50 protein-coding genes and 1 tRNA gene (2 of these 51 cut by a window edge) are annotated in these 57,671 nt (G+C 60.8%); 20 read left to right on the forward strand and 31 right to left on the reverse strand.

The genetic code is table 11. From position 1 onward, the window contains the following. On the forward strand, positions 1-162 hold the 3' portion of the coding sequence (gene purU, locus HU742_RS01610) for a formyltetrahydrofolate deformylase (protein WP_134926133.1). The gene continues 696 nt to the left of window position 1, outside the view; the window shows 162 of its 858 coding nt (coding positions 697-858); its start codon lies off the left edge, out of view; its stop codon occupies positions 160-162. A 149-nt stretch (positions 163-311) separates the two neighbouring features. Further along, the gene (gene fdhA / locus HU742_RS01615) at positions 312-1,511 is read left to right on the forward strand and encodes a formaldehyde dehydrogenase, glutathione-independent (protein WP_123343755.1); all 1,200 of its coding nucleotides are present in this window, start codon (positions 312-314) and stop codon (positions 1,509-1,511) included. A 576-nt stretch (positions 1,512-2,087) separates the two neighbouring features. Here fdhA and HU742_RS01620 read toward each other — a convergent pair. The 3 genes from HU742_RS01620 to HU742_RS01630 all read right to left on the reverse strand — a co-directional run bounded on the left by HU742_RS01620 (position 2,088) and on the right by HU742_RS01630 (position 3,585). Next, positions 2,088-2,300 (reverse strand): cold-shock protein, encoded by a 213-nt coding sequence (locus tag HU742_RS01620; RefSeq protein ID WP_186643497.1) that lies wholly within the window; start codon positions 2,298-2,300, stop codon positions 2,088-2,090. Between the two features lie 199 nt (positions 2,301-2,499). Continuing rightward, on the reverse strand, positions 2,500-3,075 hold the full coding sequence (locus tag HU742_RS01625; RefSeq protein WP_186643498.1) for a hypothetical protein: 576 nt from the start codon (positions 3,073-3,075) through the stop codon (positions 2,500-2,502). 87 nt (positions 3,076-3,162) lie between these two features. After that, positions 3,163-3,585, reverse strand: a complete 423-nt coding sequence (locus HU742_RS01630) for a DUF3757 domain-containing protein (protein WP_186634371.1) — start codon at positions 3,583-3,585, stop codon at positions 3,163-3,165. A gap of 306 nt (positions 3,586-3,891) precedes the next feature. Here HU742_RS01630 and HU742_RS01635 point away from each other — a divergent pair, with 306 nt between their 5' ends. Next, a complete protein-coding gene (locus HU742_RS01635; RefSeq protein WP_186643499.1) occupies positions 3,892-4,461 on the forward strand; it encodes a DUF2780 domain-containing protein in 570 nt (189 codons plus the stop codon). On the opposite strand, the gene yihG is transcribed toward HU742_RS01635, so the two are convergent. Beyond that, the gene (gene yihG, locus HU742_RS01640; RefSeq protein ID WP_186643500.1) at positions 4,462-5,349 is read right to left on the reverse strand and encodes a 1-acylglycerol-3-phosphate O-acyltransferase, YihG family; all 888 of its coding nucleotides are present in this window, start codon (positions 5,347-5,349) and stop codon (positions 4,462-4,464) included. 205 nt (positions 5,350-5,554) lie between these two features. Here yihG and rloA2 point away from each other — a divergent pair, with 205 nt between their 5' ends. The 4 genes from rloA2 (at position 5,555) to creD (ending at position 9,721) form a co-directional block, all read left to right on the forward strand. Further along, positions 5,555-6,061, forward strand: a complete 507-nt coding sequence (gene rloA2 / locus HU742_RS01645; RefSeq protein WP_186634377.1) for a retropepsin-like aspartic peptidase RloA2 — start codon at positions 5,555-5,557, stop codon at positions 6,059-6,061. 69 nt (positions 6,062-6,130) lie between these two features. Beyond that, the gene (creB, locus tag HU742_RS01650; protein WP_186634379.1) at positions 6,131-6,811 is read left to right on the forward strand and encodes a two-component system response regulator CreB; all 681 of its coding nucleotides are present in this window, start codon (positions 6,131-6,133) and stop codon (positions 6,809-6,811) included. Beyond that, entirely contained in the window at positions 6,811-8,229 is a 1,419-nt protein-coding gene (gene creC, locus HU742_RS01655) for a two-component system sensor histidine kinase CreC (protein ID WP_186643501.1), read from the forward strand. The genes creB and creC overlap by 1 nt, the downstream gene beginning before the upstream one ends. A gap of 118 nt (positions 8,230-8,347) precedes the next feature. Next, complete coding sequence (gene creD, locus HU742_RS01660) at positions 8,348-9,721, forward strand: cell envelope integrity protein CreD (protein ID WP_186643502.1); 1,374 nt, start codon at positions 8,348-8,350, stop codon at positions 9,719-9,721. A gap of 181 nt (positions 9,722-9,902) precedes the next feature. Here creD and HU742_RS01665 read toward each other — a convergent pair whose 3' ends face one another. The 8 genes from HU742_RS01665 to HU742_RS01695 form a co-directional block, all read right to left on the reverse strand. Then, a complete protein-coding gene (locus HU742_RS01665; RefSeq protein WP_186634383.1) occupies positions 9,903-10,532 on the reverse strand; it encodes a glutathione S-transferase in 630 nt (209 codons plus the stop codon). A gap of 91 nt (positions 10,533-10,623) precedes the next feature. Next, complete coding sequence (locus HU742_RS26750) at positions 10,624-10,803, reverse strand: hypothetical protein (RefSeq protein WP_346656834.1); 180 nt, start codon at positions 10,801-10,803, stop codon at positions 10,624-10,626. Next, the gene (locus tag HU742_RS01670) at positions 10,800-11,930 is read right to left on the reverse strand and encodes a PepSY-associated TM helix domain-containing protein (protein WP_186634385.1); all 1,131 of its coding nucleotides are present in this window, start codon (positions 11,928-11,930) and stop codon (positions 10,800-10,802) included. The genes HU742_RS26750 and HU742_RS01670 overlap by 4 nt, the downstream gene beginning before the upstream one ends. A 69-nt stretch (positions 11,931-11,999) precedes the next feature. Continuing rightward, complete coding sequence (locus HU742_RS01675) at positions 12,000-14,438, reverse strand: TonB-dependent siderophore receptor (RefSeq protein WP_186643503.1); 2,439 nt, start codon at positions 14,436-14,438, stop codon at positions 12,000-12,002. Between the two features lie 154 nt (positions 14,439-14,592). Beyond that, positions 14,593-15,573 carry a FecR domain-containing protein gene (locus HU742_RS01680; RefSeq protein WP_186643504.1) on the reverse strand — a complete coding sequence of 327 codons (981 nt, stop codon included), beginning with the start codon at positions 15,571-15,573 and terminating at the stop codon, positions 14,593-14,595. Next, complete coding sequence (locus tag HU742_RS01685; protein WP_186643505.1) at positions 15,570-16,088, reverse strand: RNA polymerase sigma factor; 519 nt, start codon at positions 16,086-16,088, stop codon at positions 15,570-15,572. Before HU742_RS01685 ends, HU742_RS01680 begins: the two co-directional genes overlap by 4 nt. Before the next feature lie 138 nt (positions 16,089-16,226). Then, positions 16,227-16,934 (reverse strand): 3'-5' exonuclease, encoded by a 708-nt coding sequence (locus HU742_RS01690; protein WP_186643506.1) that lies wholly within the window; start codon positions 16,932-16,934, stop codon positions 16,227-16,229. Further along, the gene (locus HU742_RS01695; RefSeq protein ID WP_189664341.1) at positions 16,931-18,865 is read right to left on the reverse strand and encodes a putative nucleotidyltransferase substrate binding domain-containing protein; all 1,935 of its coding nucleotides are present in this window, start codon (positions 18,863-18,865) and stop codon (positions 16,931-16,933) included. The genes HU742_RS01690 and HU742_RS01695 overlap by 4 nt, the downstream gene beginning before the upstream one ends. Positions 18,866-19,123: 258 nt before the next feature. On the opposite strand from HU742_RS01695, the gene HU742_RS01700 reads away from it, so the two are divergent. After that, positions 19,124-19,570, forward strand: coding sequence for a response regulator (locus tag HU742_RS01700; protein WP_060740319.1), 447 nt, complete (start codon positions 19,124-19,126; stop codon positions 19,568-19,570). A gap of 81 nt (positions 19,571-19,651) precedes the next feature. On the opposite strand, the gene HU742_RS01705 is transcribed toward HU742_RS01700, so the two are convergent. Further along, positions 19,652-21,829: a malate synthase G gene (locus HU742_RS01705; protein WP_186643507.1), complete on the reverse strand. Its 2,178-nt coding sequence runs from the start codon at positions 21,827-21,829 to the stop codon at positions 19,652-19,654. A 437-nt stretch (positions 21,830-22,266) separates the two neighbouring features. On the opposite strand from HU742_RS01705, the gene HU742_RS01710 reads away from it, so the two are divergent. Further along, positions 22,267-22,785 carry a glycine cleavage system transcriptional repressor gene (locus tag HU742_RS01710; RefSeq protein ID WP_186641117.1) on the forward strand — a complete coding sequence of 173 codons (519 nt, stop codon included), beginning with the start codon at positions 22,267-22,269 and terminating at the stop codon, positions 22,783-22,785. Positions 22,786-23,002: 217 nt separating this feature from the next. Here the strand turns inward: HU742_RS01710 and rarD are convergent, their stop codons facing one another. The 5 genes from rarD to HU742_RS01735 form a co-directional block, all read right to left on the reverse strand. Further along, a complete protein-coding gene (gene rarD / locus HU742_RS01715; RefSeq protein WP_186641118.1) occupies positions 23,003-23,890 on the reverse strand; it encodes an EamA family transporter RarD in 888 nt (295 codons plus the stop codon). Between the two features lie 87 nt (positions 23,891-23,977). Further along, on the reverse strand, positions 23,978-24,952 hold the full coding sequence (locus HU742_RS01720) for a serine/threonine protein kinase (protein ID WP_186612855.1): 975 nt from the start codon (positions 24,950-24,952) through the stop codon (positions 23,978-23,980). 128 nt (positions 24,953-25,080) lie between these two features. Next, complete coding sequence (locus HU742_RS01725; protein WP_186643508.1) at positions 25,081-26,982, reverse strand: PhoX family protein; 1,902 nt, start codon at positions 26,980-26,982, stop codon at positions 25,081-25,083. Between the two features lie 67 nt (positions 26,983-27,049). Beyond that, complete coding sequence (locus HU742_RS01730; RefSeq protein WP_186641121.1) at positions 27,050-27,814, reverse strand: TOBE domain-containing protein; 765 nt, start codon at positions 27,812-27,814, stop codon at positions 27,050-27,052. 57 nt (positions 27,815-27,871) lie between these two features. Further along, positions 27,872-28,612, reverse strand: a complete 741-nt coding sequence (locus tag HU742_RS01735) for a ComF family protein (protein ID WP_186643509.1) — start codon at positions 28,610-28,612, stop codon at positions 27,872-27,874. A gap of 90 nt (positions 28,613-28,702) precedes the next feature. On the opposite strand from HU742_RS01735, the gene bioB reads away from it, so the two are divergent. The 11 genes from bioB (at position 28,703) to HU742_RS01790 (ending at position 41,617) form a co-directional block, all read left to right on the forward strand. Next, positions 28,703-29,758, forward strand: coding sequence for a biotin synthase BioB (gene bioB, locus HU742_RS01740; RefSeq protein ID WP_186612847.1), 1,056 nt, complete (start codon positions 28,703-28,705; stop codon positions 29,756-29,758). An 81-nt stretch (positions 29,759-29,839) separates the two neighbouring features. Next, positions 29,840-31,018, forward strand: a complete 1,179-nt coding sequence (bioF, locus tag HU742_RS01745) for an 8-amino-7-oxononanoate synthase (RefSeq protein WP_186641124.1) — start codon at positions 29,840-29,842, stop codon at positions 31,016-31,018. Then, positions 31,011-31,742, forward strand: coding sequence for an alpha/beta fold hydrolase (locus HU742_RS01750; protein WP_186641126.1), 732 nt, complete (start codon positions 31,011-31,013; stop codon positions 31,740-31,742). Before bioF ends, HU742_RS01750 begins: the two co-directional genes overlap by 8 nt. Next, the gene (gene bioC / locus HU742_RS01755) at positions 31,735-32,547 is read left to right on the forward strand and encodes a malonyl-ACP O-methyltransferase BioC (protein WP_186643510.1); all 813 of its coding nucleotides are present in this window, start codon (positions 31,735-31,737) and stop codon (positions 32,545-32,547) included. Before HU742_RS01750 ends, bioC begins: the two co-directional genes overlap by 8 nt. Continuing rightward, entirely contained in the window at positions 32,544-33,224 is a 681-nt protein-coding gene (gene bioD / locus HU742_RS01760; protein ID WP_186643511.1) for a dethiobiotin synthase, read from the forward strand. The genes bioC and bioD overlap by 4 nt, the downstream gene beginning before the upstream one ends. 118 nt (positions 33,225-33,342) lie before the next feature. Then, entirely contained in the window at positions 33,343-33,639 is a 297-nt protein-coding gene (locus HU742_RS01765; RefSeq protein WP_186641130.1) for a pyrroloquinoline quinone biosynthesis protein PqqE, read from the forward strand. 274 nt (positions 33,640-33,913) lie between these two features. Next, on the forward strand, positions 33,914-35,719 hold the full coding sequence (locus HU742_RS01770; RefSeq protein ID WP_186612834.1) for a phenylacyl-CoA dehydrogenase: 1,806 nt from the start codon (positions 33,914-33,916) through the stop codon (positions 35,717-35,719). A 255-nt stretch (positions 35,720-35,974) separates the two neighbouring features. Next, positions 35,975-37,264, forward strand: a complete 1,290-nt coding sequence (locus HU742_RS01775) for a GGDEF domain-containing protein (RefSeq protein WP_186643512.1) — start codon at positions 35,975-35,977, stop codon at positions 37,262-37,264. A 91-nt stretch (positions 37,265-37,355) separates the two neighbouring features. After that, positions 37,356-39,152: an acyl-CoA dehydrogenase C-terminal domain-containing protein gene (locus HU742_RS01780; RefSeq protein WP_186643513.1), complete on the forward strand. Its 1,797-nt coding sequence runs from the start codon at positions 37,356-37,358 to the stop codon at positions 39,150-39,152. 189 nt (positions 39,153-39,341) lie between these two features. After that, positions 39,342-41,120: an acyl-CoA dehydrogenase C-terminal domain-containing protein gene (locus HU742_RS01785; RefSeq protein WP_186643514.1), complete on the forward strand. Its 1,779-nt coding sequence runs from the start codon at positions 39,342-39,344 to the stop codon at positions 41,118-41,120. 338 nt (positions 41,121-41,458) lie between these two features. Beyond that, positions 41,459-41,617, forward strand: a complete 159-nt coding sequence (locus tag HU742_RS01790; protein ID WP_186614268.1) for a YqaE/Pmp3 family membrane protein — start codon at positions 41,459-41,461, stop codon at positions 41,615-41,617. A gap of 112 nt (positions 41,618-41,729) precedes the next feature. On the opposite strand, the gene HU742_RS01795 is transcribed toward HU742_RS01790, so the two are convergent. The 13 genes from HU742_RS01795 to HU742_RS01855 form a co-directional block, all read right to left on the reverse strand. Beyond that, positions 41,730-43,556: a S9 family peptidase gene (locus HU742_RS01795; protein ID WP_186643515.1), complete on the reverse strand. Its 1,827-nt coding sequence runs from the start codon at positions 43,554-43,556 to the stop codon at positions 41,730-41,732. Further along, complete coding sequence (pqqE, locus tag HU742_RS01800; protein ID WP_186641215.1) at positions 43,522-44,661, reverse strand: pyrroloquinoline quinone biosynthesis protein PqqE; 1,140 nt, start codon at positions 44,659-44,661, stop codon at positions 43,522-43,524. Before pqqE ends, HU742_RS01795 begins: the two co-directional genes overlap by 35 nt. Position 44,662: 1 nt before the next feature. After that, complete coding sequence (gene pqqD, locus HU742_RS01805) at positions 44,663-44,938, reverse strand: pyrroloquinoline quinone biosynthesis peptide chaperone PqqD (RefSeq protein ID WP_186641140.1); 276 nt, start codon at positions 44,936-44,938, stop codon at positions 44,663-44,665. Beyond that, on the reverse strand, positions 44,935-45,687 hold the full coding sequence (gene pqqC / locus HU742_RS01810) for a pyrroloquinoline-quinone synthase PqqC (protein WP_186643516.1): 753 nt from the start codon (positions 45,685-45,687) through the stop codon (positions 44,935-44,937). Before pqqC ends, pqqD begins: the two co-directional genes overlap by 4 nt. An 11-nt stretch (positions 45,688-45,698) precedes the next feature. Then, on the reverse strand, positions 45,699-46,610 hold the full coding sequence (gene pqqB, locus HU742_RS01815) for a pyrroloquinoline quinone biosynthesis protein PqqB (RefSeq protein ID WP_186641144.1): 912 nt from the start codon (positions 46,608-46,610) through the stop codon (positions 45,699-45,701). A gap of 79 nt (positions 46,611-46,689) precedes the next feature. Continuing rightward, a complete protein-coding gene (gene pqqA, locus HU742_RS01820) occupies positions 46,690-46,764 on the reverse strand; it encodes a pyrroloquinoline quinone precursor peptide PqqA (RefSeq protein ID WP_003177660.1) in 75 nt (24 codons plus the stop codon). A gap of 170 nt (positions 46,765-46,934) precedes the next feature. Next, a complete protein-coding gene (pqqF, locus tag HU742_RS01825) occupies positions 46,935-49,376 on the reverse strand; it encodes a pyrroloquinoline quinone biosynthesis protein PqqF (protein WP_186643517.1) in 2,442 nt (813 codons plus the stop codon). Positions 49,377-49,424: 48 nt separating this feature from the next. Continuing rightward, positions 49,425-50,219, reverse strand: a complete 795-nt coding sequence (locus tag HU742_RS01830; RefSeq protein WP_186614280.1) for a carbon-nitrogen hydrolase family protein — start codon at positions 50,217-50,219, stop codon at positions 49,425-49,427. 12 nt (positions 50,220-50,231) lie between these two features. Next, positions 50,232-51,914: a flavin monoamine oxidase family protein gene (locus HU742_RS01835; RefSeq protein WP_186643518.1), complete on the reverse strand. Its 1,683-nt coding sequence runs from the start codon at positions 51,912-51,914 to the stop codon at positions 50,232-50,234. A gap of 176 nt (positions 51,915-52,090) precedes the next feature. Continuing rightward, complete coding sequence (locus HU742_RS01840) at positions 52,091-52,552, reverse strand: Lrp/AsnC ligand binding domain-containing protein (RefSeq protein ID WP_186614284.1); 462 nt, start codon at positions 52,550-52,552, stop codon at positions 52,091-52,093. A 35-nt stretch (positions 52,553-52,587) separates the two neighbouring features. After that, positions 52,588-55,053 carry a hypothetical protein gene (locus tag HU742_RS01845; protein WP_437179887.1) on the reverse strand — a complete coding sequence of 822 codons (2,466 nt, stop codon included), beginning with the start codon at positions 55,051-55,053 and terminating at the stop codon, positions 52,588-52,590. Positions 55,054-55,145: 92 nt separating this feature from the next. After that, a tRNA-Ile gene (locus HU742_RS01850) sits at positions 55,146-55,222 on the reverse strand. Positions 55,223-55,237: 15 nt separating this feature from the next. After that, on the reverse strand, positions 55,238-57,671 hold the 3' portion of the coding sequence (locus HU742_RS01855; protein WP_186643519.1) for an EAL domain-containing protein. The gene runs 1,310 nt beyond the window's last position; the window shows 2,434 of its 3,744 coding nt (coding positions 1,311-3,744); the start codon falls outside the window, past its right edge; the stop codon is at positions 55,238-55,240.

Consider the following 57,671-nt stretch of genomic DNA (forward strand, 5'->3'; position numbering starts at 1 on the left):
CCGATCATCGCCCAGGGCGTGGAGGTGGTGGACCACAGCCACTATCCCGAGGACCTGATCGCCAAGGGCCGGGACATCGAAGGGCTGACCTTGGCCCGGGCGGTGGGGTATCACATTGAGCGACGAGTGTTCTTGAACGCCAATCGTACCGTGGTGCTTTAGCCACAAGCTTCAAGCCGCAAGAAAAGGCGGTATGCGTGCTTCTTGCGGCTTGTAGCTTTCCGCTTGAAGCTCAGGCATCAAACCCGAGCAATCAACGCGCTGCCTGCCTGGGCAACGCAGTTCCACAAAAACAACAGCGAGGTGAAAGCATGTCTGGTAATCGTGGTGTCGTGTATCTCGGCAACGGCAAGGTCGAAGTACAGAAAATCGACTATCCAAAAATGCAGGACCCGCGCGGCAGGAAGATTGAGCACGGTGTCATCCTGCGCGTGGTCTCCACCAACATCTGCGGCTCCGACCAACACATGGTGCGCGGCCGTACCACTGCCCAGACTGGCCTGGTCCTGGGGCACGAGATCACCGGTGAAGTGATTGAAAAGGGCAGCGACGTCGAGAACCTGAAAATCGGTGACCTGGTGTCGGTGCCATTCAACGTGGCTTGCGGGCGCTGCCGTTCCTGCAAAGAGCAACACACCGGTGTCTGCCTGACCGTCAACCCGGCCCGTGCCGGCGGTGCCTACGGTTACGTGGACATGGGCGACTGGACCGGCGGCCAGGCCGAATACGTGCTGGTGCCGTACGCCGACTTCAACCTGCTGAAACTGCCGGACCGCGACAAGGCCATGGAGAAAATCCGTGACCTGACCTGCCTGTCCGACATCCTGCCCACCGGCTACCACGGCGCCGTCACCGCCGGTGTTGGTCCTGGCAGCACCGTCTACATCGCCGGTGCCGGCCCGGTTGGCCTGGCGGCCGCCGCTTCCGCTCGCCTGCTGGGCGCAGCGGTGGTGATCATCGGCGACGTCAACTCCGTCCGCCTGGCCCACGCCAAGGCCCAGGGTTTTGAAATCGTCGACCTGTCCACCGACACGCCGTTGCACGAACAAATCGCCGCGCTGCTGGGTGAGCCGGAAGTGGACTGCGCTGTCGATTGCGTGGGCTTCGAAGCCCGCGGCCACGGCCATGACGGCGTCAAGCACGAAGCCCCGGCCACCGTGCTCAACTCGTTGATGGGCGTGGTCCGCGTCGCCGGCAAGATCGGCATCCCCGGTCTTTACGTCACCGAAGACCCTGGCGCCGTCGATGCGGCGGCGAAAATGGGCAGCCTGAGCATCCGCTTCGGCCTGGGTTGGGCCAAATCCCACAGCTTCCACACCGGCCAGACGCCAGTGATGAAGTACAACCGCCAGCTGATGCAGGCGATCATGTGGGACCGTATCAACATTGCTGAAATCGTGGGTGTGCAGGTGATCAGCCTGGATGACGCGCCAAAGGGCTATGGCGAGTTCGATGCGGGCGTGCCGAAGAAGTTTGTGATTGACCCGCACAAGTTGTTCAGTGCGGCGTAAGGCTGTAGGCAAGACGGAAAAAGGGCGACAGTGATGTCGTCCTTTTTATTTGACAGGAATTGTCCTCAAGGCTGTTTATTGAGTGTCAGCTGTTTGTTCCTCCAAGCCTGCTGAGGAGGGGGCCCTCATCCACATATTCCTCCCGATAATTATATAAACAGGTGTTCGCTATAGGGTTGGGCGTTGTTAACGTCATTTGGTACTGCGGTTGTAAAAAGTTAGGGCCCACGGCCTCGCCCCGCCAGATAACTTTTCCAGAGGGATCCTTCACAGTGTATTCCTCGGCGACCGGTTGGCCAGGATTGGGCTCTGGCATTAAACGAAACTCTATTTCCCCTACCGCGGGACAGCTTGCTGCGTTCGCAGCATGAGTAACGCCCAGGAGTCCAGCGACGGAAAGTAAACCAGCTATTAAACCGCGCATGTCACGTACTCGCTTGTTGAACGGAGCAATGATGATCGCTGAGCGTCATGCTTGCGCCTACTGTCAGAAATGACAGTAGGTCAGAACAAAAGGAAATAGCCCTGCGGGTTTTCATGCGACGCTTCAGGGGAAGGATCTGTGCGAACCGACGGTTATTCCGGCGTCACTCTCATGGCCTGCATGCCTTTGCTGCCCTTTTCGATTTCAAAAAAGACCGTTTGCTTCTGTTTCAATGTTTTATAACCCTCGCCGGCGATGGCCGAGTAATGAACGAACAATTCCTTGCCTCCTTTGTCGCAAGTGATGAAGCCATAGCCCTTTGCATCGTTAAACCACGTCACGGTTCCTTTGCTTCGGTCGTTCATTTTTATTATTCCTGCTTGCCCGAATGAAGAAAGGCACAGGGACTGTGGCTTGCCCAGGGCCTTGTTTTCCTTGTCAAGGCTGAGCTTAGAGACCGTATGAACAGCTGCCTACTGTCAACGTTGACAGTAGGCAATACCGAGAGGAAATAACGGGTTGCGCGTTGATAGTCGGATGACTCGCGCCGCGGTCATGCCATGGCTACTGCTGGGCAGTCGCAGTCCCGACCCGTTCGCAGAATTCAGGGTAGAAACCTTTGGCGCTGGGGCCTTGGCAATAGTCCTGCGCTTGGGCCAGGGCGTCGCGACTGAAATTCAGGCTGCGCGGCATGCCGGCAAAGGTTTCGTAGCCGCCTTGTTGGGTCTTGATGGCGTCGAAACCCGACATGTCGTAGACCAGCTCCACGTCGTCATCAACGAGCAGTCTCGCCTTGATCGTGACGTGCGTGTATTGCTTGCCCCCAGGTGCGCCATTGAGCGCCGCCAGGCCATGGCCGACTACGCGCAGCATGTGCGCAACCCATGGGTCGGAATTCTCTGTGGACGCTTCGGGACGGTAAAACAGCGTCAGCGCTTGCTGGTCGCGGGTCACTTCGGTCAGGGCCGGGTCTGAGCGCTTGATGCGGTGTTCAATGGTCAGCCAGACTTTGTGTTCTTCGCTGAGGTTGTCCGCTAGTTCGGGGTTCAAGGGCCCACGCTGGCATTCGTTGACGCCCAGGACGATGAGCATGCCTGTCAGGATGACGGCAAGGGTGGCTCCGCCGATTTTTACGTTCATGGACGAACTCTGTTGGGAGACACGGCACTGTACGGTAAAGGAGCCTTGAAGTGCAGGGGCGAAAGGTTGGGCGCTCGATGAGTTACGCTACTCAAAGTTGACTTGGAAATAATCAGCATTAATTAACTCGCAGTTATGAACGTCCGGGCTTTCACAGCGGTTGTTTTCCCAAGGCGAGAATGACGGAACCTGCATCTGGATATCCTTCAGGATTAAATTTATCTCGCCGTATTTGCAGGTAAAGGTAGTCGGGGTGGTGAGTTGTTGATCGTCATCTTCATGGATGACGTATTCGGCTCCGTTGAATACCAATAAAGCAGGGTTGACTGCGTTCACCAGGCTTTGGCTTTGCCAGTCGAGGTCACTCGGTTCATCGACAAAAAAGACATCTTCTAATGCCTCAATATTGCGTTGTATATCGGCGACGGCAGGACACGTTATTTGACCAGCGTAGACTTGGCCGATCATCGCAACTGACAATCCTGCGCTCAGCGCCCATTTATTTAACATCTACGCGCCTCCTGGCTCGGTCATGCTCGATATTTACAGGTCTGTCCGGGCCGCACCACTGTCAGAGTTGACAGTCCTTTATGTCAATTCTGAATTATGTGGGGATATTTATGGGTGCGCTGTTATGGGGCCGAAGATTAAATGGGAAGGCTGAAGTTTCAGATATAGCTGTAGGGCGATTCTGAACTTGATGTGGGAATAGATATAAGCGCCACGACGGAACAATCGCTATTTGCCTCAGTCCAACGCCGTGCTTTTGCGCCGCTTCTTGTGAAGCGGCTTTTTCGCGGTGATCGAGGATGTCGGATGAAAGTTTCGAGCGGTTTTGTACTGTCCTGCCTGCTGTCATTGGCAGCCAGCCCGGCGTTTGCGCAGTTCAACCTGGGTGACGCGGCCAACGTCTTGTCCGCGATGCAAGGCGACGAGCAGGAGGGTGCCGTGGCCGCTGCGCCGAAAGCCGCCGGCTTGCTTAATACCTTGGGCTCGGAGCTGAAGATCACACCGGAACAGGCCGTGGGCGGCGCCGGGGCGATGTTGGGGCTGGCAAAGAATCGGCTCAGCGAGCCGCAGTTTTCCGAACTGAGCAAAAGCGTGCCGGGACTGGATCAGATCGCCGGCAACAGCGCCATCGGCGGGCTCAACGGCCTGGGCGGGTTGCTCGGCGGCGGATCGGACAAGAGCGCCTTGCTCGACGGCCTGCTGGGTAACGTCAAGGACACCGGCGACCTGAACGATGCCTTCAGCGCGCTGGGCATGGACAGCGGCATGATTGGCCAATTTGCCCCGATCATCCTGCAATACCTCGGCCAACAGGGCGTGGCCAGTTCGCTGCTGCAAAACCTCGGCGGTATCTGGGGCACTGGCGCCGGTATCTGATCAGTTGTGCGCGTTGCGCAACGCGGCGATGCGCCGGTCCTTTTCGGCCCAGAGTTGGTTGACCCATTGCTGGACGAATTGGCGAAACACCGGGTCGTTTTCGTAGTCGCCCCGCCACAGCGCAGGATCCAGCTCGCGGGTCTGGATGTCGATGATGACCTTTGGCACGGCGCCGCTGATCAAATCCCAAAACCCAGGTATCCGCTGTTGCGGATACACCACCGTCACGTCCAGCACCGCGTCCAGTTGTTCGCCCATTGCCGCCAGCACGAACGCCACACCGCCGGCCTTGGGCTTGAGCAGGTGGGCGAAGGGCGACTGTTGCTGTTGGCTTTTGGCGGCCGTGAAGCGGGTGCCTTCGAGGTAGTTGACCACGGTGACCGGTTGGCGCTTGAACAGCTCACAGGCTTGCCGGGTGATTTCCAGGTCCTTGCCGGCCATCTCCGGGTTCTTTGCCAGGAACGCCTTGGTGTAGCGCTTCATGAACGGGTAATCCAACGCCCACCAGGCCAGTCCCAGGAACGGCACCCAGATCAGTTCCTTTTTCAGGAAGAACTTGAAGAACGGCGTGCGTCGGTTGAGGGCCTGGACCAGGGCAGGAATGTCCACCCACGACTGGTGATTGCTGATCACCAGGTAAGAAGTGTCGCCGCGCAAGCCTCCACCGCCGCGGATGTCCCATTGAGTGGGAATGCACAGGGCAAAGATCAGCTTGTCGATTTCGGCCCAGGTCTCGGCGATCCACATCACCGCCCACGACGCATAGTCGCGAAAGCGTCCGGGCAGGATCAGCTTGAGCAATGCAAACACCATGAGCGGCCCAAATAGCACCAGGGTGTTGAGCAATAACAACAGGGTGACGAAACAGCCGGTGAGCAGGCGGCGCATACATGACTCTTGCAAACGGGTGGGCGGGCCATGATAAGCAGCTTCGCGTGGCAGGCCAATTCAGTTATTGACGAATGTTTCACTTCGGCCTGGCTAGACTGGGCCAGTCTTTATGGCGAGGAAGCGAGCCCCCTCGCCACAGCTTTAACCGAACGAATTCGTCGGCCACGGTCTAAAATCCCACTCCCACAACGGAAGCTCTTACATGAAATCCATGCTAGCCCTGCTTTCCCTGGTGGCCCTTCCCGTGCTCGCCGCCGAGCCCACCCTGTACGGGCGCTACGAATACATCGCGCTACCGGAAATCGGCGGCGAAGTGCTCAAGGCCAAGATGGACACCGGTGCGTTGACCGCCTCGCTGTCGGCCAAGGACATCGAGACGTTTACCCGTGACGGCGATGACTGGGTGCGGTTTCGCCTGGCGACTAAGGACGCGAGCAACAAAATCTACGAGCACAAGGTCGCGCGCATCAGCAAGATCAAGACCCGTTCCGAAGAGGACGAGGACGACGATGAAAAAATCGCACCCAGCAAACGTCCGGTAGTGGAACTGGAAATGTGCCTGGGTAACGTCAAGCGCACCGTCGAGGTCAATTTGACCGACCGCAGCAGCTTCAACTACCCGTTATTGATCGGTGCCAAGGCCTTGCGCGAGTTTGACGCTGCGATTAACCCGGCGCGGCGGTTTACCGCGGATAAACCGGACTGTTGATTTCCCCGATTGACGTGCTTCGAGGCTTGGGGCACCGTTCCGGCAACTTTACTGTCGGGCTCGGACGCCATGCCTCATATTCTGATTGTCGAAGACGAAGCTGCTATTGCCGATACGCTGGTGTTTGCCCTGCAGGGCGAGGGCTTCGACACCACTTGGTTGAGCCTTGGCGCAGCGGCCCTGGAGCACCAGAAAAATACCCCGGCGGACCTGATTATTCTCGACGTGGGCCTGCCGGATATCAGCGGTTTCGAGACGTGTAAGAATCTCAGACGTTTCAGCGACGTTCCGGTAATTTTTCTTACGGCTCGGGATGGGGAGATCGACCGGGTGGTGGGCCTGGAGATCGGTGCCGATGATTATGTGGTCAAGCCCTTCAGCCCTCGGGAAGTGGCCGCCAGGGTCCGCGCCATTCTCAAGCGAGTGGCGCCAAGGCCCGTCGTGGAAACGGGTTCGGCATTGTTCCAGGTGGACAACGATCGCGTGCAAATCAGCTATCGCGGCAAACCGTTGAACCTCACCCGCCATGAGTTTCGCCTGTTGCACTGCCTGTTGGAGCAACCCGAACGGGTCTTCAGTCGTGAACAGTTGCTTGATGCCCTGGGCGTGCCCAGCGATGCCGGGTATGAACGCAGTATCGACAGCCACATCAAGAGTCTGCGCGCCAAGTTGCGGCTGGTCAGGACCGAGGCCGAACCGATCCAGACCCATCGAGGCCTGGGTTACAGCTACAGCCCGGGGCACAGCTGATGCCGCTGGGCATTCGGATCTTCCTCGCCTACGTGCTGTTTATCGGCTTGGCCGGTTATTTCGTGCTCAACACGGTGATGGAGGAAATCCGCCCCGGCGTGCGCCAGTCCACCGAAGAGACGCTGGTGGACACGGCCAACCTGATGGCCGAGATCCTGCGGGACGACTTCAAGGCCGGGACGCTCAGCCAGAATCGCTGGCCGCAATTGCTCAGATCCTACGGTGAGCGCCAGCCGGCGGCGACGATCTGGGGGCTGCCAAAAAACCAGGTCAGCCATCGGATCTACGTCACCGATGCCAACGGTATTGTGGTGCTCGACTCAAGCGGCGTGGCGGTGGGCCAGGATTATTCACGCTGGAATGACGTCTACCTGACCCTTCGCGGCCACTACGGCGCCCGTTCGACGCGCAGTGATCCGGATGATCCAGCGTCCTCGGTGATGCACGTCGGGGCACCGATCCGTGACAACGGCCGGATCATCGGCGTGGTCACCGTCGCCAAGCCTAACAGTTCGCTGCAACCTTATATCGATCGCACGGAGCGGCGTCTGCTGCTCTATGGCGCCGGGCTGATCGGCCTGGGCTTGTTGCTGGGCGCGGCGTTGTCATGGTGGCTTAGCGCGGCACTGCGGCGTTTGACGAGCTACGCCCAGGCGGTCAGCCAAGGACGTCGGGTGGAGGTGCCGCATTATCGCGGCGGTGAGTTCGAGCAACTGGCGGGCGCCGTTGAGCACATGCGCACCCAACTCGAAGGCAAGGCCTACGTCGAGCGTTATGTGCACACCCTGACCCACGAACTCAAGAGCCCGCTGGCCGCGATTCGCGGTGCCGCCGAGCTGCTCCAGAGCGACATGCCCGCTGCCCAGCGCCAACGTTTTGTCAGCAATATCGACAGCGAAAGCGTGCGCATGCAGCAATTGATCGAACGCCTGCTGAACTTGGCCCAGGTCGAACAGCGCCAAGGGCTTGAAGACATCGTCGAAGTGCCGTTGGCGGCGCTGGTGGATGAGCTGCTCGAAGCCCGTGGCGGCTGGATCGAAAACCGTCAGTTGCGCATAGAACGGCACATAGCCGCCGACCTGGCGCTGACTGGAGAAGCGTTCTTGTTGCGTCAGGCCTTGGGCAACCTGCTGGAAAATGCCTTGGACTTCACGCCGGTCGAAGGGCTGTTGCGCATCAGCGCCGAGCGCCTCGGCAAGCGCGTCGAGCTCCGGTTATTCAATCAGGCCGAGCCGATTCCCGACTACGCGCTGCCGCGCCTGAGCGAGCGGTTCTATTCCCTGCCGCGCCCCGGCACCGGTCGCAAGAGCACAGGGCTGGGTTTGAACTTCGTCGAGGAAGTGGTGCAGTTGCACGGTGGCGAATTCACCATTGGCAATGTCGAGGGCGGAGTCGAGGTGGTGCTCCGTTTGCCCTGAACCCACAGGTTTCACGTTGATCAGGTGAATGCAGTCTCCACACAATCTCCACATTCCACTCATAAAGCACTCACACGGCCTCGCCAGACTCTCTCCATTCGAACAGGGAGAGCCCCACATGAACCGCAGTCTCGCCATAAAACTGGGCATGATCGCCCTATTGATTCTTTTGCTGATGATCCCGCTGTTGATGATCAACGGCCTGATTGACGAGCGCCAAGAGTTGCGTGATGGGGTGTTGCAGGATATTGCCCGCAGCTCCAGTCATAGCCAGCAGTTGATCGGGCCGATGATCGTGGTGCCGTTTCGCAAGGACGTGAAAGTCTGGAACACCAATGAGAAGACCGGCGTGCGGTTCCTGGAAACCGTCGAGCAAACCGGTGAGATGTATTTTCTGCCGGAGCAATTCGAGCTCGACGGGCAGATCCGTACTGAAACCCGGGCCCGGGGGATCTACGAAGCGCGATTGTTCCACGCCGACAATCGGATCGATGGGCGCTTCAAAGTGCCGGAACGCTATGGCATCGCCCCGAAGGATTTTGCCGATTACCGTTTTGACGAGCCGTACCTCAGTGTCGGTATCAGCGACATCCGCGGCATCGAGAATGCCCTGACCCTGACGCTGAACCAGCAGACGGTCGACTTCCTGCCCGGCTCGCGACTCGGCTGGCTGGGGCAGGGCGTCCACGTGCCGCTGCCGATGATCACCGCCCAGGGCAGTCCTGAGTTGACGTTCGGTTTCGACCTGCGGCTGCAAGGCACCGGCGAGCTGCAGATCCTGCCGGTGGGCAAGTCTACCAAAGTGCACCTGGCCGCCGATTGGCCGCACCCCAGCTTCATCGGCAACTATTTGCCGGTCAAACGCGAAATCAATGAGCAGGGTTTCAGCGCTGACTGGCAGACTTCGTTTTTTTCCACCAACCTCCTGGAAACCCTGCAAGCCTGTGAGCCAAGCGATGGTTGCGAGGCATTCCGCAGCCGGGCCTTCGGCGTGAGTTTCGTCGACCCGGTGGATCAGTATCTGAAAAGCGATCGGGCGATCAAATATGCGCTGCTGTTTATCGCGCTGACCTTCGCCGGGTTCTTCCTCTTCGAAGTGCTCAAGAGCCTGGCGGTGCATCCGGTTCAGTACGCGTTGGTCGGTGTGGCGCTGGCATTCTTCTATCTACTGCTGTTATCGCTGTCGGAACACATCGGCTTCACCTTGGCGTATCTGGTATCGGCCAGTGCTTGCGTGTTGCTGATCGGGTTCTATGTCTGCCATGTGTTGCGCAGCGTGAGTCACGGCCTGGGTTTTTCGGCGGGCCTGGCGGGGTTGTACGGTTTGCTCTACGGGCTGTTGAGCGCTGAGGACTATGCGCTGTTGATGGGCTCGCTGCTGCTGTTCAGCCTGCTCGGGGTGTTCATGGTGCTGACGCGCAAGCTGGACTGGTACGGGGTCGGGGCGAAGCCAGCAGCTGCGATGAGCTTCGATCTGGGGGAGGTGAAATGAGCCGGTCGCTGGGGTTGCGGGACGATCAGCGGGTGCGGGAAGCGTTGGTGATGCAGATTGCCGGGTTGTTTGCGGCTCAACCGTGTTGGCCGGTTCACGAGCAATCCCGCTCCCACAACGAACACGCAAGACATGTGGGAAGGGGCTTGTTCGCGAGGAGGCCTATACAGCCAAGGCAGATTTAAACCTTGGGCACCGTTTCGATCATCGACGGCCGCAAACTGACTTCGGCAAACCACTGCGCTAGCTGAGGATTGGCCTTGCGCCACTCCAGGTCCTGGTGGCGCAGGTCCAGGTAACCCAAGGCGCACGCCACGCTGATGGAAGCAACGTCGAAATGGCTGGCCAGCTCGGCAATCGCCTCGGCTTCAAGCGTGGCCAAGGCGCGGCGAATCTTGTCGCGTTGCGCGTCGAGCCATTCGTCCCAGTGTTTTTCCGCCGGGCGTAGCGCGGTTTCGTAACGGATCATCACGGCCGCATCCATGATCCCGTCGGCCAGCGATGCCAGGGTCAGGCGCCGCCAGCGGGCCGCGCCATCCCGGGGAATCAAAGGGTTGCCGACGTGCTGGTGGTCGAGGTAGTCGAGGATGACGCGGCTGTCGTGGATCACGCTGCCATTGGCCAAGCGCAGGGCAGGGATCTTGCTCAGCGGATTGTCGCCGATCAGCGCTCGGTCTGGCTTGACCGGCGAGAGTTGGCTGAGCTGCAAGGCCACGCGGTCCTGCTGGCCGGTTTCATGCAGCAATACCTGGACCTTGCGGACGAAGGGCGAAGCAGGGTTGTGGAACAGGGTCATGCTGGGGGTGGACATGCAAACATCCTCGGTTGACGGGCTAGGCGTAGCCTAGACAGTTACGCAGCGGCTGGCGAGCGGCCAGTTGAGTCCCGCTGTGCTCGGCGAGTCATCCTCGTTTAATTAACCCCCAAGTCCCTAGAACGGTTGGGATTCCCAATCCAACCCAGCTCATCGCATCCCACGCCCCATCGCCCAGCAGCGCTGAAAACAGTCCCGCCGCGCTAAGCGCGCCGATCACCACCGGGATACCAAACACCTTCCAGAAACTCGACTGCCGAGGCTTCACGGGGCAACCTCCGCACCGACGGTTGCGCGCTTGGCGGCTTTACGCCGTACCAGCCACAGATAAACGCCACTGCCCAGGACGATAATCGTCAGCACATCCAGGGTTGCCCAGAAAATCTGCATCGGCCGGCCGCCGTAGTCGCCGAAATGCAATGGCAGGGACAGGCTCATCACGTCCATGTACCACGGCCGCTCGGCCACGGCGGTGACGTCCAGGGTGGTCGCATCGATCAACACGGGCGTCAGCAGATGCGAGGTCAGGTGGGTGTCGCCTTTCATGAAGACGCTGTAATGGTGCTCGCTGGAAAACAGCGTGCCGGGGAAGGCGATGAAACTCGGCTCCATGCCCGGCGCGACGCCCTTGGCGATGTCCAGCAATCGGGTGGCTGGGGCCAATTGTGTCAGCGGTGGGGCGTTGCGATAGGGTTCGACCATGGCGCTGAGGCTGTCGTTGCGCCACGCGGCGATGATCAAATCGGCGCAGGCGGCGATCACGCCGGTCACGCCGACGGTCAGTGCCCAGACCAGCGTGACCACGCCGATCAGGTTGTGCAGGTCCAGCCAGCGCAGGCGCGTGGATTTGTCCTGGCGCACCGTGGCGAACTTCAACCGCCGCATGAACGGCAGGTACAACACCACCCCGGAGATGATGGCGATCACGAACAGAAAACCCATGAATGCCAGCAACAACTTGCCCGGCAGCCCGGCGAACATGTCTACGTGCAGGCGCAGCATGACCATCATGAAACCGCCGTTCGCCGAGGGCATTTCCAGGGCTTCGCCGGTACGCGCGTCGAGCATGAACGTGTGGGAGGAGTTGGGTTCGGTGCCCGGCGTCGGCGCCATGATGGTGATGACGCCATTGGGCTCGTCTTCGTCCCAGCCAAAATACTGGACCACTTCACCCGGGCGATGAGCCTTGGCTTTTTCCACCAGTTGCGCAAGATCCAATGGCGGCGTGCCCGCTGGCATTTCCCGCAGCTCTGGCGCGTCACCCAGCAGGTGCTCGATTTCATGATGGAAAATCAGCGGCAGCCCGGTGATCGCCAGCATCAGCAGGAACACCGTGCAAATCAGGCTGCTCCAGGTGTGGACAAAGGACCAGCGGCGTATGGTTTTGCTTTTCATGATCGATCCGAATGCAAAAGGGTCATGCTGGTGCATGACCCTCTGAAGGTTTGCGCAAATGCTAACCGTTTACCATTTGTAATTCACGCTCGCGACGACGTTGCGTTGGTCGCCGTAGTAGCAGTAGAAGCCATCACAGGTGGACAAATATTCCTTGTTGAAAATGTTCTTGGCATCCACCGCCACGGTGACGCCCTTGAGGGTGTTGTTCAAACGACCCAGGTCGTAGTGGGCCGAGGCGTCATAGACGGTGTAGGAACCGACATGGCCCCAGTCAGTGTTGGTGGTGTTGCCATAGGTGTCGCCGACATAACGTACGCCAGCACCGACACCGAAACCGTCCAGCGGGCCGTTGTGCCAGGTGTAGTCGGCCCACGCGGTGGCCTGGTTGCGCGGCACCTGGGCCATGCGCTTGCCTTCTTCAGCCGCAGTGCCTTTGGTGATCTCGCTGTCGTTGTAGGTATAGGAGCCGATCAGCTTCAGGTTGTCGGTGACGTCGCCGGAGGCTTCCAGTTCGAGGCCGCGTACGCGGACCTCGCCCACTTGGCGAGTGATGTTGTTTTCGGTGACGGAGTTGTTCTGCTGGGTCAGGTCAAACACTGCGGCGGTCAACAGGGTCTTGGTGCCCGGTGGCTGGTATTTGATACCGACTTCGTACTGTTCGCCTTCGGTTGGTTTGAACGAGTCAGTGCTGTTGACGGCTGAACCCGCCACAGCCTGGAACGACTGTGCGAAGGAAATGTACGGCGTCACCCCGTTATCGAAGACGTAGCTCAGCGCCGCGTTGCCGCTGAATTTCTTGTCGCGCTGGGTGTTGGTCGCGTCGTTCTGGTTGTGGAATACAGTGCTGGTGTGAATCCAGTCTTCACGACCACCGAGGGTCAGGCGCCAGTTGTCCAGAGCGATCTGGTCCTGGAGGTACAGGCCAGTCTGGTGAGTTTTTTGGTTGTAGTGGTACATGTCGAAATACTGGACGTTGGAGAAATCCTGTCCGTAAGTCGGGTTGTTGACGTTGCTGGTAGGGACACCACCAGACCCCCATCGCCAGCGAGCGTTGCTATTGGAGCGCTGGTGGTCCAGGCCCAGCAGCAGCGTATGGCTCAAGGCTGCGGTCTGGAAATCGGCCTGGAAGTTGTTATCCACGGCGTATTGGCTGATGTCTTCATCAACAATACTGGCGCTGCGTTTGACGGTGCCATCGGCGCTCACCGATTCGTCCGGGCCATCTGGGGAGAAAGCTCCACCGGCGGAGATACCCTGAAACTCCAGATCGCTCTTGGTATAGCGCAGGTTCTGACGGAACTGCCAAGTGTCGTTCAAGCGATGCTCAAAGTTGTAGCCCAGCGCGTAGTAGGTGCGGTCGTAGAATTCCCAATCCGGATCGCCCAAGTTCTTGTGATGGGAAATCTTGCCCGCCGGTGAAGCCAGTTTGGTGCCTTGCAGTGGCAGGAATTGACCGGTGATGCCGGTGTCGTCGCGGGTGTATTGCGACAAGAACGTCAGACGTGTGTCGTCGTTGATATTCCAGGTCAGGCTCGGGGCGATGTTGTAGCGCTTGTCCGGGATGTGGTCGACCTGGGAATTGCTGTCGCGCACTGTGCCGCTGAGTCGATACAGGAACTGGCCTTCGTCATCGACTTTGCCGGTGCTGTCGAAGTTGATCTGCTTGTGTTCGTAGCTTCCAGCCTGCAATTGGACTTCGTTGCTGCTCTCGGCTTGTGGGCGACGGCTGACCATATCGAGCATGCCGCCAGGTGGCGTCTGGCCGTAGACCGAAGAGGCCGGCCCGCGCAACACAGCGATGCGCTCAAGGTTCCAGGGCTCGATTTTCGTCGTGATGTAGTTGCCCTTGGGCAGCGGTAGGCCATCGAGGAACTGGGTTGGCACGAAGCCGCGCACCAGCAGCCAGTCGTTGCGCGAATCCGAACCGTAGCCGCTGCTTTGCACGCCGGCGGTATAGCGCAGGGCGTCGTTGAGGTTGAGCACGGAGCGCTCGTCCATTTGCTGGCGCGTGATCACCGAAACCGAGCGCGGCAGCTCGACAATCGGCGTATCAGTCTTCGTGCCCGCCGCCGTTCGGGTGGCGACGTAACCTTCGGTCGGTCCCCACGCGGTTTCGCTGACGCCGGCGCCGATCACGCTGGTTTCCGGCAGCACCATCACGCCTTCGGGCACGGCCACCAGGCTGTAGGTGCCGGCGCTGCTTTGCTCCAATTGCAGACCGGTGCCACGCAAGGCCTGACGCAGCGCGCCGGTGGCGTCGAACTGGCCTTGGACCGGTGCCGAAGTTTTGCCCGACGCCAGGGACGGGTTCAGGCTCAGGGCGAGACCGGCCTGGCTGGCGATCTGGTTCAGGGTGCTGGCCAGCGGCGCGGCGGGCAGGTTGTAGGCGCGAACGCCGGAGGCCTGTTCGGCGGCCAGCAACGGGCCGCTGGCCAACGGGCTGGCCAGGGCGATGGCAATAGCCAATAGGCTGGGGCGCAACAGGGTCTCAAACGGGCGGGACATACGGCGGCTCCTGAATGGAAATATTTCTCAATTGCCTGTGTGCCGGATGAAAATCGAAAAGTGATAGGGCTGGATGAAAATTATTTAGATTAAGATTGCACGGGTCGGCGTGGCCGTCGCGAAGACAGGCCCTGAGGGGGATCAACCTCTCACTTCAAGGCTTGGCTTCGGCTCGCGGCCCCACCACGACCCACCAGCGGGTGTGATGCTCGACCTGCACCGGCAATGTCGGTAGCAAAGCGGTCAGCGCCAGATCGGTGTCATGCAGCGGGAAGCTGCCGGTGATGCGCAGGTCCGCCACTTGCGGTTCAACGCCCAGATAGCCGCGTCGATAACGACCCAGCTCATGGACCAGGTCTTCGAGGCGGGCGTTGTCCACCACCAGCATGCCGCGTGTCCAGGCGTCGGCGCCGGGGTTCAGGGCCACTGTTGGCTCCAGGCCGTCCTTGAGCATCAGCACCTGTTGGCCTTCGTACAGGATCTGTTCTTGCTGGGCGCTCTGCGGATGCGCCGCCACGGCGGACTTCAATACGCTCAGGCGGGTGCCCTGGTCTTCGAGCTTGACCAAAAAACGCGTGCCCAACGCGCGCATGCTGCCCTCGCGAGTCTCGACGATGAACGGACGCGGATCGTTGTGACCGGTTTCCACGAGGATTTCGCCTTCCTGCAGGACGATGCGCCGCTGCTTGTCGTCGAAACGCACATCCAATGCACTGTGGGTGTTGAGGTTGATCAGCGTGCCGTCCACCAGGCGCAACGTACGTTGCTCACCGGTGGCGGTGCGCTGGTCGGCCAGCCAATAATCCAGCGGCAAATAACGATCGCCGGCGAACAGCGCCAGCCCGATGACCGCGACGATGCTGGCCAGGCCGCTGCCAACCTTGCGCACCCGGCGCCGGATGCTCGCCTTCGATTGCAGCAGCGCGGCCCGCGCTGGACCACTGGCGATGTTGAAACGCTGGTCGAGCATGCCCAGCTGTTGCCAGGCGCGGGCATGTTCCTCATCGGCCGCGTGCCATTGGGCGAACGCCTCCCGCTCCTGAGGACTGCCGCCGCCTGAATCCAGGGACAACTGCCAGGCGATGGCTGCGTCCAGCACCCGCGCGGAGACCGGTTTGCCATGGGCCGTGTTCATGTCGGCTCACCATAAAGGGCGATGTAGCACTGCTTCAGGCCTTGGGCCAGGTATTGGCGTACCCGTGGCACCGAAACCCCCAGGCGCTCGGCGATTTCGGCGTGGCTGAGGCCGTCGATGCGGTTATAGAGGAAGGCTGTGCGGGCTTTGCTGGACAGTTTGCCGAGCAGGCGATCGATCTGCTTGAGGTCTTCGAGGATCAGTTGCTGTTCTTCCACCGACGGGTGCTCGGCCTCGGGAATCAGCATCAGTTCGGTCAGGTACGCCTGCTCCAGCGCCGCCCGACGGAAGTAATCAAACAGCAGGCCCTTGGCGATCGCGACCAGAAAAGCCCGGGGCTCGCGCGGTGCCGTCAGCTCGCCACGGCCCAGCAGGCGCACGAAGGTGTCCTGGCTCAAGTCCTCGGCGCGCTGCGGGCAGGCCACGTTGCGTCGAAGCCATGCCAGTAACCAGCCGCGATGGTCACGGTACAACGCACCAACCAAATCACTGTGGGAACTGGGGACTGACGACACGGAACATTCACCGACGTATTAAGTAACGAGAATTGTTCGCGATTGTGGCAGAGGCGGGGGAAGGAAAGCAATTGGCGTTGGTCGGGAGTTGTAGCGATATGCCACTCCCGAGAGAAACCTATTATTCAGGGCGGCGGATTAAAGCGAGGGCGCCTGCTGCCGCCGTTTCCATTGTCCGAGGCGTTGTTGCAGCTCGAGTGGGCTGTGGATCGCTTGCTGGCGGGCGCGACTGAACAGGATCAGGGCCAGCTCCGCAGTGGCCAAGGCGTCGGCGCTGGCGTTGTGACGGTCAAAAATTTGCAGTTTGAACCAGTCGATCCACTCATCCAGTCCCCCTTGGCGTATGTGCGCCTGAGGGCAAAGCATCGGGGCCATGTCTGCTACGTCGAGAAAGGGCTGCTGCAAGCGATAGCCCAGGTAGTCTTTCAGCGCGCGCCCGAGCATGTGGCAATCAAAAGGCGCGTGGAACGCCAGCAGCGGACTGTCGCCAACGAATTCCATGAAAGCCAGCAGGGCTTCGGCCGGGTCGCTGCCAGCGGCGATGGCACTCGGCGCCAGGCCATGAATCAGCACGCTCGGCCCGAGCTTCTGCTTGTCGCATTGCAAGGTCCGCTCGAATTGCTGGCTGAAATCGATGGCGCCGTCTTCTATGACCACGGCGCCGATGGACAGTACCTGATCCTTGCTCAGGTTAAGGCCGGTGGTTTCCAGATCGACCACCACCCACCGCTGTTCCCGCAGGCTGCGTTCAGTCAGTTGAGTGGGCGTGGGTAGGTCCCTGAGGCGCTGTTGCAAGGTCTCCGACAACGTCGGTTGGACCGGGCGCAACCAGGAAAACAGGTTCACAGCTGATACCTCAGCGTCAGGCTGCTTTGCAGGCGTTGAGCCTGGCGCAGGGATTCGCGCAGGATGCGCCGGTCCAGATGATTGAGGCTGTCAGGATCGACCCGGTTGGAATAGGGCTGGTTTTCCCGGGTTTGCAACTGGTGCTGTTGCATGCGCGTCTGTTGGATGAAGTGATAAGCCTCTTCATAGGCAGCGCCGTCGAGCGGCTCGATCACTTCCTTGACGACCAGTTGCCGCAAGCGCTCCAGGGTGTTGTTGGCCTCGATACCGTTGGCCAGTGCCAGCAACCTTGCGCCGTCGACAAAAGGGGTCAGGCCTTGCACTTTCAAGTCGAGGGTGGCTTTTTCGCCGTTCTTGCGGCTGAGCACAAAATCCCTGAAGCGTCCGACGGGGGGACGATGGCGCAGAGCGTTTTCGGCCATCATGCGCTGGAACAAGCGGTTGTCGGCCACCTGATCGAGGATCTGCTGGCGCAACTGCTCGCAGCCTTGTTCGTCGCCCCAGACCACGCGCAAATCGAAATAGATGCTTGAGCCCAGCAGATTCTCAGGCGTTGCTTCGCGGATAAAGGCAGCAAAGCGTCGCGCCCATTCGGCGCGGGACAGGCACAGCTCAGGATTGCCGGCCATGATGTTGCCTTTGCACAAGGTGAAGCCGCACAAGGCCAGGCTCTGGTTGATCTGTTGAGCGATGGGCAGCAGCAGTCCGCGGATCTGCGCCGCATGGGCCGCGTCCTGGGCTTCAAAGAGGATGCCGTTGTCCTGGTCGGTGTGCAGCGTTTGTTCGCGCCGGCCTTCGCTGCCGAAACACAGCCAACTGAACGGCACGCCCGGGTCGCCCTTTTCGGCCAGGGTCAGTTCGATGACCCGGCAGACGGTGTGGTCGTTGAGCAAGGTGATGATGTGGGTGATCTGGGTCGACGACGCGCCATGAGCCAACATGCGCTCCACCAGTTGACCGATCTCGCCGCGCAGGGTCACCAGGTTTTCCACCCTCGGGGCGTTGCGAATCGTCCGGGCCAGATGCACCAGGTCGACCCGCTGCAGGGAAAAGAGGTCGCGTTCCGACACCACGCCGCATAAGCGCTGGTCCTTGACCAGGCAGACGTGCGCAATATGGCGCTCGGTCATGGCGATGGCCGCGTCGAAGGCACTGTGGTCCGGTGACAGGAAGAACGGTGCCTGGGTCATGTGCATTCCAATCGACTCGGAAAAGTCCCCGGTACCGTCGGCCACGACCTGCCGCAAGTCGCGCAAGGTAAAAATCCCCACAGGCGCTTTCTGCTCGTCCACCACCACGATGCTGCCGACCTGCTGATCGTGCATCAGCTTGACGGCTTCGCGCAGCGGCATTTCGGGACTGCAACTGACTGGATGACGCATCGCCAGCTCGCCCAGGCGGGTATTGAGCGAATATTGCGTGCCCAGGGTCTGCGCGGATTTTTGCTGTACTTGCTGGTTGACCAGGTCGAGCAAGCTGCTGACGCCGCGCAGGGCAAAGTCGCGAAACGGGCCGGACAAGGCGAATAGCTTGATGAAGGCCAATTTGTTCAGTTGCAGGCAGAAGGTGTCCTCGCCTGCCCGGTGCTCGGTGCGGGTGGCTCGCTCACCCAGCAGCGCGGCGAGGGGGAAGCATTCGCCGGTGGTGATTTCAAAGGTCGTCTCGGTGCCGCCCTTGGCCGTGTGCGGGCGCTCGCCCACTACCCGACCTTGCTTGACGATATAGAAGTGTTCCACCGGACCGTCGGCCGGCTTGATGATGGTTTCGCCCGGCGCATAGAAACGCAACAGGCATTGCTCCACCAGATAGGCCAGATGGGCGTTTTCCATTTGGTTGAACGGTGGGAAGCGCTGAAGAAACTGCAGCGTCCCCTGGATGTTTTGCAACACCGCGGTTTTCCCTGCCTGGATGAAGGCGTCCGCTTTTTTCATAACGATTACGCAGCTTTTTCGAATTATTGTGGTCGGATCTGTGCCCCATGGTCGGCCCCTGAGCGTGCGGTTGCCCATTGGACGTAAGTCTAGGTCGCCGCAACGGGGCCGAAACTACGGAAAAAACCTACGCCCGGCCTCGGAAAATTCTTCTTGGAATGCTCTTGGAAAAAAATCCGACGAAGTGCACATTGAAGCGCCGCAGAACGATGTCTGACCACTGTGCCAGGGGATCGATTCAAGAACGTAGAGAGCACCATGTCCGACCACGATATTTTGAGTGACGCCGAGCGCGAGGCGCTGAGTGCCGTCATGCTGGAACCCGACCTGCCGCCGCAGCGAGTCTTGATTGTCGACGATGACAAGGACGCCCGCGAGTTGCTGTCGGAGATCCTGGCATTGGACGGGATTCACTGCATGACCGCCGCCAGCGGCGAAACGGCGCTCAAGATGCTGGAAACCAAGCCGTCGATCGGCCTGCTGATCACCGATCTGCGCATGGGCAATGTCGATGGCCTGGAACTGGTGCGCCTGGTGCGCGAGTCCGAACGGGCAGCGCTGCCGATCATCATCGTGTCGGGAGACGCCGACGTGAAGGATGCCATCGAGGCCATGCACTTGAGCGTGGTGGACTTTCTGCTCAAGCCGATCGATACCGACAAACTGCTGGGGCTGGTCAAGCATGAGTTGGGGATGGATCTCTAGCCACGGCGGTCCAGTATTTACAAACTAAAAAGCCCTGATCGCAAGATCAGGGCTTTTTTTTGTGCCGCGTTTACCGCTCAATCACAGCCCATTGGCTGCCTTGAACTCACGACGCCGACGGTGAAGCACTGGCTCGGTGTAGCCGTTTGGCTGCCGGGTGCCTTCGACCACCAGTTCGACCGCCGCCTGGAAGGCGATGTTGCTGTCGAAGTCTGGCGCCAGCGGGCGGTACAGCGGGTCGTTGGCGTTCTGGCGGTCCACGACGGTCGCCATGCGCTTGAGGCTTTCCATCACCTGGTCCTGGGTGACAATGCCGTGGCGCAGCCAGTTGGCAATGTGCTGGCTGGAAATACGCAACGTCGCGCGGTCCTCCATCAGGCCGATGTCGTTGATGTCCGGCACTTTCGAGCAGCCGACGCCTTGGTCGATCCAGCGCACCACGTAGCCAAGGATGCCCTGGGCATTATTGTCCAGTTCGTGCTTGATCTGCTCGGGCGTCCAGTTCGGGCTGACTGCCAGGGGAATGGTCAGGATGTCATCCACCGACGCGCGGGCGCGTTTGGCCAGTTCGGCCTGGCGGGCGAACACGTCGACCTTGTGGTAATGCAGCGCGTGCAATGCGGCGGCGGTGGGTGACGGAACCCACGCGGTGTTGGCGCCAGCCATAGGATGAGCAATTTTCTGTTCAAGCATGGCTGCCATCAGGTCGGGCATGGCCCACATGCCCTTGCCGATTTGCGCGCGACCTTGCAGGCCGGTGCTCAAGCCGATATCGACGTTCCAGTTTTCATAGGCGCCGATCCACTTCTCGGCTTTCATGTCGGCTTTGCGCACCATCGGGCCGGCTTCCATGGAGGTGTGGATTTCGTCGCCGGTGCGGTCCAGGAAGCCGGTGTTGATGAAGACTACGCGCTCACTCGCCGCCTTGATGCAGGCCTTGAGATTGATCGTGGTCCGGCGCTCTTCGTCCATGATCCCGACTTTCAGGGTATTGCGGGGCAGGTTCAGCACGTCTTCGACGCGACCGAACAGCTCGTTGGTGAACGCCGCTTCTTCCGGCCCGTGCATCTTCGGCTTGACGATGTACACCGAACCGGTGCGGCTGTTGCGGCGCGAGGTGTTGCCGTTGAGGCTGTGGATCGCCGCAAGACTGGTGATCAAGCCGTCGAGGATGCCTTCCGGCACTTCGTTACCGTCCTTGTCCAGGATGGCGTCGATGGTCATCAGGTGGCCAACGTTACGTACGAACAGCAGCGAGCGGCCATGCAGGGTCACGCCCGAGCCGTCGACGGCGGTGTAGACGCGGTCGGGGTTCATGGTCCGGGTGAACGTCTGGCCGCCCTTGGCGACTTCTTCCGACAGGTCGCCCTTCATCAGGCCGAGCCAGTTGCGGTAGATCACGACCTTGTCATCTGCGTCGACGGCGGCGACCGAGTCTTCACAGTCCATGATGGTGGTCAGCGCGGCCTCCATCAGGATGTCCTTCACGCCGGCGGCGTCGGTTTGGCCGACTGGGGTGCTGGCATCGATCTGGATTTCGAAGTGCAGGCCGTTGTGCTTCAGCAACACTGCGGTAGGGGCTGAAGTCTCGCCTTGGAAACCGATCAGTTGGGCGTCATCGCGTAGGCCGCTGTTGCTGCCGCCCTTGAGCGCGACGACCAGTTTGCCGTCGACGATCTTGTAGCCGGTGGAGTCGACATGGGAGCCAGCCGCCAGCGGCGCGGCTTCGTCGAGAAAGGCGCGGGCGAAGGCGATGACCTTGTCGCCTCGGACCTTGTTGTAGCCTTTGCCTTTTTCCTCGCCGTCGGCTTCGCTGATGGCGTCGGTGCCGTACAGCGCGTCATACAGCGAACCCCAGCGGGCGTTCGAGGCGTTGAGGGCGAAGCGGGCATTCATCACCGGCACGACCAGTTGCGGACCGGCCATGCGCGCGATTTCATCGTCGACGTTTTGCGTCGTGGCCTGGAAATCCGCCGCTTCTGGCAACAGATAACCAATGTCTTGCAGGAAGGCTTTGTAAGCCACGGCGTCGTGGGCCTGGTCGGCACGAGCCTGGTGCCAGGCATCGATCTGTGCCTGGAAATCGTCTCGTTTGGCGAGTAGGGCTTTGTTCTTCGGGGCCAGGTCATGAATGACCTTGTCGGCGCCGGCCCAGAACGCATCGGCGGTGAGGCCGGTTCCGGGAATGGCTTCGTTATTCACGAAGTCGAACAGGACTTTGGCGACCTGCAGGCCACCGACTTGAACGTGTTCAGTCATTGCTTGCCTCACTCTGCTCAGCTATTTCGCTTTTCAGCTCTTCGATTTTGATAATGAAGCCTCGGGACATTTAAACCACAAACCCCGGAACCAGTACATGCCATCGCTGGCGGCTGGGTGTGCAAGCCTTGCTGACGGGGCTTTTCAGGGATGCGAATGGCCTTAAGCAGACATCGGTGCAACCGGTGTATCGCGTTATGTAGTGCGCGCTGCGGAATACTACATGATCAATTGCGGTTGTGAAAATTAGACTAATTGCGTCGTTCCGCGACCGACTAAAGCAGTACAGTCACGGCGCGGCACCGGATGTTCTCAAAAAACAGTCGGATTGTTCCAGATAAATCTTTTGAACTGTACACATTATATGCCGCAAGGCCTTGCCGGCCTGATCCGCAGCGTTGCCTATACTGTCTCATCCACCCCACAGAGGCTGTGCCATGGACCATCTTGTCATCACTGTTTTTGCACCGGACAAGCCCGGGCAGGTCGAGCGTATCGCCCAATGTATTGCCGAACATGGCGGTAACTGGCTGGAAAGCCGCATGTCGCACCTGGCCGGCCAGTTCGCCGGGATCCTTCGCCTCAGCGCTCCGGCCGAGTCTCATGAAGAACTGATCGAAGCCTTGCAGGGGCTATCGGCCCACGGCATTCGGGTGTTGATCGCTGAAAATGCGATAGAAGAGTCCTGCACCTGGAAACCCATCGCCATGGAGCTGGTGGGCAACGACCGTCCCGGCATCGTGCGCGACATCACCCGCCTGCTGAGCGAGCAGGGCGTCAACGTCGAGCGACTGGTGACCCATGTTCGACCCGCACCGATGAGCAGCGAATTGCTGTTTCATGCCGAGGCGATTCTTGGCGTGCCTTTGACCTTGTCGCTGGATACGTTGCAGGAACGCTTGGAAACGCTGGCCGATGAACTGATGGTCGAACTGAAACTGAGCGACGAAAGCTGACGCTGGTTATCCAAGGAAACGTTGCGCCTGCCTGTGGATAACCTGTAGAGACCCGCCGCCAGCCCAGGCCCGCCGGGCCTCAGCGAGCAATGGTTAAAAAATCGCCAATTTTCAAGGGCTTGTGCACAAACGGCGGGGATCAGGTTGTGGATAACCTTGGGAAAGATAAGCGCAGGCCACGCCAGACGTGGCCTGTAGGAGGTTGTGCAATTTATGATCAGTTGCGCCGGCGCATGCTCACCACTGCATCCACGCTGTACACCGCCAGGCCGGCCCAGATAAACAGGAATGCAACCAGGGTGCTGGAGGACAAATGTTCATCGAAAAACAGCACCGCGAGCAGCAGCACGAGCGTCGGCGCGATGTACTGCAAGAAGCCCAGCGTGGTGTAGGGCAAGTGCCGTGCTGCGGCGTTGAAGCATACCAATGGTATGAGCGTCACCGGGCCTGCCGCCACCAGCCACCAGGCTTCGGACGTCGTCCAGAACGCCGCTTGGGCGCTGGTGGCTGCTGGATTGAGCAACAGCCAGGCGACAGCAATCGGTACGAGCATCCAGGTTTCCACCACCAGCCCAGGCAGTGCCTTCACCGGCGCCTGCTTGCGGATCAACCCGTAGAAGCCAAAGGTCAACGCCAGCATCAGCGACACCCACGGCAGGCTGCCCACCTGCCAGACCTGCTGCGCTACGCCGAGCGCTGCCAACCCGACCGCCACCCATTGCATGCGCCGCAAGCGCTCGCCGAGGATCAGCATGCCCAGCAGCACGTTGACCAGCGGATTGATGTAATAGCCCAGGCTGGCTTCGAGCATCCGCCCGTTGTTCACCGCCCAGACATAGGTCAGCCAGTTGGCCGCAATCAGCGTGCCGCTCAGGGCGAGGATCGCCAGGCGACGCGGATTATCGCGCAGTTCGCGCCACCAGCCCGGGTGTTTCCAGACCATCAACAGGGCCGCGCCGAACAGCGCGGACCAGAGCACTCGATGGATGATGATTTCCACCGAGGGCACGCTGGCGATGGCTTTGAAGTAAATCGGGAACAGGCCCCAGATAATGTAGGCGCTCAGGCCCAGGATATACCCGCGACGCGGGTTGGCGGCTTGCATGCAGAGTCCTTGCTTAGGCAGCTAACAAAAGCATGATTGTAAGGAGATTTGTCTGATAACGCTGCTGACCTTTTCGAGCGATGGGCGTCAGAACAACTTCAGCGGCTCTTCGTTGAGCGCCGCCAGTTGTTCGCGCAGGGCCAGCACCTGATCGCCCCAATAACGCTCGCTGCCGAACCAAGGGAAGCTGCGGGGAAACGCCGGATCGTCCCAGCGGCGCGCCAGCCAGGCGCTGTAGTGCATCAGGCGCAGGGCGCGCAGGGGTTCGATCAGGGCCAGTTCGCGCGGGTCGAAGTCGTGGAACTCCCGGTAGCCGTCCATCAGTTCCGACAGCTGCCCCAGGCATTCCTGACGGTCCCCGGCGAGCATCATCCACAGGTCCTGTACCGCCGGGCCCATACGGCAGTCGTCCAGATCGACGATGTGGAACACCTCGTCGCGACACATCATGTTGCCCGGGTGGCAGTCGCCGTGCATGCGGATGTTCTGGTGGGGCGTGGCGGCGTAGACATCTTCGACACGCTTGAGCAGATCCCTGGCCACTGACTCGTAGGCCGGCAGCAGGCTGCGGGGGACGAAACCGCTTTGCAGCACAGTCGCCAATGAGTCATGACCGAAGTTTTTCACGCCCAGGGCTTCTCGATGCTCGAACGGACGAGTCGCCCCAATCGCATGCAGGCGACCGAGCAACTGGCCCAGGCGATAGAGCTGGTCAAGATTGCCCGGCTCCGGCGCACGGCCGCCGCGACGGGGAAACAGGGTGAAACGAAACCCGGCGTGTTCGTGCAGGCTTTCGCCGTTGTGGATCAGCGGCGCCACCACCGGCACTTCGCAGTCGGCCAGCTCGAAAGTGAACCGGTGTTCTTCCAGGATCGCTTCGTTGGTCCAGCGCTGCGGGCGATAGAACTTGGCGATCAGTGGCTCGGCGTCTTCGATGCCGACCTGATACACGCGGTTTTCGTAGCTGTTGAGCGCCAGCACGCGGGCGTCGCTGAGGAAGCCAATGCTCTCGACGGCATCGAGGACGAGGTCGGGCGTGAGGGTTTCAAACGGATGGGACATGCTGACTCCTGCGCAGCGGCAGGGCTGCCGCGTCCGACCCAGCATCTTAGCGTAAAGCAGTCCCGATTGATCGGTGGGCGTTCAATCGGTCATTGTGGCGAGGCAGCAAGCTCCCTCGCCACAATGTGTCAGGCGCCGATGACTCCGCCATCCTCACGGGTAATGACCATCACCGAAGACCGCGGCTTGCCATCAGGCAAGTGCTCGGGGAATGTCGAACCACCGTTTTCACCAGGGTGCTGGATCCCGATGAACATCGTCTTGTAGTCCGGCGCGAAACTGATGCCGGTCACTTCGCAACCCACGGGCCCGACCATGAAGCGGCGGATTTCGCCGCTGTCCGGGTCAGCGCAGAGCATCTGGTTGTTGCCCATGCCAGCGAAGTCCCCAGCGTTGCTGGAATCGCCGTCGGTCTGAATCCAGAGCCGTCCGGCCTTGTCGAAGCCCAGGCCGTCGGGGCTGTTGAACATGTTCTGGGCGTTGACGTTGGACGAGCCGGCCTTGGGCGTGCCGGCGTGTACCGTCGGGTTGCCGGCGACCACGAACAGATCCCAGTCAAAAGTATTGGACGCATGATCGTCGCGCTCGGTGCGCCAGCGCAGGATCTGTCCGTAGACGTTCTTGGCCCGAGGGTTCGGCCCGTCCACCGGTTGGCCGTCTTCGCCGCGCTTGGCGTTGTTGGTCAGGGTGCAATAAACCTGGCCGTCTTTCGGGCTGACCACGATCCACTCCGGACGGTCCATGCGGGTCGCGCCGACGGCACTGGCGGCCAAGCGTGCATGGATCAGCACGTGCGCCTGATCGGGGAAACCTTTGCCGGCGTCGAGGCCATTCTTGCCGTGGGTCAGTTCGATCCACTGGCCCTTGCCTTTTGGATGGTCTGGATTGCCGTCGCCGGCATCGAAGCGCGCCACGTACAAGGTGCCGTCGTCCAGCAGGTCGCGGTTGGCCTTGGCGTTGCCGTGGTCGATGCGCTGGCGGCTGATGAATTTGTAGATGAATTCGCCACGCTCGTCATCGCCCATGTACACCACGGCACGACCGTCGTGAGTTTGCGCCAGGGCAGCGTTTTCGTGCTTGAAGCGGCCCAGGGCGGTGCGTTTCACCGGGGTGGACTTTGGATCGAACGGATCGATTTCCACTACCCAGCCGTGGCGATTGAGTTCGTTGGGGTTCTTCGCCAGGTCGAAGCGTGGGTCATGCAGGTGCCAGTTGATTTCGCGGCTGGTGAGGGTGGCACCGTAGCGTTTTTGCGCGTCGTCGAATTTCAGCTCGGCGTTGCTGCTGCCGAAGCAATCGGTGAAGTTTTCTTCACAGGTCAGGTAAGTGCCCCATGGCGTCATGCCGTTTGCGCAGTTCTGGAAAGTCCCCAGCGCGTTCTTGCCGCTCTTGTCGGCGCTGGTTTTCAGCAGGTCGTGGCCGGCGGCCGGGCCGCCCAGGCGAATCGGCGTGTTGCCGTGGATCCTGCGGTTGTAGCGCGAGTCCTGGACGAACTGCCACTGGCCTCGACGACGCTGGATCTCGATCACCGACACGCCTTCGCTGGCCTGGGCCTTGTGGACCTCTTCGGCCGACTGCGGCTGGCCGCCGTGGGGGAAAAGGTAGCGGTAGTTGGTGTATTCGTTGTTGATCGCCATCAGCGCCCGGTTGTTGTCGCCGGGAAATGGAAAGAGGCTCATGCCGTCGTTGTTGTCGCCAAATTGCATTTCCTGGGCGCGGGCGGTGCCGTTGCCGCTTGGGTCGAATGCCGGCGCATTTTTTTGCAGCGGCTGGCCCCAGCTGATCAGCACCGAGGCCTTGTAGCCTGACGGCAGCGTGATGGTGTCGGTGGTTGCGGCAGCAATGCTGTCGAAGCCCAGCAGGCTTTTGTTGCCTTCGCTCACGGCGGCGGCCATGACGCTGCGACTCAGCAGGTTGCCGCCCAGGAACATCGCCGCGCCGCACAGGGCGCCGGCGCCGATGAAGCGACGACGGCTCATGCCGACGATCTTTTCCAGGTCGGTGGATTGGTTTTCTTCTAATAGGCTCATCGGGAGGCTCCCTGCTGGTTTTGGCAGTCACCTTAAAGCGAGCACATGAAACTTTTGTTTCAGTGCGCTAAAGCGGTGTGCCCAGCAGCACGTTTGACGGCGAAAACCGCACCTGGACCGGGGAACCGGCAGCCAGGTTTCGCTCGCTTAACTGGAGCGGGGCGGCCAGGGCGCATAGCGTCTGTCCGTTGGGGAGGCCGATGCGCACTTCGCTGGGGCCGTCTTCGGCGGCGGCGATGTGTTCGATTACGCCAGGCAAACTGTTGATCTGCGGACGGCCTGGCTGATCGGCGGGATAAAGCTCCAGCCAGCCGGCCTTGATCAATGCAACCACTTCGGCGCCGATCTCCAACTCCAGGCGCAGCGTACTGTCACGGGTGATCTGCGCTTCGATGACCAACCCTCGCGCCAGTTCCAGGCGTATCCGGTCGTTGTGCCCCTGGGCCTCGATGCGTACGACCTTGCCGTGCAGTTGGTTGCGGGCGCTGGTGCGCAACATCAGACGGCTGAGCAGACCCAGGTCGCTGGCATCTTCGCTGGCTTCCAGCAACTGCGCCTGCAACGCTTGCAGGCGCTGGTAAAGGCGCAGCACGCGCCGGCCCTCTTCGGACAATTTCGCGCCGCCGCCGCCCTTGCCACCGACGCTACGCTCGACCAACGGCTGATCCGCGAGGTTGTTCAGCTCATCGATCGCATCCCATGCTGCCTTGTAGCTCAGCCCGGCGCTTTTCGCGGCCCGGGTGATCGAGCCCTGTTCGGCGATGTGCTGCAACAGGGCGATGCGTTGTGGTCGGCGGACGATGTGCTGGGTCAGGAGCGTGGGCAATGACATGACGGAAACTGTGCGCAGCGGGCGATGCGTCGACGTTGGCTCCTCGGCCGCGGCGCGTCAAGCCGGGTCGCCGGGTTTCGGTGTCCGCGCCAGGCAGTAGACATCGACCCGAGCGGCACCGGCCTCGAGCAGCAGGCGCGCCAACGTCTCAGCCGTGGCGCCGGTGGTGAGTACATCGTCCACCAGCGCCAGGTGCCGATTCTTGAATAACGCGTCGGGCATCAACGCGAAGGCCTGGCGCAGATTGCGACGCCTGGCCCGGGCGTCCAGGGCCTGTTGCGCGGGCGTGTCCTGAATGCGCCGCAGCAGGTTCTCTTCGCAAGGGATCTGCAGCGGCCCGCTTAGCCAACGGGCCAGCAGCGTCGCCTGATTGAACCCCCGCTGGCGCAAACGTCGAGTCGCCAGCGGCACCGGCACCAGCGCATCGGGGCGCTCCAGGCCTTCGTCGAAATGGTGCTGCAGGGATTGCGCGAGCAATTCGCCGAGCAATCGGCCCAGCGGCCACTTCGCCTGATGCTTGAAGCGGGTGATCAGGCTGTCCACCGGAAAATCATAGGCCCATGGCGCCAGGACTCGCTCGTAGGCCGGGGCGCGTGTGGCGCATTGTCCGCAACGCAGCCCGGTCGTGGGCAGCGCAAGGGCACAGACGCTGCATTGGCCGCCGAGCCAGGGCAGCTCGCTTTCGCAAGGGGTGCAGATAGGCTGTGGCGTATCGGTGCTCTCGCCACACAGTAGGCAGGATTGTTTGTTTTTTAACCAGATGTAAACCGGTCCTTTGTATCGTGGTTGACAGCGCATGGCTCTTCCTTAAATATGCCGAACATCCGTGTCGCGCCTGTGGGTATTCCATGTCCCAGGCGCCAGCCAAGCATAATCAAGGAAATGCCCATGAGCGCCAGCACCACTGCCAACCTGCGTCATGACTGGTCTTTGGCCGAAGTCAAAGCACTCTTCGTCCAGCCGTTCAACGACCTGCTGTTCCAGGCGCAGACCGTGCACCGCGCGCACTTCGACGCCAACCGCGTCCAGGTTTCCACGCTGCTGTCGATCAAGACGGGTGCTTGCCCGGAAGATTGCAAATATTGTCCGCAGTCCGGCCACTACAACACCGGGCTGGAAAAAGAGAAGCTGCTGGAGGTGCAGAAGGTCCTCGAGGAGGCCGCGCGCGCCAAGGCCATCGGTTCGACCCGGTTCTGCATGGGCGCCGCTTGGAAGCACCCCTCCGCCAAGGACATGCCTTACGTGCTGGAGATGGTCAAAGGCGTGAAAGCCATGGGGCTGGAAACCTGCATGACCCTCGGTCGTCTCGACCAGGAGCAGACCGAAGCGCTGGCCCAGGCCGGCCTGGACTACTACAACCACAACCTCGACACCTCGCCTGAGTTCTACAGCAGTATCATCACCACCCGTACCTACAGCGAGCGTCTGCAGACCCTGGCCTACGTGCGTGACTCGGGAATGAAGATCTGCTCCGGCGGGATCCTGGGCATGGGCGAGTCCCTGGATGACCGCGCCAATCTGCTGATCCAGCTGGCGAACCTGCCGGAGCATCCGGAGTCGGTGCCGATCAACATGCTGGTGAAAGTCGCCGGCACGCCGCTTGAGAATGCCGAGGACATCGACCCATTCGATTTCATCCGCATGCTGGCCGTGGCGCGAATCCTGATGCCCAAATCCCATGTGCGCTTGTCCGCCGGTCGTGAGGCAATGAACGAGCAGATGCAGGCCCTGGCGTTTTTTGCTGGCGCCAACTCGATTTTCTACGGTGACAAGTTGCTGACCACCGCCAACCCGCAGGCGGACAAGGACATGCAGTTGTTCGCACGGCTGGGCATCCAGCCCGAAGCCCGCGAAGAGCATGCCGACGAAGTGCACCAGGCGGCCATTGAACAGGCGCTGGTGGAGCAGAAGAGCAGCGAGCAGTTCTACAACGCAGCGGTTTGAGTGGATCCATAACCCAGTGGGAGCAAGCTGCTGCCACCGGGATCTGTCCAGCCTTTGAATAACGGTTCACCCGAGGCCTGCATGCCCTTCGATCTCGCCGCACGCCTGGCTGCCCGTCGTGCCGAAAATCTTTATCGCCAGCGCCCGCTGCTCGAAAGTCCCCAGGGGCCGGAAGTGGTGGTGGACGGCCAATCGTTGCTGGCGTTCTGCAATAACGATTACCTCGGCCTGGCCAATCATCCTCAGGTCATCGAGGCCTGGCGCGCCGGGGCGTCTCGTTGGGGCGTGGGCGGTGGCGCCTCGCATCTGGTGGTTGGCCACAGCGGACCGCATCACGCCCTGGAGGAGGCCTTGGCCGACTTGACCGGGCGGGCGCGGGCGCTGTTGTTCACCACCGGATACATGGCCAATCTTGGCGCCGTTACTGCATTGGTCGGGCAGGGCGATACGGTGCTGGAAGATCGTCTTAACCACGCTTCGTTGCTTGACGCCGGGCTGTTGTCCGGTGCCCGTTTCAACCGTTATCTGCACAACGACGCCCAAAGCCTGGCTAACCGTCTGGAAAAAGCCGTCGGCAATACGCTGGTAGTCACCGATGGCGTGTTCAGCATGGACGGCGACATCGCCGATCTGCCGGCCCTGGCCCGCGAAGCCAGGGCCAAAGGGGCGTGGCTGATGGTCGATGATGCGCACGGTTTCGGCACGCTAGGCGCCACCGGCGGCGGTGTCGTCGAACATTTCGGCTTGAGCCAGGACGACGTGCCGGTGCTGGTCGGCACGCTGGGCAAGGCGTTCGGCACCGCTGGTGCCTTTGTAGCCGGTAGCGAGGAATTGATCGAAAGCCTGATCCAGTTCGCACGACCTTATATCTACACCACCAGCCAGCCGCCGGCATTGGCCTGCGCCACCCTCAAGAGTCTTGAATTGCTGCGCAGCGAACATTGGCGGCGCGAGCACTTGCAGGTGCTGATCCGCCAGTTCCGCCTGGGCGCCGAGCAGATCGGCCTGCAATTGATGGACAGCTTCACGCCGATCCAGCCCATTCTGATCGGTGACGCGGGGCGGGCTATGCGCTTGTCGAAAATGCTGCGAGAGCGGGGGCTGATGGTCACGGCGATCCGCCCACCGACCGTGCCGGCCGGCAGCGCCCGTTTACGGGTAACGCTGACCGCTGCCCACAGCGAAGCCCAGGTGCAACTATTGTTACAGGCACTGGCCGAGTGTGTTGCCCGGCTGGGACCGGAGCCAAGTGATGCGTGATCGACTGATTTTGTTGCCCGGCTGGGGGCTGGGCATTTCGCCGCTCGAACCTCTTGCGGCGGCGCTACGAGGGCTCGACGAGCACTTGCAGGTGGAAATCGAGCCCTTGCCTGCACTGGCATCGAGCGACCTCGATGAATGGCTCGATGAGCTGGATGCCACCTTGCCCCAGGATGCCTGGCTGGGCGGCTGGTCCCTGGGCGGTATGCTGGCATCGGAGCTGGCGGCGCGCCGGGGCGAGCGCTGCTGCGGCCTGTTGACCCTGGCGAGCAATGTTTCTTTCGTGGCCCACGAACAATGGCCGAGCGCGATGGCCGGCGAGACCTTTGATGGATTTCTTGCCGGATGTGCCGCCGACCCGCGCCAGACGCTCAAGCGCTTCAGCTTGCTGTGTGCCCAAGGGTGCAGCGACCCGCGCGGGTTGTCGCGATTGTTGCTCGCCGGTGCACCGACCACGTCGCCAGATGGCTTGATGGCCGGGCTCGAACTGCTGGCGCAACTCGACACTCGTGCTGCGTTGCAGGGCTTTCGCGGTCCGCAATTGCATCTCTTTGCCGGGCTCGACGCCTTGGTGCCGGCCGAAGCGGCCGGTGATCTGCTGGCGTTACTGCCGGATGTCGAAATCGGCCTGATTGAACAGGCCGGTCACGGATTCCTTCTGGATGATCCCCACGGCGTGGCGGGGGCGATCCAGGCTTTTTTGCATGAGTCCGGTGATGACTGATTTGGCTGTTGTGAGATTACCCGGCGCCTTGCCCGATAAACGCCAGGTAGCGGCCTCGTTTTCCCGGGCGGCGGCCAGCTATGACAGCGTCGCGCAATTGCAGCGCGATGTGGGTGAGCAATTGCTCGGGCGTCTGCCTCCGTCATTCAAGCCAGGGCGCTGGATGGACCTGGGGTGCGGCACGGGTTATTTCACTCGGGCGCTGGGCGAGCGCTTCGGCGAGGCGACCGGCCTGGCGCTGGATATCGCCGAGGGCATGCTCAAGCATGCTCGCCCCCAAGGCGGCGCGGCGCATTTCGTCGCCGGCGACGCGGAGCGCCTGCCTTTGCAATCGGCGAGCTGCGAGCTGGTTTTCTCCAGCCTTGCGGTGCAATGGTGCGCCGATTTTGCCTCGGTGTTGAGTGAGGCCCATCGCGTCCTGAAACCGGGCGGAATGTTCGCTTTCACAAGTCTGTGTGTCGGCACGCTGTACGAGCTGCGCGACAGCTGGCGGCAGGTGGATGGCTTGGTGCACGTCAACCGTTTCCGTCCATTCGAGACTTATCAACAGCTGTGCGCGACCAGCGGAATGAAGGTCGTCAGTCTTGAAAATCAGCCTCATGTGTTGCATTACCCGGACGTGCGCGGCCTGACCCACGAATTGAAAGCTTTGGGTGCGCATAATCTGAACCCTGGCCGCCCAGGTGGGCTGACGGGCAGGGCGAGGATCCTGGCGCTCGTTGAAGCCTATGAACAGTTCCGTCAGGCCCAGGGTTTGCCAGCGACTTACCAAGTGGTCTACGCAGTGTTGGAGAAACCGCTATGAGCCAGGCTTATTTCATCACCGGCACCGACACCGACGTCGGCAAGACCACCGTTGCGGCGGGCCTGCTGCACGCTGCCCGGCAGGCCGGCATGAGCACGGCCGCGGGCAAACCCGTGGCCTCTGGCTGCGAAGTAACGCCCAAGGGCCTGCGCAACGCTGACGCGTTGGCGTTGCTGGCCGAGTGCTCGGTGCCGCTGACTTATTCACAGGTCAACCCGGTGGCATTGGAGCCGGCGATCGCGCCGCACCTGGCCGCCCGTGAAGCCGGCGTGGCGTTGACGGTGCAGTCGCTGCTCGGCCCGATGCGCGAAGTGCTGGCGTTGGACGCCGATTTCACCTTGATCGAAGGCGCGGGTGGTTGGCGTGTGCCGCTGGCCGGCCAGGACAATCTCTCGGACCTGGCGATAGCGCTGGGCCTGCCGGTGATCCTAGTGGTGGGCGTGCGCCTGGGTTGCATCAGCCATGCGTTGTTGACCGCCGAGGCGATTGCCCGTGATGGCTTGCAGCTGGCTGGTTGGGTGGCCAACATCATCGACCCGGCCACCTCGCGCCTGGAAGAGAACCTGGCGACCCTGGCCGAACGACTTCCGGCGCCGTGCCTGGGTAGAGTGGCGCGCATCCAGAGCGTGACGGCCCAAGCTGTGGCCGAACACCTGCAACTGGATCTGCTGGACTAAAGACGAGCCAAGGTTTTGCCTATGACGAGGCACTGTGCCATTAGTGTTTTTGTCGGGCCTTTTACCGGTGCATCTGTTTCAATGCCGATGTCGACCCTTCAAGAAGACGAGTCCTGCCATGGAAATCTCAGGAAACACCGCGTTCTATGCCGGTCTGAGCACGATTCAGACAGGACAGAACCGCGTCGATCTGGCGTCTGGCCAGATTGCCCACAATACGATTGAACGCTCGGTCACCAGTCAATCGTCCGAGGTCCAGGTTGATCGCTTGCGGTCGGTGGATCGCAGCCAGCAATCGGACCTGTCCAGCAACATGGTCGATCTGGCCCAGGGCAAGTTCCAAGTGCAATTGGGTGTGAACGTTGCGAAGGCTTCCGACGAAATGCTCGGAACCTTGATTGATACCTTTGCCTGATCCGTTCTCCCTGCTTTGCCAAAGCGCCGCGATTATTCGCGGCGTTTTCGTCTCTAAGCCCTTCTCGCTCAACTAATCTTTCCCTGCGTGTTCCGGGCCTGCTTCCTGGCGAAGGATTCTGTCGCCTGCCGTTGCGGCGAGACGATGACGAACGGCAAAAGATCGACGCTTGACAAGCTTTGGGCGTAAACGTATGTTTCAAACAACTGTTTGACCGCTACAACAAATCCACGCGGTCGCTCATCCCCGGTTACATCAGCAGAGGTTTATCGCTATGCCTGACTACAAGGCCCCCTTGCGTGATATTCGCTTCGTTCGTGACGAACTGCTCGGCTACGAAGCGCATTATCAGAGCCTTCCGGCTTGCCAGGACGCAACTCCGGACATGGTTGACGCCATTCTCGAAGAAGGCGCCAAGTTTTGTGAGCAGGTGCTGGCTCCGCTGAACCGCGTGGGTGATCTCGAAGGTTGCACCTGGAGCGAGTCCGGCGTGAAAACCCCGACCGGTTTCAAGGAAGCCTACAAGCAGTTCGTCGAAGGTGGCTGGCCAAGCCTGGCCCACGACGTCGAGCATGGCGGCCAAGGCCTGCCGGAATCCCTGGGCCTGGCGGTCAGCGAAATGGTCGGCGAAGCCAACTGGTCGTGGGGCATGTACCCGGGCCTGTCCCATGGCGCGATGAACACTATTTCCGAGCACGGTACGCCTGAGCAGCAAGAGGCTTACCTGACCAAGCTGGTGTCCGGCGAATGGACCGGCACCATGTGCCTGACCGAACCCCACTGCGGCACCGACCTGGGCATGTTGCGCACCAAGGCCGAGCCTCAGGCCGACGGTTCCTACAAAGTCAGCGGCACCAAGATCTTTATCTCGGCCGGTGAACACGACATGGCCGACAACATTGTCCATATCGTTCTGGCACGCCTGCCGGATGCTCCGGCTGGCACCAAGGGGATTTCGCTGTTCATCGTTCCTAAATTCCTGCCGAACGCTGACGGTTCCATCGGTCAGCGCAACGCCGTGAGCTGCGGCTCGCTGGAACACAAGATGGGCATCCACGGCAACGCCACCTGCGTGATGAACTTCGACGCGGCCACCGGTTACCTGATCGGCCCGGCGAACAAAGGCCTGAACTGCATGTTCACCTTTATGAACACCGCACGCCTGGGCACCGCGCTGCAAGGCCTGGCCCACGCTGAAATCGGCTTCCAGGGCGGCCTGAAATACGCTCGTGACCGCCTGCAAATGCGCTCCCTGACTGGCCCGAAAGCGCCGGACAAGGCCGCGGACCCGATCATCGTGCACCCTGACGTGCGTCGCATGCTGCTGACCATGAAGGCCTTCGCCGAAGGTAACCGGGCGATGGTGTACTTCACCGCCAAGCAGGTCGACATCGTCAAATACGGCGTGGACGAAGAAGAGAAGAAGAAGGCCGACGCGCTGCTGGCGTTCATGACGCCGATCGCCAAGGCGTTCATGACTGAAGTCGGCTTCGAAGCGGCGAACCACGGCGTGCAAATTTATGGCGGCCACGGCTTTATCGCCGAGTGGGGGATGGAGCAGAACGTGCGCGACAGCCGTATCTCGATGCTGTACGAAGGCACCACCGGCATCCAGGCCCTCGACCTGCTGGGCCGTAAAGTGCTGATGACCCAAGGCGAAGCACTCAAGGGCTTCACCAAGATCGTCCACAAGTTCTGCCAGGGCAACGAAGGCAACGAAGCCGTCAAGGAATTCGTCGAGCCGTTGGCTGCCTTGAACAAGGAATGGGGCGAGCTGACCATGAAAGTCGGTATGGCCGCCATGAAGGATCGCGAAGAAGTCGGGGCTGCCTCGGTGGACTACCTGATGTATTCCGGTTACGCCTGCCTGGCCTATTTCTGGGCCGACATGGCGCGCTTGGCGGCGGAAAAACTCGCTGCCGGCACCACCGAAGAAGCCTTCTATACCGCCAAGTTGCAGACCGCGCGCTTCTACTTCCAGCGCATCCTGCCGCGCACCCGCACCCACGTTGCTACCATGCTGTCGGGCGCCAATAACCTGATGGACATGAAGGAAGAGGATTTCGCGCTGGGCTACTAAGCCTTACGCGGTTCTTCACAAAAGCCGCTGCTCCTTCGCAAGCAGCGGCTTTTTTGTGTCTGTTGCCCCAATCAAGACCGTCGCCACAGGGGTTGCTGTGATCCTGAAACAATATTCATCCAACTGAACCCTAAGAAAACCTCCCGCTCTGCCGTTACAGCGATGGCAGTGTGACATCTGTCACATCCCGCGTGCCTTAATGCTCCAGTTGCAGGCACAATGCCATCTTTGATCAGCCGGGTCGGAGCTTTACCCTTGCCGCGTTTTTCTGCGATGCGTTTCAGCCATTTCCTGCCGTCGACTGTGCTATTGCTTGCGGGGCTGGCGGCTGCCTACGTCAAGGACCTCAACGTTTTCTTCACTTCCCTGTTCAACGTCCTTCCCACGTTGGTGCTGCTATTGGGAGGTGCGTACTGCGCGGTTTACCGACGCCAGCGTGAACTGTTTCTGATGGCGACGGTGTACATCGCTTATTTCCTGCTGGACACCCAGACCGATTTCTACCGCGATAACGGCAAGGTGCGCGAAGACGCAGCTGTGGTGTTCCATCTTGTCTGCCTGTTGCTACCGCTGTTATTCGGGCTGTTCGCGGCGTGGCAGGAGCGCACTCACTTGTTCCAGGATATGGTGGCGCGTTTTGCGGTGCTACTGGCATTTGGTGGCGTGGCCTTGGCCTTGGAGCAAAGTTTTCCCCAAGCCTTGCTGCTGTGGCTCTCGGAGATCCGCTGGCCGGCGTTGCACGGCGCCTGGATGAGCCTGATCCAGCTGTCTTACCCGGTGTTCGCCGCTGCGTTCGTGCTGCTGGCCTGGCAATACTGGCGCAACCCGCGTCCCTTGCACGCGGCGCAACTGGTGGGATTGCTGGGGCTGTTCTGGATGCTGCCAAAGACATTCATCTTGCCGTTCACCCTGAACATCATGTGCAGCCAAGTGATGCTGATGATCGCTGCAGCGGTTGCCCATGAGGCCTATCAAATGGCCTTCCGCGATGAGTTGACCGGCCTCCCGGGCCGTCGGGCATTGAATGAACGCATGCAGCGGCTGGGCCGCAACTACGTGCTGGCGATGAGCGACGTGGACCACTTCAAGAAATTCAACGACACCCACGGCCATGACGTGGGTGATCAGGTGCTGCGCCTGGTCGCCAGCAAATTGTCGAAGATCGGCGGTGGCGGTAGGGCATATCGCTACGGCGGTGAGGAATTTGCCTTGGTGTTCGCAGGCAAGACCATCGATGAATGCATGCCCCATCTGGAAGTCATCCGCCAGTCCATCGAGACGTATGCCATTCAGCTGCGCAATCCCGACAATCGTCCCCAGGACGATCAACAAGGTCGCCAGCGTCGCGCCGGTACTGGCGCCTCCAGCGTCTCGGTGACGGTCAGCATCGGCGTGGCCGAGCGCATCGACCAGCGCACCCCCGAAGAGGTGCTCAAGTCGGCGGATCAGGCGCTCTATAACGCCAAAGGCGCGGGGCGTAACTGTGTGATTGCCTTCGGGCAGAACCGGCGCGGCGCGGTGCGCATGGAGGCCGCCGCGGGTTGAGTGATGACGGCGCATTCAGCGTCTGGACTGTGATTGTGGGCCTTGATCGCCGGCAGTAGGTTGAAACGATCTGCTACCGGAGAAAATCACCATGCCCGAGTACAAAGCTCCCATGCGCGACATGCGCTTTCTGATCGATCACGTCTTCGATTTCCATGGTCGTTATGCCGAACTGGGCGCCAGCGATGCCAGCCCGGACATGGTCAGCGCGATCTTGGAGGAAGGTGCCCGGTTCTGTGAAAACGTGCTGGCGCCACTCAATCGTCCAGGTGACGAAGAAGGCTGCCATTTCGACAATGGCGTGGTGACGACGCCTACAGGTTTCAAGCAGGCTTTCGCACAGTACGTGGAGGGCGGCTGGCATGGGCTGGCGGCGGACCCGGCTTATGGCGGCCAGGGCTTGCCCAGTTCCCTGGGTCTGGTCATCAACGAAATGATCGGCTCCAGCAACACGTCCTGGGGCATGTATCCGGGCCTGACTCACGGCGCCATGTCGGCCATCCACGCCCACGGCACCGAACAGCAGAAACAGACCTACCTGAGCAAACTCACCGCCGGCCAGTGGACCGGTACCATGTGCCTGACCGAGGCCCACTGCGGCACCGACTTGGGCATCATCAAGACCCGCGCCGTGCCCCAGGCCGACGGCAGCTACGCGATCTCCGGCAGCAAGATCTTCATTTCCGCCGGCGAGCACGACATGAGCGACAACATCATTCACCTGGTGCTCGCCAAGTTGCCGGACGCCCCCGCCGGCACCAAGGGCATTTCGCTGTTCATCGTGCCCAAGTTCCTCCCCGATGCCACGGGCGAGGCCGGCGAGCGCAATGATGTTTCCTGCGGATCGATCGAACATAAGATGGGCATCAAGGCATCGGCCACCTGCGTGTTGAACTTCGATGGGGCCAAGGGTTTCCTGATCGGCGAGCCGAACAAAGGCCTCAACTGCATGTTCACCATGATGAATCATGCCCGCCTTGGCACCGGCATGCAGGGCCTGTGTCTCGGCGAAGCAAGTTTCCAAGGCGCGATCAAGTACGCCAATGATCGTTTGCAGATGCGCTCGCTGACCGGTCCCAAGGCGCCGGAAAAAGTTGCCGATCCGATCATCGTTCATCCCGACGTGCGCCGGATGCTGCTCACCATGAAGGCTTTCAATGAAGGCAACCGGGCGCTGACGTATTTCACCGCGCAGTTGCTCGACACCGCGCACTTGAGTAGCAACGAAACCGCCCGCCAGGAAGCCGAAGACCTGCTGGCCTTCCTGACGCCGATCTGCAAAGCCTTCATGACCGACACCGGCCTGGAGGTGACCAACCACGGTATGCAGGTCTTCGGCGGCCACGGCTTCATTCGCGAATGGGGCATGGAGCAACTGGTGCGTGACTGCCGCATCGCGCCGATCTATGAAGGCACCAATGGCATCCAGGCCTTGGACCTGCTGGGGCGCAAGGTCTTGGGCAGCCAAGGCAAGTTGCTGCGCGGCTTCACCAAAATCGTCCACACCTTTTGCACCGTTAATGCCGGGCACCCACAGCTCAACGATTACCTTGCTCAACTCGACGGACTCAACCGGCAATGGGGCGAACTGACCACCCAGGTCGGTATGGCTGCCATGAAAAACCCGGATGAGGTGGGGGCCGCCTCGGTGGATTACCTGATGTACAGCGGTTACATCATCCTGGCCTACCTGTGGCTGCGCATGGCTTTGGTGGCTCAGTCGCAACTCGACAGTGACCAGGGCGACGCGGATTTTTGCCGGGCTAAACTGGCGACTTGTGAGTTTTATTTCAAACGATTGCTACCGCGGACAGCCGCTCATCGTGCCGCCGTCGAGGCGGGAAGTGATTGTCTGATGAAGTTGCCGGCGGAGCTATTTGCGCTTTGACGGAGGACGCATTTTGGTAATGGAGCTTGCCCCGCAGGGCTGTGGAGCGGTTCCTCATGGAGGTGACCAAAAACAACAAAATAGTCACTGCTTGACTCTATGTGTCTCAAAAGTTGTTGGGGTACACTCAAGCCCATTGCGTTAACTGCTTTCCTACGAACCAATTGTTTAGATCCTGCGAGGTTTGCCATGGCTGACTACAAAGCGCCCCTGCGCGATATGCGCTTCGTCCTCAATGAAGTGTTCGAGGTCTCGAAACTCTGGGCTCAACTGCCGGCGTTGGCCGAAACCGTAGACGCTGAAACTGTCGAAGCGATCCTTGAAGAAGCCGGCAAGGTCACCAGCAAGAGCGTCGCGCCTCTCAGCCGCGCGGCTGACGAAGAGGGTTGCCATTGGACCGACGGTGCCGTCACCACGCCAGCAGGTTTCCCACAGGCTTATAAGACTTACGCTGAAGGCGGTTGGGTCGGTGTCGGTGGTGATCCGGCGTACGGCGGCATGGGAATGCCCAAGGCTGTGTCGGCCCAGGTCGAGGAAATGGTCAACTCCGCCAGCCTCTCCTTCGGCCTGTATCCGATGCTGACAGCCGGGGCCTGCCTGTCGATCAACGCCCATGCCAGCGACGAATTGAAGGCGGCTTACCTGCCGAACATGTACGCCGGTATCTGGGCAGGCTCCATGTGCCTGACCGAACCGCATGCCGGCACGGACCTGGGCATCATTCGCACCAAGGCTGAGCCTCAGGCCGATGGTTCGTACAAAGTCAGCGGCACGAAGATTTTCATCACCGGCGGCGAACACGACCTGACCGAAAACATCATTCACTTGGTGCTGGCGAAACTCCCCGACGCACCGGCGGGCCCAAAAGGCATTTCGCTGTTCCTGGTGCCCAAGTTCATGGTCAATGCCGATGGCAGCCTGGGCGCGCGTAATGCGGCCAACTGTGGTTCGATCGAACATAAGATGGGCATCCAGGCGTCGGCCACCTGCGTGATGAACTTCGATGACGCGGTGGGTTATCTGGTCGGGGAACCGAACAAAGGCCTCGCGGCCATGTTCACCATGATGAACTACGAACGGCTGGGCGTCGGCATACAAGGCCTGGCCACCGGCGAACGCTCGTATCAGAACGCCATCGACTACGCCCGTGATCGCCTGCAAAGCCGTTCGCCTACCGGCGCGCAGAACAAGGACAAGGTCGCCGATCCGATCATCGTCCACCCGGACGTGCGCCGCATGTTGCTCACCATGAAAGCCTCGAACGAAGGCGGTCGCGCATTCTCCACCTACGTGGCGATGCAACTGGACACCGCCAAGTTCAGCGAAGACCCGGCCACCCGCAAACGCGCCGAAGACCTGGTCGCCCTGCTGACGCCAGTGGCAAAGGCCTTCCTGACCGACCTCGGGCTGGAAACCACGGTCCATGGCCAGCAGATTTTCGGCGGTCACGGCTACATTCGCGAATGGGGCCAGGAACAACTGGTGCGCGATGTTCGCATCACCCAGATCTACGAAGGCACCAACGGTATCCAGGCGCTGGATCTGGTCGGGCGCAAGATCGTCGGCACCGGCGGGGCGTTCTACAGATTGTTCGCCGATGAAATCCGTCACTTCACCGCTACTGCGAGCAGCGACCTGGCGGAGTTTACCCAGCCATTGAACGATGCCGTCGGCACGCTGGACGAATTGACCGAGTGGTTGCTGGACCGGGCGAAAAACAACCCTAATGAGATTGGCGCGGCTTCGGTGGAATACCTGCAAGCCTTCGGTTACACCGCCTATGCCTACATGTGGGCCCTGATGGCAAGAGCAGCCATGGGCAAGGAAGGCCAGGATGACTTCTACGCGAGCAAACTGGGCACGGCGCGATTCTACTTCGCCCGCATGCTCCCGCGTATTCACTCCCTGAGCGCCTCGGTGAAGGCCGGCAGCGAGTCGTTGTTCCTGCTGGAGCCCAGTCAGTTCTGAAATGTGACGTCATGTAAGCAAATGCTTACATGACGTGCTGGCGATTTCCCTCTATCGGCTGATTGGATCCAGAGCTAATCTAGCTTCCATGGACGTAGCGCAGGACGCGCAAGTAACAACACGGACACGTAGGATTCTGCCAGGAAGGCGGAGTGAAATGGATGTCAGGGAAACAGTCTGCAAAACCCCGCTTCGGCGGGGTTTTCTTTTGTCCGCGTTTTTTGTCTTGTCCAAAGGCCCATTCGGGCCGTCTCTGTGTCGACTCTCACTGAACCCTGACGAGTGGTCAGGTGTCCATGGGCTATGGCAATGTGGCCATCGTCTATCAGGAGCTCTCCATGGATTTCGTTCGGATCATCATCGCCATTCTGCTGCCACCGCTGGGTGTCTTCCTGCAAGTCGGGTTTGGCGGGGCATTCTGGCTGAATATTCTGCTGACCTTGTTGGGGTATATCCCCGGCATCGTGCATGCGGTGTACATCATCGCCAAGCGCTGAGTTCTCTGCTGGAACTGATATCTACTGTGGCGAGGAGCTTGCTCCCGCAAAAAACTCAGGGCCGCTTCGCGCCCAGCAGGAGCAAGCTCTCTCGCCACAAGTGATCGCCGGTCTAGATCCGGATGTCCATCACCTTGCGATAAAACAACCACTCCTGCTCCAGCGCATGCGCCTGGTTCGCGGCCTTGCGAAAGCCGTGACGCTCATCGGCGTAATAGTGCGCCTCGACCGCGACACCGTTGTCCTCCAATGCCTTGACCATGTCCCGGGTCTGCCGTGGCACGACCACGGCGTCCAATTCGCCTTGGAAAAAGATCACCGGGGCGCGAATGCTTTCAGCGTGCAGCAGCGGAGTCCGGGCCCGGTAGCGTTCGACGTCCTGTTGCGGGTCGCCGATCAACCAGTCCAGATAGTCTCCCTCGAATTTATGGGTGGCCTGGGCCAGGGCGATGGGGTCACTGACGCCATAGAGACTGGCGCCGGCACGGAATACATCACGGAACGCAAGGGCGCACAGCGTCGTATACCCACCGGCGCTGCCACCGCGAATGAACGCGCAACGGCCATCGATCAGGCCTTGCTCGTTCAAGTACGCAACGACCGCGCAGGCATCCTCGACGTCCGCCACGCCCCAGTTCAGATGCAATGCTTGCCGATAGGCGCGACCGTAGCCGCTGCTGCCGCGGTAATTGAGGTCGGCGACGGCAAAGCCGCGCTGGGTCCAGTACTGGATGCGCGGATCGAACATCGGGTAGCACGCTGAAGTCGGTCCGCCGTGGATAAACACCACCAGGGGCGGTTTCTCCTCGGCGTTCATGGCCGGATAAAAGAATCCGTGGGCTTCACTTGAGGCAGAAGGGTAGCGCAGGGTCTGAGGGCGACTGATCTGCTCGGTGGGCAATGGCGCGATGCCGCCCGCCAATACCACCGCTTCACGGCTTTGCCGTTCGATGGCGATGATTGCCGATGGGCCGACCGGTGAGGCGGCAACGGCATAAACGAATTGCTCATCGAGCGCCAGGCTGCGGAAGCGGCTGTAACTGCCGGTGAGATCTTCGAGCACGCTGCCGCTGCGCAGGCCCAGCCGCCCAAAGCCAGCTTCGGTCCAGCTTGCCAGGTAGGTGGTTTCATCTACCGGCAACCAGGTACAACCGCCTAACTGCCAAGGTGCGGGGCCGTGATCGGCGTCGACGGCGGGCAGCGGCTCGAGAACGCCGGCACGTTCAACCCAGGGCTGCCAGTACCCGCCGCGGTCGGTCAGGCAATAGAGGCGACTGGAGGCGTCGAAGCGCGGTTGTTGAATCGACTCTTCGTCCTTGTCGCCAGCCACACAACGCGGCTCTTTCCAACCTGTGGCGTTGCGCTCGGCAAGCATCAGCCGCGTGACCGTCCAGGGCTGGTGTGGGCGACTCCACTCGATCCAGGCGAGTCGCTGGCCATCGGGGCTCTGCGTCGGCGAGGCATAGAAATCAGCACCGGCTGCCAGCACGCGCCGCTGGTGGTCCACCAGCCCGATCGAGACCAACCGATGCTGATTGGCCTGTTCTTCCACCGCCAGCACCTGCCCGGCGGCGAAGCGCAAATCCCCATATCGACAATCGCCCTGGGTCAGAGCCAACGGAGGCCCTCCCGCCAGCGCCTGGTGGTACACCTGTTGGTCCGCCTCGTTGACAAACAGCACGCCGTCATCGCTCAGGCAGAATGATCCACCGCCGTATTCGTAGACCCGACTGCGTGCGCTGAAGCCGTCCGGGGTCAGGCAGCGGGCCTTGGCGTCTTGCCACTGCCAGATCCGGCAAGCGCCGTCTTCGGGACGGTATTCATTCCAGAACAGGCCCTGCGGCCCCCGTTGCAGTTCGGCGAAGTCGACGCCCGCCGCGACGGCTTGGGCGGCGCTGAAGGGCTCAGCCTTTAACGATGAGGCGCGAATTTCGTTCATTGCGAAAGGCCAGTTGCTCGATGGTTTGAGTGGCGTGCTCGGCGTCTTCGCGAGCCTGGAGAATCATGCCGTGGTGCGCGGATTTGCTGCACACCGGATCAGCATTGCTGGCGTCGCCGGTGAGCATGAACGCCTGGCAGCGACAGCCACCGAAGTCCTTCTCCTTTTCATCGCAGGAGCGGCACGGTTCGGGCATCCAGTCATAACCGCGGAAACGGTTGAAGCCGAACGAGTCGTACCAGATGTGCTGCATGCTGTGGTCGCGCACATTGGGAAACTGCACCGGCATCTGCCGGGCGCCGTGGCATGGCAATGCCGTGCCGTCCGGCGTGACGGTCAGGAAAATACTGCCCCAGCCGTTCATGCAGGCCTTGGGACGTTCTTCGTAATAGTCCGGGGTTACGAAGATCAACTTGCACGGATTGCCCTCGGCTTCCAGCTTGGCGCGGTATTCGTTGGTGATGCGTTCGGCCCGCACCAATTGTTCACGAGTAGGCAGCAGGCCAACGCGGTTGAGGTGCGCCCACCCATAGAACTGGCAGGTGGCGAGTTCGACGAAGTCGGCTTCCAGGGCAATGCACAGCTCGATGATGCGGTCGATCTTGTCGATGTTGTGCCGATGGGTGACGAAATTCAGCACCATCGGGTATCCGTGGGCTTTCACCGCCCGAGCCATTTCCAGCTTTTGCGCGAAAGCTTTCTTCGAGCCGGCCAGCAGGTTGTTCACCTGCTCGTCGCTGGCCTGGAAGCTGATTTGGATATGGTCCAGGCCAGCCTTCTTGAAGTCGCTGATTTTCTGTTCGGTCAAACCGATGCCGGAGGTGATCAGGTTAGTGTAGAAACCCAGTCTGCGCGCCTCGCCGATCAGCTCGGCCAAGTCCTGGCGCACCAGCGGCTCGCCCCCGGAAAAGCCTAACTGCGCGGCGCCCATTTCCCGGGCTTCGCGAAACACCTTGAACCACTGCTCGGTGCTGAGCTCCTTGCCTTGCTCGGCAAAGTCCAGCGGGTTGGAGCAGTACGGGCATTGCAACGGGCAACGATAGGTCAGCTCGGCCAGCAACCATAGCGGGAGGCCGACGTCGGGCTTGGGCGGCAGGCCGGTGATGTCAGGCAAGTTCGATCCAGTGCTCTGCACGGGCGACCTCCATGAATTGCTCGATGTCGTCACCGAGTTCCGGCACGTCGGGAAACTGCTTCGCCAACTCGCCGATGATCGCCGCGACATCCCGTTCACCGTCGATCAAGCCGCCAATCAGCGCCGCGCTGTCATTGAGCTTGATCATGCCTTCAGGATAGAGCAACACGTGGCCTTGCTGGGCCGGTTCGTACTGGAAACGGTAGCCCAGGCGCCATTTCGGGATTTTGCTGCGGTCGAAGCTCATAACGTGATCCCTTTGTGCCAGACGCGCTGCCCGGTCACGCTGTGATAGGGCGGGCGATTCAATTCGTAGGCCATGCTCATCGCGTCGAGCATGCTCCAGAGGATGTCCAGTTTGAACTGGAGAATCTCCAACATGCGCTCCTGACCCGCACGAGTGGTGTAGTGCTGCAAGGTGATGGCCAAGCCATGCTCGACGTCGCGCCGGGCCTGGCCCAGGCGGGTGCGGAAATACTCGTAGCCGGTCGGGTCGATCCAGGGGTAATGCTGCGGCCAGCTGTCCAGGCGCGACTGATGGATCTGTGGGGCGAATAGCTCGGTCAAGGAACTGCTGGCGGCTTCTTGCCAAGAGGCGCGGCGGGCGAAGTTGACGTAGGCGTCCACCGCAAAGCGCACGCCCGGCAACACCAGTTCCTGGGAGCGCAGTTGATCGGGGTCCAGGCCCACCGCTTGGCCCAGCCGCAGCCAGGCTTCGATACCACCGTCTTCGCCGGGCGCGCCGTCATGGTCGAGCAGGCGCTGGATCCACTCGCGGCGGATTTCCCGATCCGGGCAGTTGGCCAGGATCGCGGCGTCCTTGAGCGGAATGTTTACCTGATAGTAAAAGCGGTTCGCGACCCAGCCCTGGATCTGTTCGCGAGTGGCGCGGCCTTCATACATCGCCACGTGATAGGGGTGATGGATGTGGTAATAAGCGCCCTTGGCACGCAGGGCTGCTTCAAACTCTGCAGTGGTCAATGGTGTGTCAGTCATTCCGGGCGCTCCTACAGTTCGATGCTCATACCGTCGTAAGCGACTTCGACATCGCGTCGCACCAACTCGGCCCGCTCGGGGGAGTCTTCATCGAGGATCGGGTTGGTGTTGTTGATGTGGATCAGCACCTTGCGCTGCTTCGGCAGATGCTCCAGCACTTCGAGCATGCCGCCCGGGCCATTTTGTGCCAGGTGACCCATTTCCCGGCCAGTGCGGGTACCGACACCACGGCGCTGCATTTCATCGTCGTCCCACATCGTGCCGTCCACCAACAGGCAGTCGCTGCTGGCCATGATGTCCAACAACCCCTCGTCGACCTTGCCCAAGCCCGGGGCATAGAACAGCTTGCCGCCTGTGCGCAGGTCTTCGACGATCAGTCCGATGTTGTCGCCCGGATGCGGGTCGAAGCGGTGCGGAGAATAGGGCGGTGCGGCGCTGCGCAGCGGCAGCGGGGTGAAACGCAGGTTCGGGCAGGCCGGGACGGTGAAGCCCTGGTCCAGTTCGATGCGGTTCCAGCTCAGCCCGCCATTCCAGTGAGTCAGCATATTGAACAACGGAAAGCCGGTGCTCAGGTCTTCATGGACCATGTCGGTGCACCAGACCTGATGCGGGCAGCCCTCGCGCAGGCTGAGCAGGCCGGTGGTGTGGTCAATCTGGCTGTCCATCAGGATGATCGCGCCAATGCCGGTGTCGCGCAGGGCCCGGCCAGGTTGCATCGGGGCGAAGCCCTGGAGCTGGGCGCGGATGTCTGGGGAGGCGTTGCACAGCACCCAACTCACACCGTCATCGGAAATCGCGATGGACGACTGGGTGCGCGCCTGGGCCCGCAGGCTGCCGTTGCGAAAGCCTGCGCAATTGGCGCAGTTGCAGTTCCACTGGGGGAAACCGCCGCCGGCGGCGGAACCTAGAATCTGGACGAACATGGCCGCTCCATCTGCAAACCGAAATAAAAACGCCCCGGATGACCGAGGCGTTGTGTTGCGTACTGATCGCCTGCTGTCATTAACGGCTGGCGAAGTACATGGTGACTTCGAAGCCGATACGCAGATCGATATATGCGGGTTTGGACCAGGACATGGGAATACTCCTTTGGTTGGGGTGCTTGGGTTAGTTAGGACTATTGGGACCTATACATATAGTCCATCTCCGACAGAAGATGTTCAGATGCCTAAACACCTATGTTACTAAATCTGACAAATTCGTTCGCCGCGATTCTTTGAGAAAGCTCGTTGCACGGGCTGCAATGATCACTGCGCCGTTTGCCATGGGGTTCCCGGAGACGGCTCGTTGCTGAGGCAGTAACGCCCTCCTTGTGCGTTGATCAAGCGGCGGGCCGCGTTTATCAATGGCTCGCGCTCCGTCTGCACGATGGCATCGGCCAGCAGCTGCAGATAGTCCGAAGAACGTCCGGCCAGTTTGCCTTGCCAGAGCAATTCCGCCGCTTGTGCACAGGGCAGCACGGCGCTATTAAGTTGGCGGGCCAGCGCTTGCTGCTGGTTGGCCAGGCTTGAATCATCGATCTGTTCGATCAGCGCCGGCATCTCGCCCAAGAACTGCTCCATGTGAGCAATCAACTGCGCTGCCGAGGCGCTGGGGGATTGGGCACCGAACAACAGGCCTGTCTGGCCGTTGATCTGCTTCAAGCCACTGAACACGGCATAGCCCAATTGCAACTCAACTCGCAGGCGCTGGTAAAACGGCGTCTGGCAGAGCTGGGCAAGCAACCGCCACGCGGCCTCGTCAGACAAGTCTTGGGTCGGTGTGGGACAAAACAGCAAAACGGCGTGTTCGTCGCCCTGGGTCTCAAGCCTGTTCCAGACGCAGCCGTGGGATTGCGCCAAGGCTGGCGGGTCGTCCTCACTGGCGATGCCTGGAACCCGGGCCAGCGCAGGGCCCATGGCGGTCTGGGTAGCGGCCGAGAGTCCGATGGCCAGGCCATCCCAATGGGCGCTTGTCCAGATACCTTGTTCGCTGTCGGGCCGTGGCAACGCCGGGTCTTGAGCATGTGGCTGACAATGATTCGGCAACGCCTTCAACAGGTGTCGAATTGGTATCAAGGGCGTGTCGCTGTCGGGCTGGGCGGGGGGCAGCGGTTGCCCAAGCTTCGTCAGGAGGTGTTCGAGCACTAGCGGCATCGGCGCCTGCAAGCCAACCATTTTCAGCAGCCATTGATTGCCGCAAGGTTCAAAGACAAGGTCCACGCCGGCCTGCCGGGCGTCTTCGCGCAAGTCCGCCAGATGCTGATCGAGCCTGGACTGGAGATCGAGCGGCGCCTGAGTCGCCAATCGCCAGCGCAAATACACCGCACTTTCACGGATGTCATCCGCCAGCGCCTGGCTGAACTGCATGGGCGAGCGTTCCCGCCGGCCTCGGCTGCGGTCCTGTGCAAACGTCCGCAAGCCACGGTGGGCGCTGGTTTGGCCGCGTATCAAGCCGGCGCGAGGCGGCTCGCTGGCGGTTTGCAGGAACGGGTTGGGCGGCGGCAATTGCCATGGCCCGGCGACGTTATCCACCGGGTGCAATTGCGTGAGGATTGCCCGGAGCCGCATCAAGTCGTCTTCCGATAGAGGCCCGTCGCGTCCTTCGCTGTCTCCGCGAGCCAGTTGCAGGGCTGTTGCCGTCTCTTGACGACGTTGCAGCCGTGCGTTGAATTCCTTGCGCAACGGCGCCCAATCGTCGTGGGCGGCAAAGAACCCCAGCCAGTCGCGTAACAAAGGCTGGATCTCGGTAGGTACCTGGTCGTTGCCGAGCTTGAGTTCGATGTGCAGCAGCGCCTGGCCGGCAAATTCGTACAGTGGCGTGGCCTTGAGGCTGTCGGTCAGGCTGCGCTGGCGCAACAGCGCCAACAAGCTGCCCGGTTTATGGGTGTTCAGCCAGTTGCACAAGAAATCCAGGGCTTGCGGCGAGGCGGCCGGCAGTTGTTCGAAGGCGAACAGCATGTCCCGCCCGCCCGCACGAGCACGTTGATAACTGGACTCGGAGGTCTCCATGAGTGGCGGCGGCAATTGCCTGTCCACCTTTTTACCCGCAGGCACGCTTTCAGCAAACGTGGCGGCCAGCGTACCCAAGGCCTCGATACTTTGCGGGCCGACCAGGCTCAAGGTCATTTGCCCGCCCTGATAGAAGCGCTGATAGAAACCGTGCAGTGCCGTTTGAAATTCAGGCTGTGACACCGCCAGGCTGTCGCGATTGCCGGCATGAAAACCTCGCAGCGGGTGAGCGGCCGACAATCCGTCCTGCAGGGCAACTTGTCGCTGGGCTGCCGCGTCTTGGGACCAGGCTATGAATTCGGCGTGCAGTACTTCCCGCTCGCGCAACTGGCTGTCTTCGTCCAGGCGCGGATGACGGAGCATGTCCGACAGTCGCTCCAGTCCGCTGGCGATAGCGGCGGGCGGTAATTCAAGAAAAAAATCGGTGGTGCGTTCGCTGGTGCGGGCGTTGATTTGCCCGCCGTGGCCCTGCACGTAGGCCATCAGGTTCTGCCCTGTGGGAAAGCGCTCTGTCCCCAGGAAGAAAAGATGCTCGAGAAAGTGCGCCAGTCCCGGCCAGGCCTCAGGCGCATCGTGGCTGCCGGCCGCCACGCGCAACACCGCTGCGCAGCGTTTGAGGCCGCAGACATGACGCAAAGTCACCTGCAGACCGTTGGCCAGGGTTTCAGTGTGAGGATGAAGGGAATCGGCGGCCAGCATGAGCACTTCCAGGAAAAAGATCTGCTCATGCTAGCGGATTCGTTCGGGTCAGTGTTTATGCAAGTCGCCGTAAAGCGTTGGTTGACGGTCGTGCAGATAGCTGTAGGCGGCACGGGAGTCTTCCATCAGTTGGCGATCCAGCTCACCCACGATCAGGGCCTCGTCCAGCCCCGCCAGGGCAGGGCGGCTGCCGTCCGGTGCGGCGATGCTGCTTTGGCCGCAATAGCGCAATTCGCCTTCATGGCCGCAATAATTGGCGTAGGCCACGAAGCATTGATTCTCGATAGCCCGCGCACGCACGGTGACGTCGGCGATGAAGTCGTAGGGTTGCATGTTGGCGGTCGGCACCAGGATCAGCTCGGCGCCGGCCAAGGCCAGGCGCCGGGCATTTTCCGGGAATTCCAGGTCATAGCAGATCAGGAAACCGAGCTTCCAGCCATTGAGCTCCACGATTGGCAGCGCCGCGTCGCCAGCGCTGAACATCGTATGATCCAGGTCGCCGAACAGGTGGCTCTTGCGATAGTTGGCCAGGCGTTCGCCGTGGGCATCGATCAGTTGGACGGCGTTGTAGATCTGCCCGTCTGCGCTGCGTTCTGGGTAGCCATAAAGAATCGCCAGGCCGGCCGCCTTGGCGATTCGACCAATCTGCTGCGCCCATTCGCCGTTGTAGACCTCCGCCAGAACATTCACCGCATCGACGCCAATGTTGTAGCCGGTCAGGAACATTTCCGGCAGCACCAATACATCGGCGCCCCTGGCTTCCAGCGCGACCTGGTGCAGGCGCTGCAGGTTGCCGGCCGGGTCCATCGGCAGTGGTGGACATTGGTAAAGGGCTACGCGCATCGAAAACTCCTTTTATTCGGGCAGGGCGATGGGGCCGATTTCGTCGAACACATCCCCAGGGCCCGGGTTCTCGGGGTGAGTTTCACCACCGAAGTGCTTCATGATTCCCCACACGGCATTGAGCGAGGTCTGCACCGCGCCTTCAACCCAGGCGGGTGTCCATGAGACGTCGTCGCCGGCGATAAAGATCCCTTTTTGTTCGGCCGGCATGTCGTCTTGCATGAAATGCGCGTACATGCGCTGGTTGTAACGGTAGTGGCCGGGCAGGGCGCCCTTGAATGCGCCAAGGAAATACGGATCGGCTTCCCAGGACACGGTAATGGGATCGCCAATGATCCGCGCCGCGATGTCCACCTTCGGATAGATTTTCTTGAGGGCATCGAGGGCCAGCTTCACGCGTTTCTCCACGGGATACGGGAGCATCTTCATTGCATCGCTCATCCAGGAGTAGGACAGGCAAATGACCCCTGGCTTGTCGTCGCCGTTATCGAACAGGTAGGTGCCACGGGTCAGGCGGTCGGTGAGGGTCATGCTCATCAGGTCACGGCCGGTTTCCGGATCCTTGTCCTTCCAGAATGGTCGGTCGACCATCACGAAGGTCTTTGACGCCTGCATGTAGCGGGTGCGGTCCAGGGCCATCCACATTTTTTGCGAGAACAGCGCTTCCTCGCACTCGATCTGGGTGGTCAACAGCCAAGTCTGGCAGGTCACCAGCACGGCGGCATATTCACGCGTGTCGCCCCAGACGTCAGTCACGCTGAACCGACCGTTGTCGGCCCGTGCGATACGTTTCACGCCGCTACGAGGCGCGCCCAGGTGCAACGAGTTCAGGCTGGTGCCTTGCGGCCAATGTGCGCAGCGCTCCGGCACGTGTTTCCAGATCCCGTGCGGTACCTGCTCCACCCCGCCAACCACTAGATGCTGATGGTCGTCGCAGTTGGTCATCACCACGCGGAAGATTTCGAGCATCGAGTTGGGGAAGTCCGAGTCCCAGCCGCCGGTGCCGAAACCGACCTGGCCGAACACTTCGCGATGTTGGAACGAAAGCTTGGCGAACGCCTTGGAGGTGGCGACGAAGTCGTAGAACGTGCGGTCATCCCAAAGCGGCACAAGGGTGTTCCACAGTTCCTTGAGACGCGGCACGTCGCGGTCGCGGATCGCTTGCTGGATCTCGCCGAAGCGCGAGCCGGCCTCCAGTGCATCGGCCCAGGCGTCGGCGACTTCCTGGAACAGCGCGGGGAGGTCAGCCATGCTTTCGGCGTAATAGGTCTGGCCTTCCAAATCGATCACAGTGCTGCCCGATGCCGAGGTCAGCGGGTTGGGGAAGGGTTTTGTCTCCAGGCCCAGCTTGTCGACGTAGTGATAAAACGCCGTGGACGACACAGGGAAACGCATGCCACCCAGCTCGGCAACGATGCCGTCGGCGCCGTTGAAGGCTTGGGAACGCAGGCGCCCGCCCAGCTTCGAGGCCTCATAGACCACAGGCTTGAGGCCCATCTTCATCAACTCATAAGCCGCCACCAGGCCAGCGATGCCGGCCCCGACAATCGCCACTTCGGCCCCGTGGTTGTGCTCGGGAATAACGCCGAGGCCGGCCGGGTGTTCGATCCAATCGTCAAAGGCGAACGGAAAATCCGGTCCAAAAATGGTGATGGGCTTCTTGCCGTCTGCGGGGTGGCGATTGTTCTTGTTCATGGCTGACCTTGATGGGCGACTCGACGCGGCGTGAGCGTCTGAGTATAGGAAAGATGCCAGCCATTCTAGAGAGGGTGAAACACGTTAATAAGACGCAATGTGTCGTCGTTTTTAACGGGTTTACGTCAATATGACGCCGCGGTGATCGTTTACGACGAATATCCTGATGGCAGGCTTCAGACCGGCTGGCCCCGATCAATCTTGCTGCTGAGAATGATCGATGTGGTGGTCTTATCAACCCCGTCCACGCCGCCGATCTGGTCGAGCAACTGATCCAGTTGCTCCGGCGAGTCCGTGCGCAGCCAGGCCACGTAATCGAATTCGCCGCTGACCGCGCACAACTGCTGGACTTGAGCCATGGCGCTCAGGCGTCGCAGCACTTCCTTGCCGGAGCGCGGTTGAACCTTGATTCCAACGTAAGCCTGCAAGCCGCCATCGATCACTCGTTGCCCCAGGCGCACGCCATACCCGGTGATCACCTTGGTTTTTTCCAGCCGCGCCAGCCGTGACGTCACCGTCGTTCGGGCAATGCCCAATTGTCGGGCGAGCATGGCGACGCTTTCGCGAGCATTGATTTGCAGCGCCGCGATCAACTGGCGATCGATTTCGTCGAGGACGGGGGGGCGGGTGTCAGTCACGGTCGGCTCCGGCGCAAGCATCAAAGTGGGGCATGTTACAGGCTCTGGCGCTCGAAATAGCCAATGGCAGGTAAAGCCAGCGCTTGCCAGGCGGCTGCCCGCTGCGTTTGCGAAGCGTTGAGCCAGAAACCGTCCTGGCAGACCAGCGGCTCAATGGGCGCTTGCAGCAAAACGTCCAGTGAGAAAGCCTGCACCGAGCCAGGGTCTTCAGCGTCTTGCGCTTCCCATTCCCGCTCGAAACAGCGTATTCGCAGCTGACTTTCATCGAAGCCCTCGAACAAGGGGCGATTGCCCAGCCATTGCGGATGAACCCGCAACGTGCGGTCCTGAACATCAAGCAGCAGCAGTTGCCAACCCCGGTAGCTTCCACACTGTTCTGTCACGTCGGTTGCCATGCGGGTCAGGGCCAGATAACGGCCATCCTCCGACCAGATCATCGAAGGCGCCAGGTCAACCAGCGCGCAACCTGACGCCGTCAGCAAATGCCCTCCAAGACGGGGCGTGCCGGCACGCACCCAACTGTCGGCGTATTCCGTCTCGCTGCCAAACAGCCAGGCGGCATCCTGATGATTTGGAGTGGGCTGAATGAAGTCGCCGTCGGCGGTGGCCGCTTGCGGGCGATCGACCAGTCGCCACGGGGCGACGACACTCAATTGGGAATCTTTCGGCTGCAACTGCATCGTGTCGTAATAAAGCCGGGTTCGCTCGTCAGGGCGAAAGAAAGACGAGTCGTTGCCGACCGCTGGCGCGGCGACGCTGAAGCGCTGCAATGGGGTGGTTTCCACATCGTTATCAAGACGGCCTGCGATCACGGCCAGACTCAACCTACCATCACGAAAATCGAGTATTCGCTCTACCCACATCGCTGGTCCCTGCAATAGACGTTGACCCTGCACGTCCGCGACCACGCCATGGGTGGCGATCTTCGACGAGTCTTCAAAAGGCAGCAGCGCCAGGTAGCGCCCGCAATCAGAGACCCGGTGATCCAGGAACCAGCTCCCCGGCAAGGTCCATTCTCCGATCTGGCAGCGATAACCTCCCAGCCCTTCGCGATTGTCGCAAAGCCAGGTCAGGCGAGCCCTTACTCCGTCCCGCAAAGGTTGCGTCTCGATGGACGAGTCGCCTCGCCGCCCCTGGCTGTCCAACGGCATCACAATGGCCATGCGGGTCAGTTTGAATTCGCCGACCTGCACCCGACCTTGGGCGTCATGACCGGTCTGGGTCTCGGTATCGCTGTGGATACTGTCCAGGCGGTAGCCATACCGGCCGGAACCCAGGCGCGGATAGTCGAGGTACGCGCCGATACGCACATGGCTTGCATCGAGGCTCAACACGTCATGCCAGTAGAAAGAAGGTTCGGCGGCGGCGCTTACCCAAGGTGAGGGCAGGGCGCGCCAGCCGCTGTCCAGTTGCCATAGCCAGTACTGGTCGCCATCCGCATCGTTGGCTTGCTCGCGAGCCAGGCACGCCAAGGTTCGGTGATCGGTGCCCCATACCAATGGCGCATCGGCGGCCATCGTCAGCCCGGACGATTGCCCATTGACGCTGACGGCATAGCGCGGCGAATACAACGGCTCCAGCGGTTGATCCAGGTCGCGAAAAGTCGAGGGCAATAACAGGCGGCCCTCCAGGCATTGACGTCCATCGGCAGACGGTCGCGCGAAGCTGTGCGCAACATTGTCTGGATGCCAGCCAGGCTCCAGCCAAAGGTCCGCGACGGCAATCAGGTCGGTGACTTCGGCGGTTTGTAGCAGCTCATCCAGCCGGGCCTGACGGACGCTGTTGTCCACCAGTGGGCTATGGCGGCCACTCAACTGGTCGAGGTCCATGGCGTCCAGTTCCCAGAACTCGCTGTCGGAACAGCGGTATACCTTGCGTTGCTGGCGGTCGAGGACCACCAGCCCCCATTCCTGTCGGGACGGCACGGGCGCTGCAAAGTAACGACCGTCATTGGAAAACACCGCCGAAGCACCGAGCCCTTGCAAGAGCACGCCATCGGGAAACAGATAGTCGCAACAGACAGGGCCGCCCATGGCGATTTCGCCGTGGTTGAACACCCGGATCGGCTCGCCCTCGGGCGTCAGCTGCGGCTCGTTTCCACCCCAGGCACTCGGGCCATTCTTGGGCGCCGACGCCGGCGCCAATCCGAGGCGCCGCTCCCAGCTACTGACGCACGCGAGCCCGACAACGATGCCGACAATCGCCACTAAAATCCCCCACCACTCAGGCAACGCCCGGCCCAGGCTGAAACCCAGGCCAAACACTGCCCCGACTGTCAGCCGGGCAACGCCTTGTCCCACCGCTGAAAAACCCAGTCGCGCGGCGAGTCCCATCATCAATCCGAGGAACACCACCGCCAGTAAAGCCAGCAGGGGCGGCAGGATTGTGACGAAAAAGGCTGGGACAACCAGAATGCTGATTTGCCAGAACAGCTCGAGGAACAGTCGGGAAAGGCTGGGGCTGGCGATGATGGGCGTCTCGATGGGGTGGGAATTTTCGATTGTAAGTGAGGTGAAGCAAAAAAGACGATGGCGTGGCCTGGATTTTCCACGCCCTGGAACGACAAAAGCCGCGCAATGCGCGGCTTTGGAGTTGGTGGGCCCACACGGACTCGAACCGTGGACCAAAGGATTATGAGTCCTCTGCTCTAACCAACTGAGCTATAGGCCCTCAGTAGGCCGCGGATTATAGCGACGGTTTCTCGGCTGTGCTATCCGAAAAATCCGATACGGTCACATGCAGAAACGTGGCGGCGAATTCTTCGGCGCACAGGGGCAGGCTGACGATGTAGCCCTGGATCTGCTCGCAGCCTTCCTCTGCGAGGAATTGCTGTTGGGCCAAGGTTTCGACGCCTTCGGCGATGATGGTGAATTGCATGCTTCGGCCCAGGGCGATAATTGCCCGCACGATGGCCGCATCGTGCGGGTCATCCGGCAGGCCGCGGACGAATGACTGGTCAATCTTGAGGATGTCCAGCGGCAGGCGCTTGAGGTAGCTGAGGGAGGAATACCCCGTGCCGAAGTCGTCGATGGCCAGTTGTACGCCAAGTTTTTTCAGTTGGTGCAGCACCGCCAGGGCTTCTTCGGCCTGGCTCATGATGAAGTTTTCGGTAATCTCCAGTTGCAATAAGCCAGGCTCAAGATGGTTTTCTCGCAATAGCTGCTCGATGCGACCCAGCAGATTGGGTTGGCGCAGTTGGACTCCCGCCAAATTCACGGACAGCGGGCCGAGGCTATCGTGGCTGCTGTTCCACTCATGGAGTTGCCGGCAGGCGGTTTCGAGCACCCAGTCGCCGATCTGCAGGATCATGCCGTTTTCTTCGGCCAGGGGAATGAAATGCTCAGGCGGTACGTCGCCAAATGTTGGATGCGTCCAGCGAATAAGCGCTTCGGCGCCCACCAGCCGGTTGTCGATGAGGCTGATTTTCGGCTGGAAAGACAATGACAACTCGTTGCGTTCTATCGCCCGTCGCAGTTCGTGTTCCAATGCCACGCGCTCACTGGCTTGGGCGGTGAGGTCGCGGGTGTAGCTTTCCACCCGGTTGCGGCCCTTGGCTTTGGATCGGTACATCGCCGCGTCGGCATTCTTGACCAGCGTGGCGACGTCGCAGCCGTCCTGCGGATACAGGCTGGTGCCAATGCTGGCGCTGATGAAGAACTCATGCTCGCCGGCCTGGAACGGCGCGCCAAAACAGCTGAGGAGTTTCTGGGCGATATGCTCGGCATCGCTGGGCTGTTGCAGGCCGGGCAGCAGGATGATGAATTCATCGCCACCCAGGCGCGCCACGGTGTCGATATCCCGTAGCTGCTCGCGCAGGCGCACGGCAATGCCCTTGAGCAGCAGGTCGCCGACCGGGTGTCCGAGGCTGTCGTTGATGTGCTTGAAACGATCCAGGTCGAGGAACAATACCGCGCCCTGGCCGCCGTTCTCCTGCTGGTTATTCAAAGCCGTCAGCAAACGGCTTTCGAACAGGGTGCGATTCGGCAGGCCGGTAAGCGGGTCGTGATGCGCTTGGTAATCGAGCCGCGCCTGGGCGTGTTTGAGGCTGGAGATGTCGGCAAAAACCGCGACGAAGTGGGTGATTTGCTGTTCATGGTTGCGCACGGCGCTGATGGTCAGCCAACTGGGATATAGCTCGCCGTTCTTGCGTCGGTTGGAGATTTCTCCCTGCCAGTGGCCCTCCGCCGTCAGCTGGTGCCACATCGCGGCGTAAAACGCGCTGTCATGCAGGCCGGACGCCAGCAAACGAGGCGTATGGCCCAGGGCTTCGGTTTCGCTATAGCCGGTGATTTCGGTGAAGGCTCGGTTCACCGCGCTGATGTGCTGTTGCGTATCGGTGATCAGTACGCCCTCGGCGGTGCTCTCGAACACCGTGGCGGCCTGTTGCAGTTTTTCCTGCATGAAGTGGCGTTCGGTGATATCCCGGGCGATGGTCAGCATGCAGTCTTCGTTGCCGATGGGCAGGGGGCGGCTGGACACTTCGCAGAGCCGGATCTGCCCGTCGTTGCGACGGATATGGCAGCTGAAATCCCTCACGAAGCCGTCTCGCTGCAGCAGGTCGAGCATCTGTTTGCGTTCGTTGAGATTGACCCAGATGCCCAGGTCGAGAGTGGAACGGTCGACCGACAATGCGCTGTTGAAGCCGGTAATGCGACTGAAGCCTTCGTTGACTTCAATCAGCAGCCCGTCGCTCTGGCGGGACAGCAACAGGCCATCGGGCGAAGCATGGAAAGCCTTGGCGAACTTCTCTTCCGAGGTTTGCAACTGCTGCTGGGTTTCCTTGAGCTGGCTGATGTCTCGCACGACCACGACCAGGGCGGGCGTCGTGTCGAGATCGAAGGGTTCGGCGGAAATCAGTCCGGTAAAGACTTGGCCATTATTGCGCCGGAAGGGCATTTCAAGATTGCGAATGCTCCCGGCCTGCAGGCGTAGCAACAGATCAGGGCCAACGCCCTGTATGCCCCAGATGTCCAGGTCGGTGGCGTTTTTGCCCACGACTTGTGCCGCACTCAGGCCGATCTGTTCTTCAAAGGCTTTGTTGACTTCCAGCAGGCAGCCGTCATGCAATCGTGCAATCACCAGGATGTCCGGGCATTGGCGAAACACCGAGGCGAACTTT

Origin of the sequence: Pseudomonas marvdashtae (assembly GCF_014268655.2) — a bacterium.
In the GTDB taxonomy this organism is placed as follows: Bacteria; Pseudomonadota; Gammaproteobacteria; order Pseudomonadales; family Pseudomonadaceae; genus Aquipseudomonas; species Aquipseudomonas marvdashtae.

Bases quoted from the DNA above. Each gene is read 5' to 3' on its own strand.
- fdhA (WP_123343755.1), top strand. From the start codon at position 312: ATGTCTGGTAATCGTGGTGTCGTGTATCTCGGCAACGGCAAGGTCGAA.
- HU742_RS01620 (WP_186643497.1), bottom strand. From the start codon at position 2,300: ATGAACGACCGAAGCAAAGGAACCGTGACGTGGTTTAACGATGCAAAG.
- HU742_RS01625 (WP_186643498.1), bottom strand. From the start codon at position 3,075: ATGAACGTAAAAATCGGCGGAGCCACCCTTGCCGTCATCCTGACAGGC.
- HU742_RS01630 (WP_186634371.1), bottom strand. From the start codon at position 3,585: ATGTTAAATAAATGGGCGCTGAGCGCAGGATTGTCAGTTGCGATGATC.
- HU742_RS01635 (WP_186643499.1), top strand. From the start codon at position 3,892: ATGAAAGTTTCGAGCGGTTTTGTACTGTCCTGCCTGCTGTCATTGGCA.
- yihG (WP_186643500.1), bottom strand. From the start codon at position 5,349: ATGCGCCGCCTGCTCACCGGCTGTTTCGTCACCCTGTTGTTATTGCTC.
- rloA2 (WP_186634377.1), top strand. From the start codon at position 5,555: ATGAAATCCATGCTAGCCCTGCTTTCCCTGGTGGCCCTTCCCGTGCTC.
- creB (WP_186634379.1), top strand. From the start codon at position 6,131: ATGCCTCATATTCTGATTGTCGAAGACGAAGCTGCTATTGCCGATACG.
- creC (WP_186643501.1), top strand. From the start codon at position 6,811: ATGCCGCTGGGCATTCGGATCTTCCTCGCCTACGTGCTGTTTATCGGC.
- creD (WP_186643502.1), top strand. From the start codon at position 8,348: ATGAACCGCAGTCTCGCCATAAAACTGGGCATGATCGCCCTATTGATT.
- HU742_RS01665 (WP_186634383.1), bottom strand. From the start codon at position 10,532: ATGTCCACCCCCAGCATGACCCTGTTCCACAACCCTGCTTCGCCCTTC.
- HU742_RS01670 (WP_186634385.1), bottom strand. From the start codon at position 11,930: ATGAAAAGCAAAACCATACGCCGCTGGTCCTTTGTCCACACCTGGAGC.
- HU742_RS01675 (WP_186643503.1), bottom strand. From the start codon at position 14,438: ATGTCCCGCCCGTTTGAGACCCTGTTGCGCCCCAGCCTATTGGCTATT.
- HU742_RS01680 (WP_186643504.1), bottom strand. From the start codon at position 15,573: ATGAACACGGCCCATGGCAAACCGGTCTCCGCGCGGGTGCTGGACGCA.
- HU742_RS01695 (WP_189664341.1), bottom strand. From the start codon at position 18,865: ATGAAAAAAGCGGACGCCTTCATCCAGGCAGGGAAAACCGCGGTGTTG.
- HU742_RS01700 (WP_060740319.1), top strand. From the start codon at position 19,124: ATGTCCGACCACGATATTTTGAGTGACGCCGAGCGCGAGGCGCTGAGT.
- HU742_RS01705 (WP_186643507.1), bottom strand. From the start codon at position 21,829: ATGACTGAACACGTTCAAGTCGGTGGCCTGCAGGTCGCCAAAGTCCTG.
- HU742_RS01710 (WP_186641117.1), top strand. From the start codon at position 22,267: ATGGACCATCTTGTCATCACTGTTTTTGCACCGGACAAGCCCGGGCAG.
- rarD (WP_186641118.1), bottom strand. From the start codon at position 23,890: ATGCAAGCCGCCAACCCGCGTCGCGGGTATATCCTGGGCCTGAGCGCC.
- HU742_RS01720 (WP_186612855.1), bottom strand. From the start codon at position 24,952: ATGTCCCATCCGTTTGAAACCCTCACGCCCGACCTCGTCCTCGATGCC.
- HU742_RS01725 (WP_186643508.1), bottom strand. From the start codon at position 26,982: ATGAGCCTATTAGAAGAAAACCAATCCACCGACCTGGAAAAGATCGTC.
- HU742_RS01730 (WP_186641121.1), bottom strand. From the start codon at position 27,814: ATGTCATTGCCCACGCTCCTGACCCAGCACATCGTCCGCCGACCACAA.
- HU742_RS01735 (WP_186643509.1), bottom strand. From the start codon at position 28,612: ATGCGCTGTCAACCACGATACAAAGGACCGGTTTACATCTGGTTAAAA.
- bioB (WP_186612847.1), top strand. From the start codon at position 28,703: ATGAGCGCCAGCACCACTGCCAACCTGCGTCATGACTGGTCTTTGGCC.
- bioF (WP_186641124.1), top strand. From the start codon at position 29,840: ATGCCCTTCGATCTCGCCGCACGCCTGGCTGCCCGTCGTGCCGAAAAT.
- HU742_RS01750 (WP_186641126.1), top strand. From the start codon at position 31,011: ATGCGTGATCGACTGATTTTGTTGCCCGGCTGGGGGCTGGGCATTTCG.
- bioC (WP_186643510.1), top strand. From the start codon at position 31,735: ATGACTGATTTGGCTGTTGTGAGATTACCCGGCGCCTTGCCCGATAAA.
- bioD (WP_186643511.1), top strand. From the start codon at position 32,544: ATGAGCCAGGCTTATTTCATCACCGGCACCGACACCGACGTCGGCAAG.
- HU742_RS01765 (WP_186641130.1), top strand. From the start codon at position 33,343: ATGGAAATCTCAGGAAACACCGCGTTCTATGCCGGTCTGAGCACGATT.
- HU742_RS01770 (WP_186612834.1), top strand. From the start codon at position 33,914: ATGCCTGACTACAAGGCCCCCTTGCGTGATATTCGCTTCGTTCGTGAC.
- HU742_RS01780 (WP_186643513.1), top strand. From the start codon at position 37,356: ATGCCCGAGTACAAAGCTCCCATGCGCGACATGCGCTTTCTGATCGAT.
- HU742_RS01785 (WP_186643514.1), top strand. From the start codon at position 39,342: ATGGCTGACTACAAAGCGCCCCTGCGCGATATGCGCTTCGTCCTCAAT.
- HU742_RS01790 (WP_186614268.1), top strand. From the start codon at position 41,459: ATGGATTTCGTTCGGATCATCATCGCCATTCTGCTGCCACCGCTGGGT.
- HU742_RS01795 (WP_186643515.1), bottom strand. From the start codon at position 43,556: ATGAACGAAATTCGCGCCTCATCGTTAAAGGCTGAGCCCTTCAGCGCC.
- pqqD (WP_186641140.1), bottom strand. From the start codon at position 44,938: ATGAGCTTCGACCGCAGCAAAATCCCGAAATGGCGCCTGGGCTACCGT.
- pqqC (WP_186643516.1), bottom strand. From the start codon at position 45,687: ATGACTGACACACCATTGACCACTGCAGAGTTTGAAGCAGCCCTGCGT.
- pqqB (WP_186641144.1), bottom strand. From the start codon at position 46,610: ATGTTCGTCCAGATTCTAGGTTCCGCCGCCGGCGGCGGTTTCCCCCAG.
- pqqF (WP_186643517.1), bottom strand. From the start codon at position 49,376: ATGCTGGCCGCCGATTCCCTTCATCCTCACACTGAAACCCTGGCCAAC.
- HU742_RS01830 (WP_186614280.1), bottom strand. From the start codon at position 50,219: ATGCGCGTAGCCCTTTACCAATGTCCACCACTGCCGATGGACCCGGCC.
- HU742_RS01835 (WP_186643518.1), bottom strand. From the start codon at position 51,914: ATGAACAAGAACAATCGCCACCCCGCAGACGGCAAGAAGCCCATCACC.